Origin of the sequence: Streptomyces sp. NPDC088254, from assembly GCF_044740925.1 — a bacterium.
In the GTDB taxonomy this organism is placed as follows: Bacteria; Actinomycetota; Actinomycetes; order Streptomycetales; family Streptomycetaceae; genus Streptomyces.
Map to the genome: position 1 here is coordinate 336,979 of NZ_JBIURQ010000006.1, position 56,852 is coordinate 393,830.

A 56,852-nucleotide genomic window follows, 5' to 3' on the forward strand; every position below is an offset into this window, starting at 1 on the left:
TGTGGGTGCGCTGCTTCAGAACGTCCTTCTCCTTGAGCTCGTGCAGCTTTCCGCCGGAGCGGCGGTAGCCGATGAGTTCGCCGTCGATGGCGATCCAGCCGCGGTTGACCTTCTCCAGGTGGTTGATGGTGCGCAGCAGGGTGGATTTTCCGGAGCCGGAGGGGCCGAGGATCACGGTGACCTCGCCGGTGCGGACCTGGAGGTCGACGCCGCGCAGCACTTCCAGCGGGCCGAAGCTCTTGTGGACGCCGTGGACGTCCACCATCACACCGTCGACCGTCGGCTTCGCGTCCTTGACGGCCACCGTCACGTCGCTCATCGGATGTCTCCCAAAGGCCTCAGGGGTACGACGGACTGGTTGCGCTGGGCGGCCGCCGCGCGCAGGGAGCGGACGAAGCGCCGGGCGCGCTGGAGCGGGGTGGGCGGCGGGGTGCGGTTCGCGCCCCGGGCATAGCGCCGCTCCACGTAGTACTGCGCGATGGACAGCAGGGAGGTCAGCACCACGCACCAGGCGGTGGCGACCAGCAGCAGTGGGATCACCCGCCCGTTGCGGCCGTAGATCACCTGCACCTGGTAGAAAAGCTCCCCGATGGCCATCACGTAGACCACCGAGGTGCCCTTGAGCAGGCCGATGATCTCGTTGCCGGCCGTGGGCAGGATGGCGCGCATGGCCTGCGGCAGCACGATCCGGCGGATCTGCCGCAGCCGGGGAATGCCGAGTGCCGCTGCGGACTCCAGCTGTCCGTGGTCGACGGCGATGACACCGCCACGCACGATCTCGGCGGCGTAAGCGGCCTGGTGCAGCGTCAGCCCGATGATGGCCGCGCCCATGGTGCCGATGACGCTGTTGCTGTCGACGGACCAGAACACCGGGCCGAAGGGGATGCCGACGCCCAGCCTCTCGTACAGCGCGCTCAGGTTGAACCAGAACACCAACTGGACGATCATCGGGATGGAGCGGAAGATCCAGATGTAGGTCCAGGCGACAGTCTGCAGCACCGGGCTGCGCGACAGCCGCATGAAGGCCAGGACGGTTCCCAGGAGGAAGCCCAGCACCGTGGCGTACGCGGTGAGCTGGAGGGTCACCCACACCGCCTGGACGATCGTCTCGGACAGGACGTAGCCGCGGAAGACGGCCCACTCCCAGACCGGGTTGGTGACCAGACCGTGCGTGAACTGGGCGACCAGCACGGTCACGGCGACGGCCGCCGCCCAGCGTGCGTAGTGGCGGGCGGGGACCACCTTGAGCGAAGGCGGGTCGTCCGGCGCGGGAGGGGCTTCGCGGCCGTCGCCCGGGATGGCCACGCGGGGCGGCGCGGTGTCGGTGGTCGGTCTCATCGTGGTGTTCCTGCTCGACTCTTATGTGTGCTCGGGCGGGTTGATCCGCGACGCCTCGATCGCGGAGGGGGAGGTGCCCCACTTCTTGAGGATCCGGGCGTATGTGCCGTCCTTGATCAGCTCGTTGACGGCGGCCTGGAACGCCTTGGTGAGCGAGGAGCTCTTCTTGAAGGCAAAGCCGACGTCGAGGCGGTGGTACTCACCGAGGAAGGTGGTCTGCGAGGCGGGCTGTGACGCCTGGTAGCGCAGACCGTTGATGGTCGACATGATCACGTCGATCCGGCCCTGCTGCAGCGCGGTGAGAGTCGCCCCGTTCTCCGAGTAGACCTTCACGTCGTACGGCTTCTTGCCCGCCTTGGCACATACGCCCTTCTGCGCGGTGAGGGTCGCCTCGAAGGTGGTTCCGGCTCCGGTGCCGATGGTCAGCCCGCACAGCTGGGCGAGGTCGGTGACCTTCGTCTTGAGCGCGGTGTTGCCCTTCTTCACCGCGAAGCCCTGGCCGTCGTTGATATAGGTGACGAAGTCAATGCTCTTCAGGCGCTCGGTGGTGACGCCGAAGTTGCCGGTGCCGAAGTCGTACTTGCCGCTGTCGAGAGCGGGCAGGATCGTCTCGAAGGAGGCGCTCTGCCGCTCCAACTTCACGCCGAGGACCTTGGCCACCGCGTCCGCGATGTCGATGTCCTGGCCGGCGGGCGGCTTGTCCTGCCCGTTCGGGTAGTACGCCCCGGGCGGGAAGCCAATCGAACTGCCGACCCGCAACGTGCCGGACTCGCGTGTCTCGGCGGGCAGCAGGGCGGCGACGGAGTCCACCTTGCGTACGGCGGCGACCGGGTCGTCGGTCGGTGCGGGGGATGCCTGGGCACCCGCCGGTGTGGTGCCGGATGTGTCGCCGGCCCCGCAGGCGGTCAGCGTCAGGACGGGCAGCGTCAGGACGGGCAGCAGCGCGATGGTGGCGGCCATGCGCAGACGAGTTCTGGTGCCACGGACGTTCACAGGCTGGCTGCCTCTCCTTGGGGTGGTGCGGTCGGCAGGTGCTTCTCGAAGGGCAGCGAGCCGATGGATTCCGGGTCGGCCTCGGTGTCGAACAGCGGGGTGTAGCCGGTCGTCAGGTACAGCCCGCGGGCCTCGGGCTGGCGCGGGCCGGTGGTCAGGTAGATCCGCCGGTAGCCGCGGGCGCTCGCCTCGCGCTCCAGCTCGGCGACGACACGGCGGGCCAGACCGCGCCGACGGTGGGCGGAGTGCGTCCAGATCCGCTTCAGCTCGGCCGTGGTCTCGTCGTACCGGCGGAAGGCGCCACCCGCGACCGGCTCGCCGTGTTGGAGGAGCAGGAGCAGCACACCGCCGTGCGGGGCGGTGAACTCCTCGTCGGGGTAGCGGGCGAGTTCGGCGTGCGCGTCCCTGCCGTAGCGCGTGGAGTACTCGTCGCCGAGCTCGCGCAGCAGCGGTCTCACCCGCGGGTCGGACACGGTGACGTGAATGACTGCCGGCTCGGCTGAAAGCGACGGCGGTTGTGCGACGGAGGTCATCCATGCACCGCCGCGAGGGTCTGCGGACCGCGGGCCGCCCGCTCGGCGTCGCGCTTGGCGACCTCCTCGCGGACGATCGGGATCACGTACCGGCCGAAGTCGACCGCGTCGCCCAGCAGGTCGTAGCCGCGGGCGGAGAGGATGTCGACGCCGATGTCGTAGTAGTCGAGGAGGGCTTGGGCGACCGTCTCGGGGGTGCCGACCAGGGCGTTGGAGTTGCCCGCGCCACCGGTCGCGGCAGCGGTCGGGGTCCACAGGGCGCGGTCGTAGCGCTCCCCCGCCTCGGCGATGGCGATCAGTCGCTGCGAGCCGGTGTTCTGGGGCTGAGTGTGGCCGTTGTGGCGCTTGGTGATCGCCTCGCCCTTCTCCTTGCGGGCCTTGATCGCGCCGACCGTGCGATGGGCCTTCTCCCAGGCCAGCTCCTCCGTCGGGGCGATGATCGGGCGAAACGCCACCTGGATGCGGGGCACGTCAGTGCGGCCCGCGGCCTTCGCGGCGGACTTCACGGCCTCGATCTGCTCGGCGGTCTTCTCCAGCGGCTCGCCCCACAGGCAGTAGATGTCGGCCTCGGCGCCCCCCGTGGCGTACGCGGCGGGCGAGGAGCCGCCGAACGACACGTTCGGGCGGGGTTGCTGGACCGGGAAGACATCGCTGACGAAGTCGTGGAAGCGGTAGTGCTCGCCCGCGTGGTCGAAGGGCTCGCGGGTGGTCCAGATCTTCTTGACGATCCGGATGTACTCGCGGGTGCGGGCGTAGCGTTCGTCCTTGGTGAGGGTGTCGCCCTCGCGGCCCTGCTCGTGGTCGTTGCCGCCGGTGATGAAGTGCACGGTCAGCCGGCCGTCGCTGATCTGGTCGAGGGTGGCGAAGGTCTTCGCGGCGAACGTCGGGTAGGAGACGTTCGGCCGGTGGGCCAGCAGGATCTGGAGGCGGTCCAGCCTGCTCGCGATGTAGGCGGCGGCGGGCGCAGGGTCCGGCGATCCGGAACCGTATGCGAACAGCACCCGGTCCCAGCCGTGGTCCTCATGCGCCCGGGCGAGCCGGAACGTGTACTCCTTGTCGAAAGCGGCGCCGGAGCGCGGGGTGGTTTCGGAGCCGTCGTTGGTGGCGGCGATGCCAAGGAATTCCACTGGCATGGGAGATGGCCTTTCCTCAAGTCCTCTGGAGCCGGGCCGTTACGTGGGCAGCAGGGGGGCACGGCGGAGCAGCCCTCGGAGCGGCCGGGTGTGACGGCGCTTCAAGGCGCTGGGAGCCAGGTGGTGAGCAGGTGTGATGACGCCGGGGCATGGCCTCGGGCGAAGTGGGGCGGCGGCAGCGCGTGTCAGGTCTCGCAGGACCGTTCGTACGCGGATTCAGCGTGTGTTCAGCGCATGCGTACGACGGTGCCGCGAAGGGAGGAACTCGGCCCGCGACGGGGTCACCGAGGGAGGGAAGGGCCGGTCAGACGGCCCGCTGCCGCGTCAGGCGCAACACGCTGCGGACCACACCCGACCGAAGTCGATGTGGTCACGGGTGACCAAGCGCTGCTCGGCATTCATGCGATCAATTGAGCAGTACATCTTGCTTCTCGTCAACTACGGCCCGGATGCCGGACCGGCGCCCAGCAGTTCCTGTGCGTGGTTGACACATGCGTGTGGTGCGCCCATACGATCGAGGACGGACCGGCTCCGCCGCGCGCGGCAGCCGTACCGGCCGCGTTGAGGGACGCGGCGCGCGATGACGCCGAACCGAACTCCAGCCACACCGCCCCGTGCGCACCGTGCCTGCACGGAATCCACGAACGTGCGCCGTGGGTGGTCACCGACGCCCGCGCTTCCCTCTCTTGGAGAGCCTCCTGATGGTCTCGCCGTCCGACATCGCCGATTCCTCCCACATCTCAGCGACCATCCCACTCGCAGAACGCCGCAAAGCCTCCGCCCACGCCCCGGGCCGCCCAGACCCCGACGACGATCTGCCACGGATCGTGCCGCGCCGGCACGTCGGCCGCTGGCTGATCGCTGCCGTCGCGCTGCTGGTCTTCGCGATGGTGGTCAACTCCGTCCTCCGTAACCGCGCCTTCCAGTGGGACGTGGCCGGCCGGTACTTCACCACCGCCGCCGTGCTCGACGGACTGCTGCTCACCCTGTGGCTGACCGGCCTGGTGATGGTCCTCGGCTTCCTGCTCGGCATCCCCCTGGCCGTGATGCGTCTTTCCGCCAACCCGGTACTGCGCACGCTGAGTTGGGGCTACGTGTGGATTTTCCGGTCCACTCCGCTGCTGGTACAGCTGCTGTTCTGGTTCAACATCGGCGCCCTCTACCCGACGCTCGGCCTCGGCATCCCCTTCGGGCCTGAGTTCGTCACCGTCAAGACGGTCAACCTGCTCGGCCCCACCCTCACCGCCGTCATCGGCCTGACCCTGCACGAAGCCGCCTACGCCGCCGAGGTGGTGCGCGGCGGCATCCTCTCCGTCGACTCCGGCCAGACGGAAGCCGCCCAGGCTCTCGGCATCGGCAGGCGGCGCACCCTGCGCCGGATCGTCATCCCGCAGGCGATGCGCTCCATCGTCCCGACCGCCGGGAACATGCTGATCGGCACCCTGAAGGGCACCAGCATCGTCAGCGTGCTGGCCGTGCACGACCTGCTGTACTCGGTCCAGCTGGTCTACAACCAGACGTACCAGGTCATCCCGCTGCTGATGGTGGCCACCCTCTGGTACATCGCCGTCACGACCGTTCTCAGCGCGGGGCAGTTCTACGTCGAGCGCCACTACGCGCGTGGCTCCGCCCGCACCCTGCCGCCCACCCCCCTGCAGAGGCTCAGGGGCCATGTGGCCGCGCTGCGCGTCCGGCTGTACAGGGCGACGGCGCCCGACGCCCGCCCCGCAGTCGACGGTGGCCGATGAGCCCACCTGCGGTGTTGCGTTCCCTACATTTCCCATCGATTTACTAGGAAAGCGTTGACGGCCCGCCCAGTGGGTGCGCAGGATGATGCTCATGGCCCACACGCAGCAGCGATTCTTTCGTCGTCGGCATGTCGACTTTGGTCACGTCGTCAGCGCCGCCTGCTGTCGCGCGTAGAGGGCACGCCGCTCACACGTTGCGCGTGCCACTCCGCTCCTTCTCTCATCCCAGGTGATCAGGCAAAGCCACCGGTGCGCCTGATGGCCCGACGCACTCCTGAAGGACGACCGCCATGACCACGGCACTTCCGGCTCAGGCCACTCCATTGAATTCGCCGCTCCCCGACATGCGCCACCTCCGCCTCGTGGGCGACACCGCGCAGTTCGGCGACGAGGGAGGCGACGGGGGAAACGGTTCCGCTCCCCTCGTCGGCTACCTCGTGCTCGTCCCTGAGGGCACCGATCCCGCCCAGCTCTTCGCGAAGGACGTGACACGACCGGAGATCCGGCCGGTCGCCTACACGGACGCACACCCCGTGCAGCAGACGGGAGGCGGCGACGTGCGCATCGATCCCGCGCGACATGTCGCAGAGCTGGATGGACGCGAACTCGACCTCACCTACCTGGAGTTCTGGCTGCTGGCCCATCTCGTTCTCCATCCCCACCAGGTGCATTCGCGCGAGCAGTTGATGACCGGCATCTGGGGCTACGACCACATCGGCGACGGCCGCACCGTGGATGTCCACATCGCGCGGCTGCGCCGCAAGCTGGGCAGAGCTCACCGGCACCGGATCGTCACCGTACGGCGCGTGGGCTACAAGTACGTGCCCGACCAGCAAGAGGACTCCAACACCGCACCTTGCCGCCGACCTTGAGGAGACCACCGCCATGGGCGTTGCCACTGCGCCGTCCGGACCCGCCTCGGATTCCGACCGGATCGGGCCCGGCCGTGCGCACTGGCTGCGCGTGGCCCGGGAGACGGCGGACGATCTGGCCACGGACGCGGTGGCCAGGGAGCAGGCAGGCAAGGCCCCTTTCGACGAGGTGTCCGGGCTTCGTGAGGCGGGACTGCTGACGCTCCTCATACCGGCTGGGCTCGGGGGAGGCGGCGCGGACTGGCCCACGGCCTACGCCGTCGTCCGGGAGATCGCCGCCGCCGACGGCGCGATCGGCCAAGTGCTCGGCTGTCACTACTTCCTGTCGTGGAGCGCCCGGTTGTTCGCCGAGCCCGCCCTCGCCGCTCAGGTCGAGCGGAAGTCCGCGGCGGAGCAGTGGTGCTGGGGTGGTGGTTTCGCCCGTCAGGAACTGCCTCTGACGCTCACCAGGAAGGGCAGTGGCTATGTGCTCGACGGTCGGCAGAGCTACGCCACGGGGGTTCTGGTCGCCGACCGCCTCGCCGTGCGGGCCGAGCGGGCCGACACCGGCGAACCACTCGCGGTCGTCGTCGATTCCGCCCGCCACGGCGTGCGGATCGACGGCGACACCGACACCTTCGGCCAGCGGCTCGCGGCCGGCGGGAGCGTGGAGTTCGACGCCGTACCGGTCGCCGCCCACGACGTACTCGGCTCCCTGTCCGCGGACGAGGACGTTCTGTCACCCCTGGCTGCTCTGGCATCGCCGGTCGGGCGCCTTCTCTCGGTCCAGCTCCTTCTCGGCATGGCTGAGGGGGTGCTCGCCGAAGCCCGTGAGTACAGCAGGACGGGCCATTCACCCTGGCACCCGGACCGGCCGGCCGGCTCTCCCCAGGACCTACAGGTGCTGACCGCCTACGGAGAACTCACTGTCCTCGCCCGCTCCGCGTCAGCGCTCGCCGATCAGGCAGTGGATGCCGTGAACGGCGGGCTGGCGCGCGGCGAAGACCTCACCTACGACGAGCACGCGGAGATCTCCGTCCTCGTGGCCATGGCCGAAGCCGCCGCTTCCAGGGCAGCGCAGGAGTCCACCGCCCGCGCCCTCGACGTCGTCGGCGCCCGCTCCGCGTCCTCGCAGCTGGGCTTCGACCGATTCTGGCGCAACGTCCGAACTCACACCTTGTACGAGCCCGTCGCCCATCGGCTCCGGGACGTCGGGGACTACTTCCTCAACGGTGCGCACCCTCCGTTCGTCCTGCCTGTCCGACCTTAGTCCGACCTCGATGACCCGGAGCTCTGGATCTGCAACAAGGCGCCTGCTCCAGAAAACCCCCTCCAAGAACGAATCAGCTCGGTGTCTCGCGGCCGAACTCGGCGTGATCGGGATTCGCCACGCAACCTGACATCCAGGCAATTGTGAACGCCTCACTTCACTTGCATGTCGGGCAGTTCAGGATATGAGACATACGCGCACGCGACGTTGACTTGGCCGGATTCCGCTGCAACTCTCTTGACCGTGAGCAAGTCCGAGAACCTCGCCGCGCGTCTGCACGTCGATCTACGACGTCAGGCCAGCGCCATCTGTGCCGTCGGCCGCTGAACCCGCTGACGAGCACTGCTCTCTCCCGCGCCTTCTCGAATTCGGCTGCTACGGCCATGCCGCTGCTGTCGTAGATCACTGATTTCTCGCAGGCGTTCCTGACGAGGTCTCGTTCCTCAGTCGGTTTCCGCCTTGTCGCGCTCAACTTCCGACCACTCCATTCGGCTGGGGCTTCTGCATGTCAAAGAACCCCTGCAGGCGTCAATTCTCGCCATTTCGGGCAGCGCGTCCGCCGATCCCACGTCAGTCCCCTTTCGTTTGAACAGGACCTTTCCATGGCCACTACGGCTTCGACCCGACGCCAGTTCCTCTCTCTGCTCGGACTTTCGGCGGTGGCCGTGGGCTGCGGCACCACCGCAACCGGAGCCACCTCCGGCAAGGGACAGACCAAAACGCTCCGGTATCAAGGCTGGGCGGGTCAGGTCACGTTGCCGGAGCTGGCCGAGGATCTCGGCTATCTGGAGGACGTGAAACTGAAGTGGGTCGGCAACACCATCAGCGGGCCACAGGACATCCAGTCCGCGGCCACGGGCCAGATCGACTTCGGTGGCGCCTTCAACGGCGCAGTGGTCAAACTGGCCGCGAACAACGCCCCCATCAAGGCCGTCATCAGCTACTACGGCTCCGACAAGTACGCCTACAACGGCTTCTACGTCCTCAAGGACAGCCCCATCCGGTCGGCCCGCGACCTTATCGGCAACAAGGTCGGCATGAACACCCTCGGAGCCCACTCCGAAGCGATGCTCGACATCTATCTGCAGCGAGGCGGTCTCTCCCGGGCGGAGATCGGCAAGGTCGAACCCCTCGTGGTGCCTCCGGTCAACACGGAGCAGTCTCTGCGTCAGAAGCAGATCGAGGTGGCCGTGCTCGGCGGCATTCTGCGCGACAAGGCCCTGGCAACCGGAGGAATCCGATCACTGTTCACAGATTATGAACTGCTCGGCTCGTTCAGCGCCGGCACCTATGTGATGACGGACCGCTTCCTGAACCAGAACCCCGACACGGCACGGATCTTCGTCACCGCCGTGGGGCGGGCCATCGAATGGTCCCGTTCCACGCCGCGCGAAGAGGTCATCGCCCGGATGACGGACATCGTGAAGAAGCGCGGCCGCAACGAGGAGACCGCACCACTGAAGTACTGGCGGTCCTACGGCGTCGCCGAAACGGCGGGCCGGATCACCGGCAAGGAACTCCAGTTGTGGATCGACTGGCTGGTCGAGCGCGGTGACGTCCAGAAGGGCCAGGTCACGGTGTCGGACCTCTACACCAATGAGTACAACGGCAACCAGAAGTCCTCCGCCGCTGCCAAGAGCGGGAGCTGATCACATGCCGGTATCCACCACGGAACCTCTCACGCCCAAGATCGTGTTCGAGAACGTCCGGAAGGACTTCACCGTCAAGGGCCGCACGGGGGCTCGACGGACAAGCCGGTTCACCGCCCTCGACGGCATCGATCTGGAGATAGCGGCCGGCGAATTCATCGTCCTGGTCGGCCCCAGCGGCTGCGGGAAGTCGACGCTGCTGGACCTGCTCGGCGGCCTCACCCCACCCACTGGCGGACGCATCCTGCTGGACGGCGAACCCGTCACCGGCCCCGGCCTGGACCGGGGCGTCGTGTTCCAGCAGTACGCGCTGCTGCCGTGGCGCACGGCCCAGGGCAATGTCGAATTCGGCCTTGAGGCCGTCGGCGTCCCACGGCGTCAACGTGCCTCACGGGCTCGGGAGTTCCTGGACCTGGTCGGTCTGTCCGGGTTCGAGGAGCACCATCCGCATGAGCTGTCGGGCGGGATGCGACAGCGGGTGGCGATCGCCCGCAGCCTCGCCTACGACCCCGATGTGCTCCTGATGGACGAACCGTTCGCCGCGCTGGACGCCCAGACCCGGGAGTCGCTGCAGGACGAACTGCTGCGCATCTGGCAGCGCACCGGCAAGACCGTCGTCTTCATCACGCACGGCATCGACGAGGCCGTCTACCTGGGACAGCGCGTCGCCGTCATGACATCGAGGCCGGGCCGCATCAAGCAGATCGTGCCGGTCGCCTTCGGCTCCCGTACGGCGACGGACGACCTCCGCTCCAGTCCCGAGTTCGCCCGGCACCGGCACGAGATCTGGTCACTGCTGCACGACGAGGTGGCCAGGGCCCAGCAGTTGGAGAAGGAGGAGGCTTCCGTATGAGCGCCATATCCGGCACGGCCACCGAGAAGACCACGGCGCCGGACTCGGTGAGCACAGCCGAGCCCGTCCCGGCCCCTTCCTCGGCTACGTCCGCCGCGTCCCCGCCACATGCCGCATCGCCGTCGCGAGTGCGCCAAGTCCCTCCCACGGCGGCCCGGGTCCGCCGGGCGATCCGCCGACTGCCGCACCTGCTGGTCAGGGGGGCGACCAAGTCCGCGGCGATCGTGGCGCTGCTGCTGCTGTGGGAGACCGCACCCCGACTCGGCCTGGTCGACCGGATCTTCCTGCCCCCGTTCAGCGAGGTCGCCCGTGCCTGGTGGGGGCTGGCCATCGACGGTCAGCTCGCCGACAACGCACGCGCCAGCCTGGTCCGCTCGTTCAGCGGATTCGGACTCGCGGTGGCCGTCGCCGTACCGCTCGGCCTGCTGATCGGCTGGTACCGTCCGGTCGCCGACCTCCTCGGACCGCTCCTTGAGGTGTTCCGCAACACCGCCGCCCTGGCCCTGCTGCCGGTGTTCGTACTGCTGCTGGGCATCGGCGAGACCTCGAAGATCTCCATCGTGGTGTACGCGTGCACCTGGCCGATCCTGCTCAACACCATCAGCGCGGTCCGAGGCGTCGACCCGACCCTGCTGAAGCTGGCGAAGTCGATGGACCTGTCCGCGCCCCGGCTGTTCCAGAAGGTCATCCTGCCTGCCTCGGTGCCGGTGATGTTCACCGGCATCCGGCTGGCGGGAGCGGTGTCCATCCTGGTGCTGGTCGCCGCAGAGATGATCGGCGCCAAGGCGGGCCTCGGCTATCTGATCAACGCCTCGCAGTACAACTTCGCGATCCCGCAGATGTACGCGGGCATCATCACGATCTCCGCCATCGGCGTGGCCTTCAACCAGTTGCTGGTGGCCGTGGAGCGGCGGCTCAGCTCCTGGCGCGTGCCGGTCGGCGGCTGACTCGGCCGCCTTCTCGTCCCACTGTCTTCCCTGATCTCCTCCTTCTCCCGATCGTCTCGCTGCCCCTGATCCGAGGAACCTCATGACCACGACCAGACCCCGTCGGCTCCACCTCAACGCGTTTCTGATGAACGCAGGCCACCACGACGCCGCCTGGCGCCACCCCCGCACCCAACCCGAACGGGCCACCGATCTGCGCTACTTCCAGCAGCTCGCGCAGACCGCCGAGCGTGGCCTGCTCGACTCTGTCTTCCTCGCCGACGGCCTCGCCCTGTGGGGAAAGGTCCGGCACAACGCCCTCGGCGGCTTCGAACCTCTCACCCTGCTGTCCGCCCTCGCAGCCGTCACCGAACACGTCGGCCTGATCGCCACCGTCTCCACCACCTTCAACGAGCCCTTCCACACCGCCCGCAAGTTCGCCTCCCTGGACCACATCAGCGGCGGCAGGGCCGGCTGGAACATCGTCACCTCCGGCACCGTGAACGAGGCCCGCAACTTCGGGCAGGACGAGCATCTGGAGCACCGGCTGCGCTACGAGCGGGCACGGGAGTTCGTCGAGGTCGCCACCAAGCTGTGGGACAGCTGGGAGGACGACGCGATCCTGCTCGACCGTGAACGCGGCGTCTACGCCGACACCGACAAGGTGCGGGAGATCAACCACCGCGGAGAGCACTTCGGGGTGCAAGGCCCCCTGAACGTACCGCGCACCCCCCAGGGATACCCACTGCTGGTGCAGGCCGGTTCGTCGGAGGACGGCAAGGAGTTCGCCGCCCAGTACGCCGAGGCCGTCTTCACCGCCCAGCAGACCCTCGCCGACGGCCAAGCCTTCTACAAGGACCTCAAGTCCCGGCTCGCCCGCTACGGCCGCGCCGAGGACGAACTGCTGGTACTGCCCGGCATCGCCCCCGTCATCGGCTCGACCGAAGCCGAAGCCCGCTCACTGGAGCAGGAGTTGACGGACCTCCAGGTGCCCGAGTACGGGCTCGCCCAGCTCTCCGGGATGCTCGACACCGACCTGACCGGGCTCCCGCTGGACGGACCGCTGCCCGACCTGCCCCAGGAGCGGGACATCAACGGCAACAAGAGCCGCTTCACACTCGTCGCCGAACTCGCCCACCATGACGGCCTCACCCTGCGCGAGCTCATCGCCCGCCTCGGCGCCGGCCGCGGCCACCGCGTCTTCGCCGGTACTCCCGAGCAGGTAGCCGACCAGCTCGAGGAGTGGTTCACCCAGGGTGCCGCCGATGGCTTCAACATCATGCCGCCCCATCTGCCTGGCGGCCTGGAGGACTTCGTCGACCACGTCGTCCCGATCCTGCAGCGGCGCGGACTCTTCCGCACCGAGTACACCGGCCGCACCCTGCGCGAGCACTACGGCCTGGCCCGCCCCGCCAACCGGCTGGCCGCGGCCGCAGCAGCAGAAATCCGGCCCGCATGACCGGGCTGGACCTCACCACGGACGTCCTGGTGGTCGGCGGCGGCCCCGCCGCCACCTGGGCCGCGCTCAAGGCGGCCCAGGACGGAGCCGACGTGGTCCTCGCCGACAAGGGCTACTGCGGCACCAGCGGCGCCACCGCCTCCGCCGGCACCGGCGTCTGGTACGTCCCCCCGGAGCCCGCCGCGCGGGAGGCCGCCATGGCCAGCAGGGAGGCACTGGGCGGATTCCTGGCAGACCGACGCTGGATGACCCGGGTGCTGGACCAGACGTACGCGGGCATGAACGAGCTGGCGGCGGCCGGACGCTACCCCTTCCCCACCGGGCCGGACGGAAAGCAGCTCAGGAACGGCCTGCAGGGACCGGAGTACATGCGCCGGATGCGGATCCGCGTCCAGCGGGCCGGGGCCCGCGTCCTCGACCACAGCCCGGTCACCGAACTGCTCACCGACCCCTCCGGAGCGGTCTCCGGGGCCAGGGGTCACCAGCGGCAGGCCGGTCAGCCCTACCGGGTGCGCGCCGGGGCGGTCGTCCTGGCCACCGGCGGCTGCGCGTTCCTCAGCGGCGCGCTCGGCTGCAACGTCAACACCGGCGACGGCGCGCTGTTCGCCGCCGAGGCGGGCGCGGAGCTGTCCGGGATGGAGTTCTCCAACGCGTACGGCATCGCACCCGAGGGCACCTCCGTCACCAAGACCGCGTTCTACTCCTTCGCGACCTTCTACCGCGAGGACGGCACGGTCCTTGAGGGTGCGGCCAGTCAGGGCGGCCGGTCCGTCATCGCGCGGGCGCTGCTCAGCGAGAAGGTCTACTGCCGCCTCGACCGGGCGGACACGGCGGCCCGGCAGGCTATGCGGCTCGCCCAGCCCAACTTCTTCCTCACCTTCGACCGGCTCGGCATCGACCCCTTCACCCAGCGCTTCGCCGTCACACTCCTCGCCGAGGGCACCGTGCGCGGCACCGGCGGCATCCGCATCACCGGCGACGACTGCTCCACCACCGTCCCCGGCCTGTACGCGGCCGGGGACGCGGCGACCCGCGAGCTGATCTGCGGCGGCTTCACCGGCGGCGGCAGCCACAACGCCGCCTGGGCCATCTCCTCCGGCACCTGGGCCGGCCGGGGCGCGGCCCGCCACGCCCGCTCACTCGGCGCCCACGCCGGTACGAGACGTCTGGTGGCCGCGGGCGGCTCCGGGCTCCGGCCCACCGGGACGCCGGGTCCGGCCGACGGCTTCCGCGAGGTCGTCACCGCGGTCCAGGGCGAGGTGCTGCCGTACGAGAAGAACTATCTGCGCCACGGCGACCGGCTCGCCGCAGCGCTGGAGGTGCTCGACAGCCTCTGGAAGGAGTCGCGCGCCTCACTGCACGCCGGGGGCGGAGACACCGTACGGGCCCGGCAGGCAGCGGCGATGACGGCGCACGCGCGGTGGATGTACGCCTCGGCTCTCGCGCGCACCGAGACCCGAGGCATGGCCAAACGACTCGAGTTCCCGGCGCAGGATCCCGGGCAGCACCACCGCATCGTGACGGGCGGCCTCGACCAGGTGTGGACCCGCACCGAGCCCCTGTCCACCGCGCCGACCGGATCGACGGCACCGGCCGCACCCGTGGAGGTGGCCTCGTGATCGAACTGGTCTCGGCGGAACGCTGCATCACCTGCGACAAGTGCATCAAGGTCTGCCCGACCAACGTCTTCGACCGCGGCGAGGACGGCATCCCGGTGCTCGCCCGCCGCGACGACTGCCAGACCTGCTTCCAGTGCGAGGCGAACTGCCCGGCCGACGCGCTCTACGTCGCCCCCCTTACCTGCCCGCTGCCCGACGACTCCACCGCCCGGGACGAGGAGCACCTGGACCTCACCGGCCTGCTCGGTAGTTACCGCCGGCACATCGGCTGGGGACGAGGCCGCACGCCTGGCGCACTGCGGGCCGTCGGCCCTCCCCTCGGACCGCCGGGGTCCAAGGGAACCTCCCTGCCCATCACCTCCTGATGACCCGACTGATCATCTCTCCGCTGATCACCTCCTGAAGGGAACACCCGCACATGACCACCAGCACCGGCTTCGACGTCCGCAGGATCGGCGGCCGCATCGGCGCCGAGATCCTCGGCGTGGACCTCTCCACCGACCTCGACCCCGCCGTCGTCACCGAGATCAACTCCGCGCTCCTGGAACACAAGGCGCTCGTCTTCCGCGACCAGAACCTCGACGACGCGGGCCAGCTCCGCTTCGCCTCCCTCTTCGGCGACCTCACCACCGCGCACCCGACCGTCCCCTCCGTCGACGGCCAGCCCCAGATCCTGCCCGTCGACGGCGACGAGGGCATCCGCGCCAACCAGTGGCACACGGACGTCACCTTCGTCCGTACTCCCCCGAAGGCGTCCACGCTGCGCAGCATCGTGGTCCCGCCCTACGGCGGAAACACCCTCATCGCCAACTCGGCCGCTGCGTACCGGGATCTCCCCGAGCCGCTGCGCGAGCTGGCGGACAAGCTGTGGGCCGTGCACACCAACGCCTACGACTACGCCGCCCCGAAGAGCGAGAAGGCCGCCGAGCACCGCAAGCGCTTCGTCTCCCGGAAGTACCGCACCGCCCACCCGGTCGTCCGCGTCCACCCCGAGACCGGGGAGCGCGGGCTGTTCATCGGCGGCTTCACCCAGAGCATCGTCGGCCTCAGCCCCGCCGACTCCCGCGACCTGCTGCGCATCTTCCAGTCGTACGTCACCCGCCCCGAGAACATCGTGCGCGTGGCCTGGACACCGGGCGACCTCGTCCTGTTCGACAACCGCATCACCCAGCACTACGCCCCCGACGACTACGGCGACCTGCCACGCCTGCTGCACCGGGTGACCGTGGCGGGCGACGTCCCCGCCGGTGTCGACGGCACCCTCAGCCACGTCATCGAGGGCGATGACGCCGCCCACTACACACCCACCGCGGCCTGAGCACCTGGGCAGCCGGGCAGGGGACACCCTCCCCCCGCCCGGCTGCCCGCCTGCGACGGACGCCGACGGAGGCCGTACCGGATAATGCGCCCATGAGGATCTCAGCCAGGGCGGACTACGCGGTACGTGCCGCGCTTCAGCTCGCCGCGTCACGGGATGACGGGCCGCTGAAGGCCGAGGCCATCGCCGACGCCCAGGACATCCCGCACAAATTCCTCGAAAGCATCCTGAACGACATGCGCCGGGGGGGTCTCGTGCTCAGCCAGCGCGGCGGCAACGGCGGCTACCGGCTGGCCAAGCCCGCCGAGTCCATCAGCATCGCCGACGTCATCCGCACCGTGGACGGACCACTGGTCTCGGTACGCGGGGTACGCCCCCCGGAGCTCTCCTACACCGGCCCCGCCGAGTCGCTGCTCCCCCTGTGGGTCGCGCTGCGGTCCAACGTGCGCGAGATCCTGGATGGCGTGTCGCTCGCCGACGTCGCGTCGGCCCAACTGCCCGCCGCTGTATCCGCGTTGACCGACGCACCGGGCGCCTGGGTGAATCCCTGACACATTGGGTCACTCACAGCCGATCTCATAAAGCGAGATGGTGGCATCCGTCATACGGACAACCTCTTGGGATAGACGCCGCCTTCTGCCACGATCCCTATCAGTCAGGTAGGAAAACTAGGAATACACGGGGGTGGCCATGAGAACGCTCGACCGCACTGGCCGGTTGCTGCCCCTTCTGACCTCGCGTCGTCACATCGACCTCGGCCGTACGTCCAGTGCCATCTGTCGGCCTCTCTGACGCCGCAGAACCTGACTCTGTCCGAACCAGCACCACCTCCTGGCCCGCTCCGCCGTCGGCCGGGTGAAGGACTGTCCGGCTCTCTCCCGCTGACGACTCCCCCCCCACGTCCCACTTCTCGGCCCGCGACGGCAGGTGTGCCGTCGAGGCCGAGGAGTGGAGTGCTGGCGCGTGCCGGCAAGCAGTACGCCTCGCATATCCGTACCTCCCCGATCGCCCATCCCTGAGAGGACACCGCCGTGTCTGCCGCAAGACCGCTCACCACCCTGCGCACCCTCGCCGTCATAGCCGCGCTGCCCCTCCTGCTCACCGCCTGCGGCTACGGTTCCGACTCCACTGACGACGACAAGCAGACCGAGGTCGCGGCAGGCGCCAAGAAGCTCTCCGCCGACGAAGTGAAGATCGGCTACTTCCCCAACCTGACACACGCCACCGCTCTGGTGGGCGTCCAGGAGGGCCTGCTCCAGAAGGAGCTCGGTGGCACCAAGATCAAGGCGTCCACGTTCAACGCCGGCCCCTCCGAGATCGAGGCACTGAACGCCGGGTCCATCGACATCGGCTGGATCGGCCCCTCGCCCGCCATCAACGGCTACACCAAGTCGAACGGCAAGAACCTGCGCATCATCGGCGGTTCCGCCTCCGGCGGTGTGAAGCTCGTCGTCAACCCGGACAAGATCAAGTCCCTGGACGACGTCAAGGGCAAGAAGATCGCCACGCCGCAGCTCGGGAACACCCAGGACGTCGCATTCCTCAACTGGATCGCGGACAAGGGCTGGAAGGTCAACCCGGACAGCGGCGCGGGCGATGTCTCCGTGGTCCGTACGGACAACAAGATCACCCCGGACGCCTACAAGTCCGGCTCCATCGACGGCGCCTGGGTACCGGAGCCGACCGCCTCCAAGCTGGTCGCGGAGGGTGGCAAGGTGCTGCTGGACGAGGCCGATCTGTGGCCGGACAAGAAGTTCGTGATCACCAACATCATCGTGTCGCAGTCCTTCCTGAAGGATCACCCGGACGTCGTCGAGGCCGTGCTGCGCGGCTCGGTGAAGACCAATGAGTGGATCAACGCCAACCCGGAGAAGGCGAAGTCTTCCGCGAACGCGGCGCTGGAGGAACTGTCCGGCAAGGCCCTGCCCGCCGAGGTCATCGACCCGGCCTGGAAGTCGATCACCTTCCTCGACGACCCGCTGGCCGCCACCCTCAACACGGAGGCGGAGCACGCGGTGAAGGCCGGTCTGCTGGAGAAGCCCGACCTGAAGGGCATCTACGACCTCGCACCGCTCAACAAGGTCCTCAAGGCCGAGGGCAAGGACGAGGTCGACGACGCCGGTCTCGGCGCCGAGTAACCGCAACCGGACACGATGAGTTCCCAGGAGGTGACGACCATGGCCACCACGGTCGCCGAGGCTGCCGAGGACGCCCCGGCGGTGACGCACGCCGCCCGTATCGAGCACGTCTCGAAGTCCTTCCCCGCGCCGGGCACGCCCGGCGGACAGCAGCTCGTTCTGGACGACATCACACTCGATGTCGCGCCGGGTGAGTTCGTCACCCTCCTGGGGGCCTCGGGCTGCGGCAAGTCCACCCTGCTCAACCTGGTCGCGGGACTGGATCTGCCGTCCGCCGGCTCGATCCACACGGCCGGCCGGCCCGCCCTGATGTTCCAGGAACACGCGCTGTTCCCGTGGCTGACCGCGGGCAAGAACATCGAACTCGCGCTGAAGCTGCGCGGGGTCGCGGGGCCGGAGCGCCGTCCGGAGGCGGAACGGCTGCTGGAACTCGTACGGCTGCGGGGCGCATACGGCAAGCGGGTGCACGAACTGTCCGGCGGTATGCGCCAGCGCGTCGCGCTGGCCCGTGCGCTGGCCCAGGACAGCCGGCTGCTGCTGATGGACGAGCCGTTCGCCGCGCTGGACGCGATCACCCGTGACGTGCTGCACGACGAACTGACCCGTATCTGGAGTGAGACGGGACTGTCGGTGCTGTTCGTGACGCACAACGTGCGGGAGGCGGTGAAGCTCGCGCAGCGAGTGGTGCTGCTGTCCTCGCGGCCGGGGCGCATCGCCCGGGAGTGGACGGTCGGCATCGCGCAGCCGCGCCGCATCGAGGACGGCGCGGTCGCCGAGCTGTCCGTCGAGATCACCGAGGAACTGCGTAGGGAGATTCGCCGCCATGGCCAGCACTGACACCGGCGTCGACGTCACGAAGGACGGCTCGTCGGCGGCCGGGGAGCCCCGGGACACACAGGATCTGGCGAGGCTGGAGGCAGGGCTCGACGCGCTGGAACCGGTGCAGGCCGGCCGCACGCCGCTGCGCGAGACTCTGATACGCAAGGTGCTGCCGCCCCTCGCCGCCGTCGCCCTGGTGCTGGTGGTCTGGCAGCTGCTGGTGTGGGCCGAAGTCGCCCCCGACTACAAGCTGCCCGCGCCGTCCGCGGTGGGGGACGAGGTGACCGACGCCTGGCGGCAGGGCACCCTGCTCGACTACATCTGGACCAGCGTCTCGCGCGGCCTGCTCGGCTTCCTGATGGCGCTCGCCATCGGTACGCCGCTCGGCCTGCTGGTCGCCCGGGTGAAGTTCGTCCGAGCCGCCATCGGCCCCATCCTGTCCGGTCTGCAGTCCCTCCCCTCGGTGGCCTGGGTGCCGCCCGCCGTGCTCTGGCTCGGCCTCAACAACTCGATGATGTACGCCGTGATCCTGCTCGGCGCGGTCCCCTCCATCGCCAACGGCCTCGTCGCGGGCATCGACCAGATCCCGCCGCTGTTCTTGCGGGCCGGGCGGACGCTGGGCGCGACCGGACTGAGAGAAGCCCGGCACATCGTGATGCCGGCCGCCCTTCCCGGCTATCTGGCGGGCCTGAAACAGGGCTGGGCGTTCTCCTGGCGTTCGCTGATGGCCGCCGAGATCATCGCCTCCTCACCTGATCTGGGCGTCGGCCTCGGCCAGTTGCTGGAGAACGGCCGGAACAACGCCAGCATGTCGCAGGTGTTCCTGGCCATCTTCCTGATCCTGCTCGTCGGCATCGCCATCGACCTGCTGATCTTCAGCCCGCTGGAACGGCGGGTGCTGCGCAGCCGGGGACTGCTGGTGACGCGCTGAGCGAAGGTCCCGATCGCGGATGGAGGCGCGGACTCCTCCCGAATCTCGCGGCTCGAACGTCAGAAAACGGTGAACCAGGCCGCTGCTCCGCATGGGGGGCGGCTGGGGAGTTTTTCGTCGCTGGGGGGAGGCTCTGGGGAGTTCCGGCGGCATAAGCCGGTACCCCACCGAAAGACGCTGAAAGAAGCGTCACCGCAGGTCAGGGACTCAATGGGCAACAAATATCCCTGGTCAGCGCCCCACCCCCGGGACCTCCATGCCGAAGGTGCCCTGGAGGGTGGGGCGGGTGGTGAACAAGGGGGCTCCTCACTGCACGGCGGTCCGTCCCGCGATCGTACGGATGCGGTGGGGTCGGAGCGGGGCCGGTGTGAGGGTTGTGTCACTGCGGCCGTGCGCTGAGCGTTCGCTCTTTCGCCGGGCGGGGAGTCATGTGACACTGGCGTACCCGTCCGTATCGCGGGCCGCGTCCGCCTCGTCCTGACGAAAGAGCGCCGTGCGTTCTCTGCCCCTGCCGCTCGCGCTCACCGCGCGCATCTCCCCCGTGGCCGTGCTCGCCTGTGCGGGCTGGGCGTTGACCTCCGGTCCGCTCACCTCGGCGCAGAGCACCGACGCCGCCACGCCGCAGAAGCCCCCCTCGCGGTCGCAGAGCGCGCCGTCCTCCACGGCGGTGTCGAAGACGTACGCCTCCGCGCCCGCGCCCTGTGCGGGGGTGGCCGCGAAGACCGTCGCCTCGCTGGTGCCGGGGGCGAAGGCGGAGGGCAAGGAGATCCCCTCCACCGACACCACGCTGCGCCGCACCTGCTCCTGGAACGCCCTCAAGGGCTACGACTACCGCTGGCTCGACGTCTCGTTCGAGCTGATGGACTCGGACGAGGCGGCGAAGGCCTCGTACAAGGAGCGGGTCGGGGACAAGAGCGGCGGCGGGGCGGTGCCGGGGCTCGGCGACGAGGGGTATTCGGTGGTCAACCTGGCCACCGAGGACAAGCAGCAGACCCGTGAGGGCACGGTGTTCGCGCGGGTGGCCAACGCGCTGGTGGTCGTGACGTACAACGGCAGCGACTTCGAGACGCAGAAGGCGCCCGGCACGGACGAGATCAACAAGGGTGCGATCAAGGCGGCGAAGGAAGCGGTGGCCGCGTTGCGGGCCGGCGCGAAGAGCTGAACTCCTCGGACCGGCCCGCTCGTTCGCGGTCGGGGCGGGTCAGGCCGTGGTCTGCTCGCGCCTTCCGCTCAGCAGCATCAGGGCGACGTAGAGCGCCATCGAGGTGCCCAGGCCCACCGCCCAGCCGTAGTCGGCGAGCGGCTCAAGGGCGGGGACGGGCCGGCCGTCGATGAGCGGTTCGAAACTGGCGCCGCCGACGGCGAGGACACCGCCGACGACGAAGGCGACGACCGCCCGCCAGTTCCAGCCGCCGTCGTACCAGTACCGTCCGCCCGTGCGGTACAGGTCGCTCAGGTCGAGCCGGCCGCGGCGCAGGATCCAGTAGTCGGCGATGAGGATGCCGGCGACCGTGCCGAGCAGTCCGCCGACCAGGCCGAGCCAGGTGAAGATGTAGCCCTGCGGGTCGGAGTACAGCTTCCACGGGAAGATCAGCACGCCGAGGACGCAGGTGGCGAGGGCGCCGGTCCGGAAACTGATCTTCCGGGGCGCGATGTTGGAGAAGTCGAACGCCGGTGAGACGAGGTTCGCGGCGATGTTGACCGACAGGGTCGCCACCAGCACCGTGACCAGCGCGAAGAGCAGGCCGACGGCGTTGTCCGTCTTGGCGGCGAGCTGGACCGGGTCCCAGATGGTCTCGCCGTAGACCGCCTGCGAGCCGGAGGTGACCATCACCGACAGCAGCGCGAACAACGTCATGGTGGTGGGCAGGCCGAGCGCCTGTCCCCAGGTCTGCGCCTTCTGGGACTTGCCGTAGCGGGTGAAGTCGGGGATGTTCAGCGACAGCGTGGACCAGAAGCCGATCATCCCCATGAGCGACGGCCAGAACAGTTTCCAGAAGTCGCCGCCCCAGCCGAGCTTGGAGGGCTGGTCGAGCAGCGGGCCGAAGCCGCCGGCCTTGTCGCTCATCCAGACCAGCATCACGAGCGCGCCGACGAGGACGAAGGGCGCGGCCCAGTTCTCGAAGCGGCGGATCGTCTCCATGCCCCGGTAGATGATCGCGACCTGGATCGCCCAGAAGATCGCGAACGACAGCCACATCGTCCAGGCGTACCCGCCGATCTTCCCGGCGTCGGTCCAGCCGTTCCCGATGAGTTTGCCGGCGAGGAAGTAGATCGCCTCGCCGCCGATCCAGGTCTGGATGCCGAACCAGCCGCACGCCACCAACGCCCGTACGACGGCGGGGAGGTTGGCGCCGCGGATGCCGAAGGAGGCGCGGGCGAAGACCGGGAAGGGGATCCCGTACTTGGGTCCCGCGTGCCCTGTGAGCAGCATCGGGACCAGCACGATCAGGTTGGCCAGCGCGATGGTGAACACCGCCTGCTTCCAGTCCATGCCGACGGCGATCAGACCGGAGGCGAGCGTCCACGACGCCGTGTTGTGGGCCATGCCCACCCAGAGCGCGGAGAAGTTGTACGTGGTCCAGGTGCGCTTGTCGACGGGGACCGGCAGCAGGTCCTCGTTGGCGTAGGGGCCGCTGGGCTGCGGCGAACCGGGAGCGATCTCCACCCGGCCGTCGGCGAGGGTGACTTGGGCGGTCGGGGGTATGGCCGTGGGAGCGGTGTCGGTCATGGGCAGGCCAATCAAACGAGAGGTGGGTCCGGAAAGGCCGTGCGGGTCTTTCGGCCCCCTCCCCGCCTTGCGCGTCGGGGAGGGGAGAACTGGGGTGGGGGGTCGGGGAGCCCGACTCCGGGCCGCGGGTCAGGCGTTGATCGCGGGGATGACCGTGGCGCCGTAGGCGTCGATGACCTTCTCCTGCGCGTCGTGCATGTCGTAGAGGGCGAACTGGTCCACGCCCAGCTCGCGCAGGGCCCGGAGCTTCTCGATGTGCCGCTCGGGGGGGCCGATCAGGCAGAACCGGTCGACGATCTCGTCGGGGACGAACTCGGTGTCAGGGTTGCCGCTGCGGCCGTGGTGGGAGTAGTCGTACCCCTGGCGGGCCTTGATGTAGTCGGTGAGTTCCTCCGGGACCTGGGCGGAGTGCTCGCCGTACTTGGACACCAGGTCGGCGACGTGGTTGCCGACCATGCCGCCGAACCAGCGGCACTGGTCGCGGGCGTGGGCGAGGGCCTCGGGCGAGTCGTCGTCGGTGACGTAGGCCGGGGCGGCGACGCAGATCGTCACCTCGGAGGGGTCGCGGCCGGCGGCGACGGCGGCGTCCTTGACGGCTTTCACCATGTACTCGGTGAGGTAGAGGTCGGCGAGCTGGAGGATGAAGCCGTCGGCCTCCTCGCCGGTCATCTTCAGCGCCTTGGGGCCGTAGGCGGCCATCCAGACGGGGAGTTCGGCGCCTTCCCCGATCCAGGGGAACCTGACGACGGTCCCCCCGAGGTCGGCCTCCTGGCCCGAGCCGAGAGCCCTGATGACCTTCATCGCGGCGCTGATCCGGGCGAGGGTGTTGGGGGTGCGCCCGGCGACGCGCATCGCGGAGTCGCCCCGGCCGATGCCGCACACCGTGCGGTTGCCGAACATGTCGTTGAGGGTGGCGAAGGTGGAGGCGGTGACCTCCCAGGTGCGGGTGCCCGGGTTGGTGACCATCGGGCCGACCGTCAACCTGCTGGTGCTGGCGAGAATCTGACTGTAGATCACGAACGGCTCCTGCCAGAGCACGGCGGAGTCGAAGGTCCAGCCGTGGGTGAAGCCGTTGTTCTCGGCCCGCCGCATGAGGTCGATGACCTTCGAGGCCGGCGGATCCGTCTGCAGGACGAGTCCGAAGTCCATGGCGCCGCTCCCTAGTTGAGGTACTGACAGGTCGAGCGCGGGGTGTAGACGCCGTGACCGGCGCGTCCGGTGAACTCCCGCTCGGTGATGACTTGTTCGCCCCGCGACAGGACCGTCTCGACGCGGCCGGTGATCCGCCTGCCCTCGTACGCCGAGTAGTCGACGTTCATGTGATGGGTCTCGGCGGAGACGGTCTGCTCGGCGTGCGGGTCGTAGACGACGATGTCGGCGTCCGCGCCCGGGGCGATGGTGCCCTTCTTCGGGTACATGCCGAACATGCGGGCCGGTGTGGCGCAGGCGATCTCGATCCAGCGGCGGCGGGAGATGCGCCCGTCGACGACCGCCTGGTGGAGCAGGTCCATCCGGTTCTCCACGCCCGGCAGGCCGTTGGGGATCTTGGAGAAGTCGCCCCGGCCCAGCTCCTTCTGACCCACGAAGCAGAAGGGGCAGTGGTCGGTGGAGACCACCTGGAGGTCGTTGGTGCGCAGGCCCTGCCACAGCTTGGCCTGGTGCTCCCGGGGGCGCAGCGGGGTGGAGCAGACGTACTTGGCGCCCTCGAAGCCGGGTTCCGCGAGGTTGTCCGTGGACAGGAACAGGTACTGCGGGCAGGTCTCGCCGAAGACGTTCAGGCCCTCGTCGCGCGCCCGCGCCAGTTCGGCGACCGCCTCCATCGCCGAGACGTGCACCACGTACAGGGGCGCGCCCGCGACCTGGGCGAGCCTGATGGCCCGGTGGGTGGCCTCGGCCTCCAGCAGGGCCTTGCGGACCTCGCCGTGGTAGCGGGGGTCGGTCTCGCCGCGGGCGAGCGCCTGCTCCACCAGGACGTCGATCGCGATGCCGTTCTCGGCGTGCATCATGATCAGACCGCCGTTGTCGGCGGAACGCTGCATGGCGCGCAGGATCTGCCCGTCGTCGCTGTAGAAGACGCCGGGGTACGCCATGAACTGCTTGAAGGAGGTGACGCCCTCCTCCACCAGCAGGTCCATCTCCTTGAGCGTCTCCTCGTTCACGTCGGAGACGATCATGTGGAAGCCGTAGTCGATCGCGCAGTTGCCCTCGGCCTTGGCGTGCCAGGCGTCCAGGCCCTCGCGCAGGGTGTGGCCGACGCTCTGCACGGCGAAGTCGACGATGGTGGTCGTGCCGCCCCAGGCGGCGGCCCGGGTGCCGGTCTCGAAGGTGTCGGAGGCGAAGGTGCCGCCGAACGGCAGCTCCATGTGGGTGTGGACGTCGACCCCTCCCGGGATGACGTACTTCCCGGTGGCGTCGATGCTCCGCTCGGCGGTCCAGGCCTCGGCGGCCGGGGTGCCGGAGGCGGCGAGGGCGGCGATCCGGCCGTCCTCGATCAGGACGTCGGCGTGGATCTCGTCGGACGCGGTGACGACGAGACCGTTCCGGATGACGGTACGGCTGCTCATGGGTTGACTCCGCTGGGTTGTGGTCGTGTGCGGGTCGTCGTGGGCCGGTGGCGCTCACGCGGCGGAAGCCGCATGTCAGGCAGGGCCCCGCGCCCCGGGAGGGCCGCGCCCTTCACGAAGCGCGGGTCACCGCCTGTGTCACGGAGCCGTCAGCGGCTCGTACGCCTCGGGGCGGCGGTCGCGGTAGAACTGCCAGCGGTCGCGCACCTCGCGCAGCTTGGCCATGTCCAGGTCGCGGACGACGAGTTCGGGTTCCTTGTCGCTCGCCACCTCGCCCACGAACTGGGCCTCGGGGTCGACGAAGTAGGAGGTGCCGTAGAAGTCGTTGTCGCCGAGCTCCTCCACGCCGACCCGGTTGATCGCGCCGACGAAGTACTCGTTGGCGACGGCCGCCGCGGGCTGCTCCAGCTGCCAGAGGTAGGCGGACAGGCCGCGTGAGGTCGCCGACGGGTTGAAGACGATCTCGGCGCCCGCCAGGCCCAGGGCGCGCCAGCCCTCCGGGAAGTGGCGGTCGTAGCAGATGTAGACGCCGATCCTGCCGACGGCGGTGTCGAAGACGGGCCAGCCGGCGTTGCCGGGCTTGAAGTAGAACTTCTCCCAGAAGCCCTTGACCTGCGGGATGTGGTGCTTGCGGTACTTGCCGAGGTAGGAGCCGTCGGCGTCGATCACGGCCGCCGTGTTGTAGAGGACGCCGGGCTGCTCCTCCTCGTACATCGGCAGCACCAGGACGATGCCGTGTTCGCGGGCGAGCTCCTGGAAACGGCGCACGATCGGGCCGTCCGGGACGCGCTCGGCGTACTCGTAGAACGCGGGGTCCTGGACCTGGCAGAAGTACGGTCCGTAGAACAGTTCCTGGAAGCACAGGACCTTCGCGCCCTGGGCGGCCGCGTCGCGCACCGCCTGCTCGTGCACCTGGATCATCGATTCCTTGTCGCCGGTCCACGCGGTCTGGAAGACGGCGGCACGGATCACTCGGCTCATCGGGACCTCCGGTCGCTCGGTGTGCTGGGGCGGACGCCGGCTCCGACGTCTGCTCCAGGAGCGTAGGAAGCGCGCATCCGGGCTTTGAGTTGCACCGTGTCACGTCTGCGGGTGTGCGGCGTGCCACCGTGTCACGTGTTCCTCGGTCCATGTTTCACAACCGTTTTCCCAGGTCGTCAGGGGTTTCAGGCTTGTTGCGCGTCATGCGCGAGGAGCGCGATGTGGACGGACGCCGCCTGTTCGAAATCGTCGAGGTCCACACCGAGCCGGCTCTCTATCGCCTCCAGCCGGCGGTACAGCGCGGGCCGGGAGACATGGTGGAGCTGGGCGGTGCGGGACTTGTTGCGGCCGGTGGCCAGGTAGGTGCGCAGGACGGCGAGCAGGTCCTCGCCTGCCGCGCACAGCAGCCCGTCCAGCTCGCGTTCGGCGAAGGACTGCACATGCGGGTCGTCGCGCAACAGGCGTACGAGGCCCCGCAGATGGACGTCCCTCAGCCGGACGACGGCCGGGAGGTCGAGGGCGGCCGAGGAGCCGGCGACGGCGTCCGCGACGTGCCGGGCCTCGCGCAGGCCCGCAGGCACGTCGTCCCAGGCGGTCCGCGGTGCGGCCGCGGCGACGACGGTGCGGGGCTCCCCCGTCTCGGTGCGCAGCCGGGCGGCGAAGTGGGCGGCGAGCGCCTCGGCGTCCTGGTCGCGGGCGAGACTGAGCAGGACGGCGGTGGCGTCGTCGGTGAGCTCGGCGACCAGGCCGGACAGACCGAGCAGGCGCAGCAGCCTTTCGAGCCGGCCGGCGCCCGCGTCGCGGACGACGAGCGGGACGAAGGTGCGCCGGTTGACCGGCAGTCCGGCCGCGCGGGCGCGGGGCAGCAGTTGGCGGGCGGGTACGACGCCGGAGACCAGGTCGGTGAGGAGGCCCTGCGCGGACTGCTCCTCCCAGGTGTGGGCGGTGGCGCCGCCGAGCATGCGGTGCAGGACGAGGGCCTCGGCGGCCCGGTCTGCGAGCAGCCGTCCGCCGGCGGTGTCGCCGCGGTAGCCGCACAGCATGATCTGCCCCCAGCGTTCGCCGCGCCCGCCGAGTTCGGCGCGGATCCAGCCGTCGCCCTCGGTGCCCCCGGCCTGGCGGGCGATGCGCTCCCAGTCGCGCAGCACGTCGTCGACCGCGGCCCGCTCTCCTGCGGTGGCGAGGACGCGGTGGGCGAGGTTGGTGACGACGACGGGGCAGCCGGTGTGGTGGACGATCTCGTCGAGGAGGCTCTGCAGCGGGGCGCCGGCGGTGATGAGGCCGGTGAGGGCGGTGCGCACCGCCTCGGACAGGCTCACGGCGGCGAACTTGCTCCGTACGAGCCGGGACTGGACCTCTTCGGTGAGTTCGGCGAAGGGGAAGGGCCGGTGCAGGACGATCATCGGCAGTCCGCACCGCTCGGCGGCGCGGCGCATCGCGTCCGGGGTGGCCGGGAAGGCCCGTCCGAGGCCGAGGACGACGGCGGCGGCCTCGGCGCGGTGCAGGGAGCGGACGTAGTCGGCCTGGGCGTCCTCGTCGCCGGCGAGCAGCACGCCGGTGGTGAGCACCATCTCGCCGCCGCTGAGCATCACGCCGACGTCGGCCGCCTCGGCGACGTGCACCCAGCGCACGGGGCGGTCGAGCTGGGCGGAGCCGGCCACCACCTCGGGCTCACCTGCCGACACCCGCTCCAGCGACAGCACTTGACGGATCGTCAGTGTCGGCCGCAGGGGCTCGGGGGACTTCGGCGGCTCGAAGGGCTCCATGGGCCCCCGGTAGTCGAAGACGGTGGTCATGACGGTGTTCCCTCGCTCGTCCGCTCACTCACGTCGCCGTCACCGGGTGCTCCGGAGCGCGCCGTCGAGGATCGCGGCGCCCTCCTCGGCCTCGGCGACGGTCAGGGACAGCGGCGGCGCGACGCGCAGGGCGACGGTGTCGTGTCCGCCGCCCTTGCCGACGAGCAGGCCGCCCGCGCGGGCCGCCGCCAGCACGGCCGCCGCCCGGTCCGGGTCGGCCCGGTCGGTGCCGGGCCTGGTCAGCTCGACGCCGATCATCAGCCCGCGCCCGCGCACCTCCCGTACACCGGGGTCCTGGGCGGTGACCGCCCGCAGCCGTTCGATGAGCAGCCCGCCGACCCGCCGGGCGTTGCCCTGGAGGTCGTGCTCCAGCAGGTAGGAGAGGTTGGCGAGGCCGGCCGCCATGGTGACCTGGGTGCCGCCGAAGGTGGAGATGCTGTTGGCGTCCAGGCAGTTCATGATCTCGGCGCGGGCGACGACGCCGCCGATCGACATGCCGTTGCCGATGCCCTTGGCGAAGGTCACGATGTCCGGCGGGCCGTTGCTGCCGTGCGCCTGCCAGCCCCAGAAGTGCTCGCCGGTGCGGCCCCAGCCCGTCTGCACCTCGTCGGCGATCCACAGGATCCCGTGGGCGTCCAGCACTTCGCGGAACGCCGCGTAGAGCCCGTCCGGAGGTGAGGTGAAGCCGCCGACTCCCTGGATCGGTTCGGCGATCAGCGCGGCGGGCGCGCGGGTGTGCCCGAGCAGGTCCCGCAGGTCCTCGACGCAGGCCGCGATGAAGTCGGCGTCGCCCAGGTCGGCGTACGGGCCGCGGGTGCGCACGCCGCCGTGGACGTACAGCGTCTGGAGCGGGGACAGGGAGGTCGGGGACCAGCCGCGGTTGCCGGTGATGCCGACCGCACTGAAGGAGCGGCCGTGGTAGCTGTTGCGCATCGCCAGGACGGTGTTGCTGCGCCGGTACGTCGCCGCCAGCAGCAGGGCGGTGTCGTTGGCCTCGGTGCCGGAGGTGGTGAAGAAGACGCGGGCGTCCGGGATGCCGCTCAACTGGGCCACCCGCTCGGCCAGTTCGATCATGGGGCGGTTGAGGTAGAGCGTGGAGGAGTGGATGATCCGTCCCGCCTGCTCGCTCACCGCCTTGGTCACCTCGGGCAGGGCGTGCGCGGTCATCGTCGTGAGGATGCCGCCGAAGAAGTCGAGGTACCGCCTTCCCTCGGCGTCCCAGACGTGACGGCCCTCGCCGTGCGTGATCTCCAGCGGGTCGTCGTAGTACAGGGCGAGCCAGTCCGGCATGACCCTGCGGTGGCGGTCGTACAGTTCGCCGCTCATGGCCGCACCAGCCCTTCGTAGGCGTCGGGGCGGCGGTCGCGGTAGAAGGCCCACGTCTGCCGCACCTGCTCGACGAGGTCGAAGTCGAGGTCGCGGACGAGGAGTTCCTCGTCCCGGTCGCTGCCCACCTCGCCGACGAACTGGCCGCGAGGGTCGACGAAGTAGGACGTCCCGTAGAAGTCGTTGTCGCCGTACTCCTCCACGCCGACCCGGTTGATCGCGGCGACGAAGTACTCGTTGGCGACGGCCGCGGCGGGCTGTTCGAGCTGCCAGAGGTGGGAGGACAGGCCGCGGTGGGTGGCCGACGGGTTGTAGACCAGCTGGGCGCCGTTCAGGCCGAGCTGCCGCCAGCCCTCCGGGAAGTGGCGGTCGTAGCAGATGTAGACGCCGACCCTGCCGACGGCGGTGTCGAAGACGGGCCAGCCGGCGTTGCCGGGTTTGAAGTAGTACTTCTCCCAGAAGCCCTTGACCTGCGGGATGTGGTGCTTGCGGTACTTGCCGAGGTAGGAGCCGTCGGCGTCGATCACGGCCGCGGTGTTGTAGTAGAAACCGGACTGCTCGATCTCGAAGACCGGGACGACGATCACCATGCCCGTCTCGCGGGCCAGCTCCCGCATACGGCTCACGGTCGGGCCGTCGGGGACCGGCTCGGCCCAGCGGTAGTGCTCCGGTTCCTGGACCTGGCAGAAGTAGGGGGCGTTGAAGACCTCCTGGAACCCGATGATCTTCGCGCCCTGCCGGGCCGCCTCACGGGCGTGCTCCTCGTGTTTCGCCACCATGGACTCGGTGTCGCCGGTCCAGGTGGCCTGGACCAGAGCGGCACGTACGACATTGGCCATGAGCTGCTCCTTCGACGGGAACGTCAGAGCCTCTACACCCGTAGACGATGGCCGTAGAGGGACGAACGTAAGCCTCCGGGACAGGCTTGCCAAGACCATCGCCGTCAACCCGCGGTGTCGATCGCGTTTCACCCCTGTGGGCGAGCGGCGGGGCGTACCGCGTACGGGGCGGCGGGTTGGGCGCTGTCGGGCAGGGCGCTGTCGCGGGGGCGGGCGGGACCGGGGCCCGGCCCGGTTCGGCACCCGCGTGGCCCGGCTTCTCTCGGCCTTCGCTCGGCTCACGGGGTGAAGCCGGCCGCCTTGAGGGCGTTCTTGAGGTCGCGGCGGCGGTCCTTCGAGACGGCCCGGGCGGCCTCCATCAGCAGCGGGACGAGGAGGTGCGGCTCCGGTTCCGCGCCGCGGGCGACGTCCTCGGGGGTGCGGACCCGGACGAACGCGTCGAGCAGCGCCTGCGCCTCGCGGCGGCGCGACTGCGCCGTCAGCACGCTGACCGCCTTGCCGATCTCCTCGGCCGGCCGTACGACGCCCTGCCGCAGAACCTGCTCCCCGTCGGCCGCGCGCCCCGCCTCGGTCAGGGCGTCCGCCACCGCCACCAGCCGTTCGGCGGGCAGCGAGGCCGCCTCCCACAGCAGGGTCGCCCAGTCGGCGTTCAGCCCGGCGTGCTGAAAGCCGTCCGCGAGCAAAGGAATCCGGGCCGCGGGGCCGTACGCCAGCTCCACGAGGAGCGCGTGCGCCTCACCGCTGCGGCCCTCGCCGCGCAGCCGCACGAGCCGCTCCACCACTTCGGTGTGCTCGGGGTTCCGCGGCCCCGTGTGGTCCGGAACTTGCCTCTCCGGTCGCGCGTCGTCTGTGGTGGGCCTCGCCGACGGCTCTGTCCGAGGGGGCTGGAGGGGATCCTGCCCCGGGTGCGCTTCGGCTGCGGCACCGGCGAAGCGGGCGCCCCGCGGGGTGCGGGGCGAGGGGCTCTCGGTTCCGGTGCCGGTCCCGGGTACGGGCGTGGGCGCGGGGATCAGCGGCTCGGCCGTGGGCGGCACCACGACGGCGGCGGTGTCCTCTCCCTCGGTCATCCCGGCGAACCGAGCACTGCCCCGCCGACGTCTGCGCTGCTTGGGGGCGGGCGCGGAGGCCTCGTCGGGGGCGGGGGCGGAGGGTGCGTCGACGGTCGACGTCTCTTCGGCCCGGAGCGTCTCGGCGGGGCCGGGCCAGGTGCCGTAGCCCGCTTCGGGCGCGTGGCCCTGTCGGCCGTGGCCGCCGTCCTCCGAGGGGGCGGTGTGGTGGTACCCGGCGGTGTGGTCGTACCCGGCGGGCTCCGTCGGCCGTGCGGAGGCGTTCGCGGGTCTCCCGCTCGCACGCGGGCGGATCAGGCGGGCCGGCCCCTGGTCCTGCGGGGCAGCCGTGCGGCGGTCCAGCTCGGCGAGGCGGTGGCTGAGTTCGGCGCAGCGGGCGGTGGCTCGTTCGTGGTCGTCCTGGGCCCAGGCCAGGTCGAGACGGAGGCCGTCGGCCTCCTCCTCGGTGCCGGCGGAGGCCAGTCGGCGGCTGATCTCGGCCTGCCGCTCGGCGGTGTGGCGCTGCTCGCGGAGCATGGCGTCGAGCCGGTCGCCGAGGGCGTCCCGCCCGCCGGGGCGGGCGTCGTGGGCGGCGACGGCGGCGGCGTGCAGCGGCCGCGCCTGTTCCGCGTCCCGGGCGGCCACGTCGGTGCCGTACTCGGCGGCGAGGTCCTGGAGCAGGGCCTCGACGACGTCCCAGGGCGGCACCTCGGCGCCTGCGAGGCAGGCCCGCATACCGTGCGGGTCGCGCTGCCAGAAGACGGCGCACCAGCCGGAGCCCTGGTCGAGGCGCGTCAGCAGACCGTCCAGGTAGTGCGCGAACTCCCGCAGCTGCGGCGGGAGCTGATCCCAAGCCATCGCTCGACTCCCGCCCGACCGGAGAACTCCGATCCGTAGAGAACACCAGTTGTGTTACAGCGGGGCTACGGTGGCCTTTCGAGACGGACGCGGCGGGCTCATTGCCCGATCTTGACCGAATGGCACACCCTCGACGGCCAGAATCACATCACGGACGCGACCACGGACGCCCGATGTCTCACCCCAGCGGCCCGACGCCCGCGAGCGCGCAGCGGTCGGCCAGCTCGTCCATCGACAGGCCGAGGGCCCGGGCGAGGGCGGAGATCGTGAAGAAGGCCGGGGTCGGGGCCCGGCCGGTCTCGATCTTGCGGAGGGTCTCGGCGGAGACGCCGGCGATCGCGGCGACCTCGGCCATGCTCCGGTCGCCACGGGCTTCACGGAGCAGTCTGCCGAGGCGCTCGCCGCGCTCGCGCTCTTCGGGGGTCAACGGGGTGCGCACCATGACGCCATTCTAATACCGGTATAGTAATTGGCATGGTGGAACTGAAGACGGACGCATCCATCGATGCCATGTACGAGACCGGCCAGGTCGTCGCCCGTGCTCTGACGGCCGTACGGGAGGCCGCGGCGGTCGGCGTCTCCCTCTTGGAGCTGGACGAGCTGGCGCACGGCGTGCTGCGCGAGGCGGGCGCGACCTCGCCCTTCCTCGGCTACCGGCCCTCCTTCGCACCGACGCCCTTCCCGGCGGTGCTCTGCGTGTCCGTGAACGACGCGATCGTGCACGGCATCCCCACCGCCTACCGGCTGCGCGACGGCGACCTGGTCTCGATCGACTTCGGCGCCCAGCTGAACGGGTGGGCCGGCGACTCGGCGCTCAGCTTCACGGTGGGCACGGCGCGGCCGGCCGATCTGCGGCTGATCGAGACCGCCGAGCGCGCTCTCGCCGCCGGCATCGAGGCGGCCGTCGTAGGCAACCGCATCGGCGACATCGCGCACGCGATCGGCAGCGTGTGCCGGGCGGCCGGGTACGGGGTCCCGGCCGGCTTCGGCGGCCACGGGATCGGCCGCCGTATGCACGAGGATCCGCCCGTCCCCAACGAGGGCCGTCCCGGCCGGGGGCTGCGTCTGCGGCGCGGCATGGTCCTGGCGATCGAGCCCATGCTGATCGGCGGCGGGACCGACGGGTACCACGAGGCGTCCGACGGCTGGACCCTCAAGACGAACGACGGTTCGCGGGCGGCGCATGCGGAACACACGGTGGCTGTCACGGAGGCGGGGCCTCGGGTTCTCACGGAGCGGGTGGCCGCGCCGGCTGTGCAGTGACGTGAGGTCGGCTGGGGCAGCGCGGTTGTGGCTGTGCCGGTGGTCGGCTGCGGCGCCGTTGTGACTGGTCGCGCAGTTCCCCGCGCCCCTCGGGGGTGCTGCCGGGCCGTTCCTGACATGGCACCGGCTGTCGGTGTGCCGGCGGTCGGCTGCGGCGCCGTTGTGACTGGTCGCGCAGTTCCCCGCGCCCCTCGGGGGTGCTGCCGGGCCGTTCCTGACACGACAGCGGTGGTTGGCGGTGTTGCCGGGGCGTTCCTGGCTCGGCTGCCGTTACGACGTGCCGGGGGTTCTTGGGCGTGACAAGGTGGAGTCTGTGGTCTCAGCGGCTCCTCGGGTGTAGCGCCGCACGGCTTGGGCACCCGTCCGCACCGGCAACCGCACGTCGATCGAACGGAACGCCATGACCAGCGGCTTCACCAGCCCGGAGGGCTACGGCGACCCCTTCGGTGAGTTCCTGGCCCGCTACTTCGGCGGGTCCCGCCCCGGCCCTCGGCAGATCAACATCGGTCAGCTCCTGAGCCAGCCCGCCAGGGAGCTGGTCCGCGGCGCGGCGCAGTACGCCGCCGAACACGGCAGCCGTGACCTGGACACCGAGCACCTTCTGCGCGCTGCTCTCTCCACGGAGCCGACCCGTACGCTGCTCAGCCGGGCCGGCGCGGACCCCGACTCGCTGGCGACGGAGATAGACGAGCGCTCGGGCCCCGCCCAGCACCCGCCGGGCGAGGTGCCGCCGCCGACCTCGCTGTCGCTCACCCCGGCCGCCAAACGCGCCCTGCTGGACGCGCACGACCTGGCCCGCTCGCGTGGCGCCGGGTACATCGGCCCGGAGCACGTGCTCAGCGCCCTCGCGGCGAACCCGGACTCCGCGGCCGGGCACATCCTGAACGCGGCCCGCTTCGCCCCGTCGGCGGGCGGCCCACGGACCGAGCCGCCGGACGCCGCGCAGCCGCGCCCGGAGCGACCGTGGCCCACCGAGACGCCCACCCTCGACAAGTACGGCCGCGACCTCACCGAGCTGGCCCGCGAGGGCCGCGTCGACCCGGTGATCGGGCGGGACGAGGAGATCGAGCAGACCATCGAGGTGCTCTCCCGGCGCGGCAAGAACAACCCGGTACTGATCGGGGACGCCGGCGTCGGCAAGACGGCCGTCGTGGAGGGCCTCGCGCAGCGCATCGCCGACGGTGACGTGCCGGACGTGCTCAGCGGCCGCCGCGTCGTCGCCCTGGACCTGCCCGGCGTGGTCGCCGGCACCCGCTACCGCGGCGACTTCGAGGAACGCCTCAACAACATCGTCGGCGAGATCCGCGCCCACTCCGACCAGTTGATCGTCTTCATCGACGAACTGCACACGGTCGTCGGCGCCGGCGGGGGCGGCGAGGGCGGCTCCATGGACGCCGGGAACATTCTCAAGCCGGCCCTGGCCCGCGGCGAACTGCACATCGTCGGCGCGACGACGCTGGAGGAGTACCGGCGGATCGAGAAGGACGCGGCGCTGGCCCGGCGGTTCCAGCCGATCCTGGTGCCCGAACCGTCGGTCGCCGACGCGATCGAGATCATGCGTGGCCTGCGCGACCGCTACGAGGCCCACCACCAGGTCCGCTACACCGACGAGGCGCTGACGGCTGCGGTGGAGCTGTCCGACAGGTACCTGACCGACCGGCGGCTGCCCGACAAGGCCATCGACCTGATCGACCAGGCCGGAGCGCGGGTGCGGCTCGGGGCGCGCACGAAGGGCACCGACGTGCGCGCGATGGAGCGCGAGGCGGAGCAGCTGGCCCGGGACAAGGACCAGGCGGTCGCCGACGAGCAGTACGAGCAGGCGACGCAACTGCGGGACCGTATCGTCGAGTTGAAGCAGCGGATCCGGGACGCCGCGCACAGCGGCGAGGTCGACGAGGGCCAGCACCTGGAGGTCACCGCCGAGGCGATCGCCGAGGTGGTGTCGCGACAGACCGGGATCCCCGTGGCGAGCCTCACCCAGGAGGAGAAGGACCGGCTGCTCGGCCTGGAGGAGCACCTGCACGAGCGGGTCGTCGGCCAGGACGAGGCCGTACGGGTCGTCGCGGACGCGGTGCTGCGCTCGCGCGCGGGGCTGGCGAGCCCGGACCGGCCGATCGGCAGCTTCCTCTTCCTGGGCCCGACCGGCGTCGGCAAGACGGAACTGGCGCGCGCGCTCGCGGAGCAGCTGTTCAGCAGCGAGGAGCGGATGATCCGCCTGGACATGAGCGAGTACCAGGAGCGGCACACCGTGAGCCGGCTGGTGGGCGCCCCGCCCGGCTACGTCGGCCACGAGGAGGCCGGGCAGCTCACCGAGGCGGTGCGCAGGCACCCGTACTCGCTGCTTCTGCTCGACGAGGTGGAGAAGGCGCACCCCGACGTCTTCAACATCCTGCTCCAGGTTCTCGACGACGGCCGGCTCACCGACTCCCAGGGCCGCACGGTCGACTTCACCAACACGGTCATCGTGATGACGAGCAACCTGGGCTCGGAGGCGATCACCCGCGGCGGGGGCATCGGCTTCGGGCCGGGCGGCGCGGACGCCGACGAGGAGGCGCGGCAGGAGCGGATCCTGCGGCCGCTGCGTGAGCACTTCCGGCCCGAGTTCCTCAACCGCATCGACGAGATCGTCGTCTTCCGTCAGCTGACCGGTGAGCAACTGCGCCGGATCACAGACCTGTTGCTGGAGGACACCCGCCGGCTGCTGACCGCACAGGACATCGCGGTCGAGTTCAGCGACGCGGCCGTCGACTGGCTGGCCGAACGCGGGTACCAGCCGGAGTACGGCGCCCGGCCGCTGCGCCGCACCATCCAGCGCGAGGTCGACAACCGGCTGTCGCGACTGCTGCTCGACGGGCAGATCGAGGAGGGCGACCGGCTGACGGTGGAGGTCGAGGACGGACGGCTCGCGTTCCGCACCGCGCCGCCCGTCCCCGCCGCGGAGCTATGACGCCGGGCGCACCACCTGCGCCGATCCGCCGCCCCGCCGTGTCTTCTCGGCGGCTGCCACCCACTTGCCGTCGGGCAGCCGCTGGACGCCGGTGGCTGCGCCGATCTCGGGGTTGAGCCGGAAGGTGTGGCCGAGGGCCTCCAACTGTTCGGCCACGTCGCTTCCGTACAGGCCGGGTTCGAGTTCGGTCTGGGCGGCGTTGCGCTGGCTGGCGCGGGGCGCGGCGATGGCGTCCACGAGCGGCAGCTTCCGGTCGAGGAAGCCGGTGAGGGTCTGCAGCACGGTGGTGATGATGGTCGCGCCGCCGGGCGAGCCGAGCGCCACGACGGGCTTGCCGTGCCGGTCGAGGACGATCGTCGGCGAGATCGAGGAGCGCGGCCGCTTGCCCGGCCCCGGCAGGTTCGGGTCGTGCACGGCCGGGTTGGCCGGGGCGAACGAGAAGTCGGTCAGCTCGTTGTTGAGGAGGAAGCCGCGGCCGGGGACGGTGATGCCGCTGCCGCCGGTCTGCTCGATGGTGAGCGTGTAGGCGACGACGTTGCCCCACTTGTCGGCCACCGTCAGGTGCGTGGTGTTCTCGCCCTCGTACGTGGTCGGCGCGGCCGTGCCGCCGGCGCCGCAGGGCGCGGGGTGACGGGGGTCGCCGGGAGCGAGGGGGCTGGTGAGGACGGCGTCGTCCTTGATGAGGCAGGCGCGTGAGTCCGCGTACTTCTGCGAGAGCAGTTCCTTGGTCGGCACGTCCTCGAAAGCGGGGTCGCCGACCCAGCGTCCGCGGTCGGCGAGGGCGATGCGGCTGGCCTCGATGTAGCGGTGCAGGTACTGGGCCTGGGTCGCCTTGGACAGGTCGGTGCGCTCCAGGATGTTCAGCGCCTCGCCCACGGTGGTGCCGCCGGAGGAGGAGGGCGCGATGGAGTAGACGCCCAGACCACGGTACGACGTCCTGGTCGGTGCCTGGAGTCGGGTGCGGTAGCCGGCGAGGTCCTTCGCCGACAGCTTGCCCGGGCGGGCGTTCCAGCCCGAGGCCGGGTCGACGGGCGGTTGGTTGACGGTGTCGACGATGTCGTCGGCGATGTCGCCCCGGTAAAGCGCGCGGACCCCCTTCTTGCCCAACTCCTTGTAGGTGCGGGCGAGGTCGGGGTTCTTGAAGGTCGAGCCGACGGCGGGGAGCCGACCGCCGGGCAGGAAGAGCCGGGCGGTGTCCGGGAAGTAGCGGAAGCGGGTCTCGTTGGCGGCGGTCTGGCTGCGGAAGGTGTCGTCGACGGTGAAGCCGTCGCGGGCCAGCCGTTCGGCGGGCTTCAGCAGCGTGCCGAGCTTTCTGCTGCCCCACTTGTCGAGGGCGCTCGCCCAGGTGGCGGGCGTTCCCGGGGTGCCGACCGCGAGGCCGCTGCTGACGGCGTCGGTGAAGGGGATCGGTTTGCCGTTCTCCTGGAAGAGGTTCGAGTCGGCGGTCCGCGGAGCGGTCTCGCGTCCGTCGATGGTGCGCACGGTACGGGACTTGGCGTCGTAGTAGACGAAGTAGCCGCCTCCGCCGATGCCGGCGGAGTAGGGCTCGGTGACGCCGAGGGCGGCGGCGGTGGCGACGGCCGCGTCGACGGCGTTGCCGCCGTTCCTGAGCACCTCGATGCCGGCCGCGGAGGCGTCGGCGTCGACGCTGGCGACCGCGCCGCCGTAGCCGACCGCGACCGGGGTCTTGGCAACGGCCGTTCTCGCGGCGGCGGGTGGGGCCGTGGCTCCCACCGAGACGACGGCGGCCGAAACCGCCAGGACCGACAGTTTCCGCGCGACAGGGCGACGCATCCGTACCTCCAGTCCGGGAACGTCCGCGCAGCGTAACCACATTCGAGTGGCCCCGACAGCCCGCCTCGGGGCACTGTCATACGACTGCCACACCCCGAACACGGGTACGTCACGGGAACGTTCGCCCGCTAGCATGCGCGCCCATGAACGACGACGTGCGCAACATCGTCCTGGGCGTGGTCGCGGCCGGCATCAGTGCCGCGCTCGGCTGGGTGGCCCGCACCTACCTGTGGAAGCGCCGACTCCGGCGCAAGCAGGCGTTCTTCGGGCTGCCGGACAACTCGGAGTCGCTGCTCGTGGTGAACCGGGGCGCGGCCGGCCCCGAGCTCGCGGTGATGCGCTACGACGTGTTCGCGCTGCTCGAACTGGCCGCGCTGATCAAGGACTGCGGCGCGCAGGCGCAGGTCGTCGCGCACGACGTGGCACGGCAGGGCTTCGGTGAGCGCACCGAGTTCTGCGTCGGCGGGCCGGCGTCCAATCGGCGGATGACGGCTCACCTCGCCTCGTTGCTGCCGGGCGTGCGGATGAACGTCGACGCCGAACCAACGCCCGACCGGGGGGCGTTGCAGATCGGCGCCGAACGGTACCGGCTGGAGGCGGGAATCACGGAGTACGTGCTTCTCGCGCGGCTCACCGTCGAGGCGAGCCCGTACAACCGGCCCGTCTTCCTCTTCTGCGGCCAGACGGCCATCACCAACCAGGCCGCGACCCGCTATCTCGCCCGCCATCACGAGCGCCTGCGGCGCAAGCACGGCAACAGCTCCTTCGTGCTGCTGCTGAAGGTCGTCAACTCGCACGCCTACGGCCCGGACGTGGTGGAGGAGGTGGCGGACGTGACGCGGGCGGCGCGGGCGCCGCTGCCCGCTCAGGCGACCGCGGCCCGCCCCTCCCACCGCGCGTCCTGACGCCCGCCCGGTCCGGCCTGACCCGTCGTCGGCACGACCAGCCCGTTGCCCGGCGAGCACAACCCGTCCGGCGCACGGCTGACCTTCTCCTCACCGGCGGGCGACCCGTGGAGCGGGCCGGTTCCGCCGTGCGAGCAGTGATCGCCGACCGTGGCCGGGCGGGTGGAGCTCTCTGGCTGGACTGCTGCCTCTGGGTCCTCGCGGACCGGATGAACGACACATCGTAGTCGAGACGACGGAGTCGGCGGGCACGCTCGGAGCCGATCGGCGGCCCTCGACGCCGAATCACCGCCCGTGGTCACAGGGCGAGTTCACCTGCCGACCCGCGGTGAGCGGCGGGGCGGCGGAGGCGCTCGCGAGAGAGGCCCGGCGGCTGACGCCGTCAGGCCTCCGCCACCTCGCCGTAGAGCTGGGACAGCTCGGGGACGCCGTTCGCCGCCCATTCGTGGCCGGCCGCGACGACGTCGAACTCACGGCCGGACGCCAGCCGTACGAGGGGGCGGCCGCCCGGCCAGACCTGCCACTGCGCGCCGGGGACGGTGCGCACGGTCACCGTGCCGAGGTAGAGCCCGGCGTCGTTGCCGAGCCACGGGAGGATCTCCTCGTCGTCGCGCCAGCGCGGCACCAGCTGGTCCAGGGCCTCGAGGGAGCGCGCGGAGTCGTCGAGGAGGACGCCTTCCCGGGCCGCCAGGGAACGCAGCAGGTCGCATTCGGAGAGCAGTTCGGCGATCCCCTCGGGGTCGGCCGCCGGTGTCGTCTCATCCTGCTTCTTGCGCCTGATGCCCAGGAACGGGATGTTCATGGCCTCAGAGTGACATTCACACCGATGTGCGCACCATAGGGGCGCGCGGGCGACCGCGCCGGGCCGGGACCCCCGTCGCCGCGCGCCGCCGCTCACACCTCCAGGTCGACGACGACCGGCGCGTGGTCCGAGGCGCCCTTGCCCTTGCGCTCCTCGCGGTCGACGTAGGCGTCCTTCACGGCCTTGGCGAACGGCTCGTTGCCGTAGACCAGGTCGATGCGCATGCCCCGGTTCTTGGGGAAGCAGAGCTGGCGGTAGTCCCAGTACGTGAACGGGCGCTCGTACTTCAGGGGGCGCGGGACGACGTCGGAGAGGCCGGACTCGCGCAGCGCGGCCAGGGCGGCGCGCTCGGCGGGAGTGACGTGCGTGGAGCCCTCGAAGGCGGCCGGGTCGAAGACGTCGTCGTCGGTCGGCGCCACGTTGTAGTCGCCCAGCACGGCGAAGGGGCGGCCGCCGGCCGCGTCCCCGGCGATCGCGGCCTTGAGGGCCTCGAACCACTGGAGCTTGTAGGCGTAGTGCGGGTGGTCCACCTCGCGGCCGTTGGGCACGTACACCGACCAGACGCGGACCGGGCCGCAGGTCGCGGAGATCGCGCGGGGCTCGAAAGCGCCCTCATAGCCCGGGTCGCCGGGCAGGCCCTTGACGACGTCCTCCAGGCCGGCCCGGGAGATCACCGCCACGCCGTTCCACCGGCCGGTGGCGTGCACCGCCGCCTCGTAGCCCAGCTCGCGCAGCTGGTCGAACGGGAACTGCTCCTCGGCGACCTTGGCCTCCTGGAGGCAGAGCACGTCCGTGCCGCTGCTCTCCAGCCAGGCCAGGAGCCTCGGCAGGCGGGCGGTGATCGAGTTGACGTTCCAGGTCGCGATGCGCATGCCTCACAACCTACCGGGCGGCACCGACACTCACAGAGCCGTGCTCTCCCCCGGCGCCAGGCGCCGGTGCTCCGCGCCGCCGAGGGCCCCGATCTGGTTGTCGTAGATGGGGCGGGCGAGGTCGGTGAGGAGCGCGTCGTGGATGTCGTAGGCGCGCTGCGGCTTCACCTCGCGGACGTAGTCGATGACTTCGGAGATCTTGCTCCAGGGAGCCATGACGGGGAGCATCAGCGTCTCCACGGCGGTGCCGGGGACGGTGAGCGCGTCGCCGGGGTGGAAGACGCGGCCGCCGTCGATCAGATAGCCGACGTTGGTGATGCGCGGCAGGTCGGGGTGGATGACGGCGTGCAGTTCGCCGTGGACCTGGACGTCGAATCCCGCGGCGGTGAAGGCGTCGCCGTGGCCGACGGTGTGGACGCGGCCCGGGTAGGCGGCGGAGAGCCGCTCCGCGACCGAGCGCAGCGTCCACAGTTCGGTGCCCGGGTCGGCGTCCAGCGCGGCCCGCAGCCGCCCCTCGTCGAAGTGGTCGGGGTGTTCGTGCGTGACCAGGATGGCGTCGGCGCCCTCGGCCGCGTCGGGCTCGCTGAACCCGCCCGGGTCCAGGACGAGCGTGCGCCCCTCCTTCTCCAGACGGACGCAGGCGTGCGACTTCTTCGTGAGCTTCGTGGTCGTCATGTCCTCCATCCTGCCTTCCGGGGCGCGGGGAACGACGCTCACTCGGTGGGCGTGGTCTCCTCCTGGATGACCTGCTGGGCCACCCGGAAGGCGCTGCTCGCCGCCGGTACGCCGCAGTACACGGCGGCCTGGAGCAGAACTTCCTTGATCTCGTCGGGGGTGAGGCCGTTGCGCAGGGCGGCGCGGGTGTGGAAGGCGAGCTCCTCCAGGTGGCCGCCGGCGACGAGCGCGGTGAGGGTGACGCAGGAGCGGGAGCGCCGGTCGAGGCCGGGCCGGTCCCAGATCTCGCCCCAGGCGTAGCGGGTGACGAAGTCCTGGAAGTCGCCGGAGAAGTCGTCGGCCTGCGACAGCGCCCGGTCGACGTGGGCGTCGCCGAGCACTTCCCTGCGCACCTTCAGTCCCGCGTCGTAGGGGTCGGGGCGGCCCATGACCTGCGGCGGCTCGACGAGGCCGGCGGGCGCGATCTCGGCGACGGGGGCGGTCGCCGGCGGGGGCGTGGCGACGGCCGGCTTGAGGGAGACGCCGGGGACGGCGGTCTGTCCGGTGCTGTGGTCGTGGGCGGGCTGCCAGGCGGTGGAGAAGTGCCGCACCAGCAGGTCGGTGACGGCCGCCGGCTGCTCCACCGGCACCAGGTGGGAGGCGCCGGGTACGACGGCGAGGCGGGCGTCCGGGATGCCGGCGACCAGGGTGCGCGCCTCGGCGGGGCCGGTGACCTGGTCGTCGGAGCCGACGAGGACCAGCGTCGGCACGCCGACGAGCCCGAGTTCGGCGCGCACGTCGAACGCGGCGAGCGCCTCGCAGGCGCCGATGTAGCAGCCGGGGTCGGTGGTGCGCACCATCTGCACCGCCCAGTCGGTGATGGCGGGCTGCGCGGCGGCGAAGCCGCTGGTGAACCAGCGGTCGGGTGAGCTGCGGGCGATGGGGTCGAGGCCGTTGGTCCGCACGATCACGCCGCGCTGCCGGAACTCGTCCGCCGTGCCGAACCGCGGGGAGGCGGCGATCAGGGCGAGCGAGGCGACGCGTTCGGGGTGGCGCAGCGCCAGCTCGACGCCGACCGCGCCGCCGAGCGCGCAGCCGGCGTAGCCGAAGCGCTGCACGCCGAGCGCGTCGAGCGTGGCGAGCAGCCGCGCGGCGAGGTCGGCGATGGAGCCCGCGGGGTGGGCGGGGGCGCCGCCGTGTCCGGGCAGGTCGTAACGGAAGATCCGCCACTGCCGCGCCAGCTCGGGGACCTGCCGGTCCCACATGTGCCATGTGGTACCCAGTGAGGGACCCAGGATCAGGACGGGAGCCTCTTCTGGCCCGTCAAAGCGGTATTGCAGGGTGTTCGGTGGTGTCTCGCTCACCCGTCTGAGCCTCTCATCTGTCACGAGATGTCACATCGCCGGGGTGGACCCAGCGGGCCTTGCCCCGCTCCGGTCCTGCCAACGAGAACCCAGGTATACATTCTCCGGCATGCATTTGTGGCCGTGTCGGCAGTGGGCCCTCCGGGCGCGTGCCCTCCTTCAGTCGCTAACGAGCAACGCTTTCCTCTTTGATCACGGCCTCGGCGGTTCAGGAAGCAGCATCGAGTGCTCTTGCCTCTCTGCCGCACCCCCGTGCAGGCCATCCCAAGTGGTGGCGGCTCCGCGAAGATCTTCTACATCCGGCTTGACGTACCACCGCTTGGTCGTCTTTACGTTCGTATGTCCGGCCCATCGCGCGAGGATGTGGTCCGGGACGCCGTTGTTGACCAGGAAGGTGAAGCACGACGAGCGTGCGTCGTAGAACCTGACGCGACGGAGCCCGAGAAGCTCCATAAGCCGGTACGCGCGTCGGCGAAGTTGCTTGATCGTGAAGGCGTCGCCCGCCTCATGCGCCAGCACGTAGCCCGACACCGTGTACGCCTCCCCCAGAGCGAGCCTCTCCTCGGCTTGGAGAGCCCGGAATGCCTTGAGGGCTCCCAGCACCAGCGCCGGCAGCGGCAGATCCCGCTCACCCGCAAGAGACTTGGTGTCCTTCTCCACCACGTACCGGTTGCCCATCATCGTGCGCGTGTTGGCAATGACGATCGTGGCGTTCTCCAAGTCAACGTCTTCCCACCGGAGACCGCAGACTTCGGAGCAGTTTCGATTCGGGTGGGGCGGGGTCGTCGGATCGGGGACGACGGTCGCCGTTGACGAGCAGCAGTCGTCGGCCCTCGCACTCGCGCCGCGACGACGACCGCGGCGAGGTCACCGCTGTGAGCCTCCGCCCTCATCGGTGGGTCGGGAAGCTCGTCGCCCTGGCCGGCCGCAGCCGCGATGCCCAGACGCCGCGCGAACGCGGCCTCACTGCGCGCCAGTGCATGACGCAGCCCGTCCCGTAGGTCCGCGTAGCCCGCGGACGCAGTTGTCGTGTCGGCCTCGTTCAGGACTGGCTGCTTCCGAATTACCACGCCCGGATCAACGACCAGTTGCGGATCGTCGCAGTGCACCACATGAGCGATACCGCGCCTCTGCGACGCGGCCCGCCCGATGGTGCCGGGCCAGGTTCACAGACCATCGCGTCGCCCGGGGGCGGTGTTCATCAGCCACGCCAGCGTCCGGCTGACGTCCGACAACGAGACGATTCCGACGAGCCTGCCGTGATCCACGACCAGGGCCCGGTGCTCGGCGCCCGGCTCCATGCGCGGCAGCAGATCGGCCAGCGGACTGTCCGGCTCCACCACGGTGGTCTGCGACAGCGGCACCATCACCTCCCTCACCGTCACGGCGTGGGCCTCGGCCTGCGGCACCTTTCTGGCGCTGTCGAGGGTCACCAGCCCGACCGGGGCCCCGTCGTCGGTCACCGGGAACGCCGAATGCCGGTAGCGGTAGCGCGCATCGGTGATGAAGCCCGCGACCGTGGTGTCCGCGGGAACCGTGAGAGGTTCGGGCGTCATGGCGTCGCGCACCGGGACACCGGCGAGCACGCCGCGCAGCTGGGCCTGCCGTCCCTCGGCGGTGGCCGCCGTGATGAGGAACCATCCGATCAGCGCCAGCCACAGACCGCCGAACGCGCCGGTCCTCATGAACGCGATCAGCCCGAGCGCCACGAGCAGCCACCCGAAAATCCGCCCCGCCGCGGTCGCGCCGGCTGTCGCCCGCAGCCGGTCTCCCGTGCGCCACCACAGGAACGCGCGCAGCAGCCTGCCGCCGTCGAGCGGAGCGGCGGGGACGGCGTTGAAGATCGCGAGCAGGACGTTGATGCCTGCCAGCCACGCCACCATCTCCACCACGATCCCGGACGCGGACACCAGGTCGAGCAGCCAGGCGCAGAGTGTGAACAGCCCACCCAGGAGGAGGCTGACGAGAGGGCCGACGCCGGCGATCCTCAGCTCCGCGCCGGGGCTGGACGCCTCGGACTTGAGCCGGGCCGCTCCGCCCAACAGCCACAGGACGATGTCGTCCACCTCGACCCCGTTGCGCCGGGCCACCACGGCGTGCGCCAGCTCATGTGCGAGGAGGGAGGCGAAGAAGACCACGGCGGCGCAAAGGCCGGCCGCCCAGTACACAGCCCAGGCACGCCCTGGATACGTCTCCGGAAGGCGGCCCTGCGACAGGCCGAGCGCGATGATGCCGAAGATGAACAGGACGCTCCAGTGCACGCCGACCCGGACCCCGGCGATCCGTCCCAGAACGAACTTCGCCCGCACAGCTCTCCCCCTTGCTCGAACCGTCACCTGGCAGACAGCCGTCCCGCTGCGACACCGCCCGCCTCGTGCCGTCGAACGACGGGACGGCCCCAGGGTCACGGGCCAGCGTCCGCCCCTCACCGGCCACATGCCCGTCTTCCGCGACGGTGACGACGCGCTCACGCAACGGCGCGGGCAGGCGGTTCACCAGCACATTGCGCGCTCAGACCTCCCCGCCCAGCACGATCGCCTCGGCACCGCAGCGGCGGACCAACTCGGCCAGCTCACCGGCGATCTCGGTGGCGCCACGCGGCCACTCCGCCGCAGGACCGCTCCAGCGGTGACACCTTTCAGGGGCGACCGCGCTGCTCGGCCACCTCCCCGCCTGGAGGTCCACCTCCAGTTCCTCCGGCTCGCCCACCTCCCGGTGCGCAACGCGGTGCACGGTAACGGCCGCGTAAGGGATGTCCGGCGCGTGCTGGACCGCGAGCGGCATCACGTCGGGCAACGCGCTGAACCGGGCCGCGTCGTGTGCCGGCGGGTCGGACACCTCCTCCACCAGGGCCCGATGGCCTTGGCACGCGATCACCGACTCCGGGTCGGGGATGTCACGGAAGGTGTCCAGGTAGGCGCAGGCATACGGGCCCGGTCGTGCGTCCACAGGGTCGAGAAGGGGCAGCTCCACTATCGCTCCTCATCACGGTGGCCCGTTCACACCATCCAGAACCGCTCCTCCTCCACCTCCACCGGCCACCGTTTGCAGGTGGCCCAACCAGCCTCAGCCCTTCCAGTAGACCTCCCGGCCACCAACTCTGCGCGCTACACGGTGCACCGCCCATTCACAAGGCGCAGGGCATGCGGATCGCATACGCGGGGGAAGATCTGCGGCCTGCGCCGACGGCATGATGCGGCAATCGTCGAGTGCGCCGCGCGTGCCGCGGCGTCCGGCATTCGACGTTGTACTGGTGGTAGGAGCGGTGCCGAACGAGGGGAGCAGCCGTGTCGCCGTCGGCCGTTTCCCGTCTCGCGAAGCCGGAGGCGGTCTTCGAACCGCGACACCGAGTGGGACGCGCTCGTCGCGTTCGCCCGTGACGCACGGCCCGGAGCCGGACTCGGGTGGTGTCGGGACGGCTGCGGCAGGGCGAGACGCACCGCCTGGAGGCACTCACCGCCGCCCTGGGCGGCTTCTGTTTCGGGGCGCCGCAGGCGGCCCGGGCCGAGTCCCTGCGCCGTCTCGGCGACGAACCCGCCCAGTACCCGGGCACGTCGTCACCGAGTCACTGGCCTGGCATGGCATGGCTGGGAGGGCGCCGTCGACGCGCTGCTCGTGCTGGGCGACCGGTAGCCGGTGCCGGAGGTCCTCGACGAGTTCCCCGACCGCGTACGGCAGAGTCCCGCGCTGCCCTCCGTCATCCACAGCGCCTACGAACGAGCTGCCTGAATCCGGCGTCCGTCGAGTGGGCACCGTGGATCGAACGGAGGGAGGCTGGTAGCAGGCGATTACGTACCCCTGACAGCGGTTTTCGATCCCCGAGCAGGCCGCAAACAGGCGGGGTGACCAGCGGATGGGAGTAGGCCCATGAAGGTCGGAGTACTGACCGGCGGCGGTGACTGTCCCGGCCTCAACGCCGTGATCCGCAGTGTCGTCCGCAAGGGTGTCCAGGAATACGCCTTCGACTTCGTCGGCGTACGGGACGGCTGGCTCGGTTTGCTCCAGGGTGATGTCATGCCGCTGGACATCTCCAGCGTGCGGGGGATTCTCCCTCGCGGCGGAACCATCCTCGGCTCCTCCCGCACCAACCCGTTCAAGCACGAGGACGGGCTGCGACGCGTGCAGGACACCCTTGCCACGCACGACGTGGACGCGCTCGTCGTGATCGGCGGCGAGGACACGCTCGGTGTGGCCACTGAGCTGAGCCGGCAGGGGATCCACCTGGTCGGCGTACCGAAGACCATCGACAACGACGTCTCCGGCACCGACTACACCTTCGGCTTCAACACAGCCGTCGGTATCGCGACCGAGGCCATCGACCGTCTGCACACCACTGCCGAATCACACATGCGCGCCCTGGTGGTGGAGGTGATGGGGCGGCACTCCGGGTGGATCGCCCTGCACGCCGGCATCGCGGGCGGCGCCAACGTGATCCTCATCCCGGAGCGCCCGTTCGACATCGATCAGGTCTGTGAGCAGGTGAAGAGCCGATTCAAGATCAACTACGCGCCGATCGTCGCCGTGGCCGAAGGAGCCGTCCCCAAAGAGGGACAGATGATTCTCAAGGATCGGTCGCTGGACGAGTTCGGCCATGTGCGGCTGTCCGGCATCGGCGAATGGCTGGCCCGGGAGATCTCGGACCGTACCGACAAGGATGCACGCACCACGGTGCTGGGTCACATCCAGCGCGGCGGCACCCCGAGCGCCTTCGACCGGTGGCTGGCCACGCGCTTCGGGCTGCACGCCATCGACGCGGTCAAAGACGGTGACTTCGGCGTCATGGTCGCCCTGCAGGGCACCCGGATCGTCCGCCTCCCCCTGGCCGATGCCACAGCGAAGACCAAATTGGTCGATCCGTCGTTGTACGACGAGTTCGAGGTGTTCTTCGGCTGACCGGCCCCGGCGCTCACCCGATCGCTGCCGACCTGCCGATCCGCCACCAGTCCTCTGGTCCGGCCGCTATCCGGCGTACGGTACGACCGCCACCGGGCAGCGGGCATGGTGCAGTACGGCGTGCATGACCGGGCCCAGTCGGCCTTCGGCCGCCTGCGGGTCGGTGCGGCGGCCCACGACAAGCAGGGCCGCATCCCTGGATGCGTTCAAGAGCGCTTCCGCGGGGTGGAGCAGCACGACATCGGTACGGACCGTCACACGGGGGTACTTCTCCTGCCAAACGCGCAGCGCGTCTGAGAGCTGCAAGACCTCCTGGTCCTCCCACGTGGCGCGGTCCTCCCCGGTCACCACCAGCGTCCGCGGAGAGACGGCCTCGGCAGGAAAGGCCCATGCCTGGACCACCCGCAGGAGTGCCCCGCGTGCCGCAGCGGCCGAGAACGCGAAGTCCGCCACCTCACCGACCGGGCGATGCGCGTCGAACCCCACCACGACCCGGGCAGCGCCGCGCGCCGCATGCACCCCTTCACTGAAGGCGCCGGGCCGCTGGGGGACCAACACGACAGGACATGGGGCTGCTGCCGCCATCCGCAGGGCCACTGAGCCGACCGCGAGACCGTCGAAACCGCCTGTTCCCCGTGTGCCGACGACGAGGAGCCCGGCAGCGCGGGCCGCGACGAGGAGAGCCGCGGCGGGGGCGTCATCGGTCTGCTCGCCCCGCACCTCGACATCCGGGTAGCGGTCGCCGAGGTCTGCTGCCACGCGCTCGAGCATCTGCGCACCCATGTGATGCAGCCTGTCCAGGGCCGGACCCGGCACGGTGGCGGGGCCAGGAAGCCGCGGGAAGGCATGGAACAGGCGCAGGGGAACGCCGCGCAGCGCGGCCTCCCTCGCCGCCCAGTCGGCTGCCGCCGAACTGCGTTCGGACCCGTCGATGCCCGCCAGCACAGGGTGACTCATCGTGTCCTCCTTCGCCCGGCCTGCACCTCCGCGGGCGTCACACGGCTCGTGTCTCCTCCACTCCACTGTTCCACGGCAGGATCACTCAGGCGCCCGGACCCGATGCGGGTTCCAGGCAGGTCCTGGCTGCGCGCATCGCAGCCACATCCGTTCAGGGTCCGCAGGACGGCTCACGCGTGTAGTCCCGGTCGGCGGAAGCCCGCTGGCCGTCGGTGGCGCCGACGAACACGATGGACCTGTTGGGCCCACGCTCACGTCAGCCACTCACCGCTCGCCGCCGACGAGCCGGACAAACACCGACACCCGGAGACTGCCGCCATGGAAATGCCCGTCGTGACCGAGTGCGCAGTCGAGGACTGTGCCTACAACCGGGAGCATGGGCACCACTACCGGGCAAGACCGCTGGTGCTCCCGACGGGGAGGGGACAATGGCACGGGGCATGAATGATCACGGCTGTGCCCGCGTCGCTGCTGAAGCCGTCAAGACGTCGGACAGGCGCGTACGAACGGACGTACATGGGTCCGGCGGTTACGGGAAACCCGGGCCTCGCCCCTCGGCATTCCGAACGACCGGAGAGGCGAGCCTATGACCGACATCCAAGCCTTGCTGGGCGACGAGGCCAAGTACCTGCTGGCTCATGCCGCCCAAGGAATTCCCAAGGAAGACCTGGTACTGCCGGGCCATGACTTTGTCGACCGGACCGTGGCCGCAACAGACCGCTCGCCCCGGGTGCTGCGCAACCTGCAGTCCCTCTTCGACCACGGCCGTCTGGCCGACACAGGGTATGTGTCGATCCTGCCGGTCGATCAGGGCATCGAGCACTCCGCGGCATCCGCGTTCGCCGCGAACCCCCGCTACCTCGACCCACGGAACATCGTCGAACTCGCCATCGAGGGCGGCTGCAACGCGGTCGCGAGCACACTCGGCGTGCTGGGGGCCGTGTCGCGGCGCTACGCGCACAAGATCCCGTTCATCGTGAAGCTCAATCACAACGAGCTGCTGACCTACCCGAACCATTACGACCAGATCATGTTCGGCAACGTCGAGCAGTGCTTCGAACTCGGTGCGGCCGGTGTCGGCGCCACGGTCTACTTCGGTTCGGAGCAGTCGGACCGCCAGTTGCAGGAAGCCAGCGAAGTCTTCGCGCGGGCCCATGAACTGGGCATGTTCACCGTGCTGTGGTGCTACCTGCGCAACCCGGCGTTCAAGAAGGACGGCGTGGACTACTCGGTGTCGGCCGACCTCACCGGCCAGGCCAACCACCTCGGCGTGACCATCCAGGCCGACATCGTCAAGCAGAAGCAGCCGGAGAACAACGGCGGCTACACCGCACTGGACTTCGGCAGAACCGACAAGCTCCTGTACGAGAGGCTCACCACCGATCACCCGATCGACCTCACCCGCTGGCAGGTTGCCAACTGCTACATGGGCCGGGTCGGGCTCATCAACAGCGGCGGTGCATCGGCCGGCAAAGGGGACCTCGCGCAGGCCGTACGAACGGCAGTGATCAACAAGCGGGCCGGCGGCACCGGGCTCATCACCGGCCGCAAAGCCTTCCAGCGGCCCACCGACGAGGGCATCGAACTCCTCCACGCCGTCCAGGACGTCTACCTCGACGACAGCATCACTGTGGCCTGACCAGGTCCACCCACCACCATGCTCCGCGTCGTCTACCGAACTGTCTGTGGCCTTCAGGGTGCCGACGGCGGAAGACCAAGCCATCAGGGCGAACGTCGATACGTGAACCGTGGCCCGTGGAGTGGCCCTGTGGCAGGAGCGTGTCGTCGGGGTGAGCCTGGGAGGTACGGCCCACGGGAGGCGTGATGAGCGGTCTGGTTGTGGTGGGAGTGGACGGTTCGGCGTCGAGTCTGCCGCGGTGGAGGCGGCGGCTCAGGAGGCTCGGTGGCGCGGGGCAGGGTCGCGGTTGGTGCATGCGTTCCTCTGGCCCGCGATGCATGTGCCGCCGGGTCCGCTCGAGGACGGTGTGCGCAAGATGGTGGAACCCCTGGTCTCCGAGGCGGAGGAGCGGGCGAGTCCGCCCCGCCGTGCCCCCGCCGGGAGAGACCCGGACCGATTTCGACATCGCCCGGGCCCTCGCCCAGGCAATGAAAGCCGACCTTGGCTGCGCGGCCCCCGCCGACGCCCTCGCCGAGTGCGGACGGCTCGCGCCCGTCTTCGCCGGGCTCTCCCATGACCGACTGGACCGCGAGGGCGCCGTGCCATGGCCCTGCCCGGACCCCGACCGCCCCGGAGAAGCCAAGCTGTACGAGGAACGCTTCGCCACGCCGGACGGCCGGGCCCGCCTCGCCGCGGCCCCCTACCTCCCGCCCGGCGAGCAGCCCGACGACGACTACCCGCTGGTCCTGGTCACCGGACGGCGCTGGGCGCACTACAACTCCGGGAGCATGACCCGGCGCGGCGGCAACCTATCCCTCGATCCAGTCGACTTCCTCGACCTCCACCCGGACGACGCCGCCCGGTACGAGGTGCGGGGCGGCGAGCAGGTCACGGTGGAGAGCCGACACGGCCGAGCCCGGCTCATCGCCCGCGTCAGCGAACAGACAGCTCCCGGCCAGGTCTTCTGCTCCTTCCACTTCCCCGCGAGCGGCGTCAACCGCCTCACCTCCGCCCACGCGGACACCGTCACGTCCTGCCCCGAGTACAAGGTCACGGCCGTCCGCGTGGCCCTGCCGTGACGGCGATGGTCTGAGGCACTCGGCGATGGGTACCGGAACTCCCGTGCTGAAGCCCGGAGACGGGGGCGCCGGGCCGGCGGTTCCGGTCGGGACGCGCGGCCCCACGGTGCAGACGCTGGCGGCGGGCGAGGTCTTCGCCGCGCTGGATGCTTCGCCGCGAGGACTGGCGTCGGCGGACGCGGCGGCGCGGCGGGACCGGTTCGGTCCCAACGAACTGCCCCCCGCAGGGCGACGAGGGCTGTGGCGAGACCTGGCCGGCCAGTTCACCGACCTCTTCGCCGTCGTGCTGCTCGTCGCATCGGCGATCACGTTCCTGGCCTACGGGCTTCAGAAGCCACAGGACGTGGGAACCCTGCAACTGGCCGTGGCGATCCTCGGTGTGGTGGTGCTGAACGCGGCCATCGGCTTCGCACAGGAGTACTCCGCCGAGCGAACGGCGGAGTCGCTCCAGGCCATGGTTCCGCACACCTGCCGGGTGCTCCGCGACGGCGAGCGGCGGGAGTTGCCCGCGCGTGAGCTGGTGCCCGGGGACGTCGTCGTCCTGGAGGCCGGGGACGCGGTGCCGGCGGACTGCCGCCTCGTGGAGGCACACGAGGTCTCCGTCAACAACGCGGCGCTGACCGGGGAGAGCGACGCCGTCGGGCGTACGGGCGACCCGGTGGCGGCCGGGCCGGTGCTCCAGGCCCGCAACTGCGTGTTCATGGGCACCGATGTCGTGGCGGGCGTCGCGAAGTCGGTGGTGTTCGCCACCGGCGCGGCGACCGAATTCGGAGGGATCTTCCGGCTCGCTGCCGCGGCGCCGCGGCAGAAGACTCCGCTGCAGCGTCAGGTGGCCTCGATGGCCCGCAGGGTGGCGGGAATGGCGCTGGCCATCGGAGCCGCTCTGTTCGCGGTGCGCGCGCCCACCGGGCAGCCGTTCGTCGAGACCTTCGTGTTCGCACTCGGGGTCATGGTCGCGCTCGTCCCCGAGGGCCTCCCCGCGACCCTGTCGGTGTCGCTGGCGATCGGCGTGCGACGCATGGCCCGTCGGCACGCCCTGGTCAAACAGCTGCTCGCCGTGGAAACGCTGGGGTCCACCACCGTCGTGTGCACGGACAAGACCGGGACACTCACCCAGGCCGAGATGACCGTCGTGCAGGTGTGGGCCGGCGGTGTGCCGCACGCCGTCTCCGGGGTGGGGTACGCACCTGAGGGCGACGTGGCCGACCCGCAGCCGGTGCGCGGGCTGCTGCGGGCAGCGGCACTGTGCTGCAATGCCCGGCTGGTCCCTCCGTCGGATCGCCAGGGCTGGCGGGTGCTCGGCGACACCACTGAGGGCGCGCTGCTCGTGGCTGCGGCGAAGGCCGGACTCGACCTTGCCGCTGAGGAAGCGGCGACGCCGCGCGTGGCGGAGTACCCCTTCGACTCGCTCCGCAAGCTGATGAGCACCGTGCACCGTGACACCGCCGACGGCTACCACGCGTACATCAAAGGCGCACCGCAGGAGCTGATGGCGCGCTGTACCAGCATCGACTGGAGGGGAGAGCGGCGGCCTCTGACCGATGAGCTACGTTCCGCTGTCACCACCGCGAACGACGAGCTGGCCTCTCAGGGGCTGCGCGTGCTGGCGTCGGCATGGCGGCCCATATCAGGCTCCCGCCCTGGTCAGGACGAGGTCGAGTCGGAGCTGACGCTCCTGGGGCTCGCGGGCATGCTCGACCCGCCACGGCCCGAGGTCAGCGACGCGGTCACCGCCTGCCGACGGGCCGGTATCCGTGTCGTCATGCTCACCGGGGACCATCCGCTGACCGCTGAGGCCGTCGCCCGCCGGGTCGGCATCGTCTCCCGGCCCGCGCCCACCGTGGTGACCGGCGTCCGGCTCGACGCCCTGGACGACAAGGGCCTGGACACGCTGCTGGCCACGCCGGGCGAGCTGCTGCTGTGCAGGGTCAGCCCCGAGCACAAGATGCGGGTGGTCACCGCGCTGCAGCGACGCGGCGAGGTCGTCGCGGTCACCGGCGACGGTGCCAACGACGCACCGGCCCTCAAACACGCCGACATCGGCGTCGCGATGGGCGCCTCCGGCACCGATGTCGCCCGGGAGGCCGCGGTGATGGTGCTGCTGGACGACTCGTTCGCCTCCATCGCCGCGGCGGTGAGGCTTGGTCGATCGGTCTATCAGAACATCCGCAAGTTCCTGGTCTACCTCTTCAGCCACAACATCGCCGAACTCGTCCCGATCCTGGCCGCGACCTTCGCCGGGTTCCCCCTGATTCCCATCAGCGCCGTGCAGATCCTCGCCATCGACCTCGGCTCCGACGTCCTGCCCGCTCTCGCGCTCGGCGCCGAGCCGCCGGAACCCGACATCATGGACCGCCCTCCGCGCTCCCGACGCGAACGGCTCTTCTCGTCCGCCGTGATGGGACGCATCCTCTTCCTGGGCGGCATCCAGGCCCTGGGCGTGACCGCCGTGTTCTTCTGGCACATCCATGCCTCCGGAATCCCGTACCGGGACTTCACCGAGGACGACACCGCCTACCGGGAGGCGATCACCATGGTCCAGGCCGGGATTGTGGTCAGCCAGTTCTTCAACGCGCTCGCAGTTCGCACCGACCGGCAGAGCGTGTTCCGGATCGGGCTGCTGTCCAACCCGTGGCTGCTGGCCGCCGGCTGCTTCGGCATCACCCTGATGGCGGCGATCAGCTACCTGCCTCCACTCCAGGCGCTCTTCAACACCGCTCCGCTGGCCGCCACCGACTGGGCGGTCCTCGCCGCCTTCGGCGCCTTGCTCCTGGCCGCGGAAGAAGCCCGCAAGTGGTGGCTGCGCCGCAGGCCGACGAGTCCGAAAGGAAACGCACGATGAGAGTGATCATTGCGGGCTGCGGCCGGGTGGGGTCCACGCTCGCGATCCAGCTCGTCGCCGAAGGCCACGACGTACGGCTCATCGATCGCTCGGCCAGGACCCGCAGGCGGCTCCCGGCCGGTTTCCCGGGCCACTTCCACGAGGGCAACGGATACAGCCGCGCGGTGCTCGAGGCCGCCGGGATCGAGCACGCGGACGCGTTCGTCGCCGTCACCTCGGGCGACAACAGCAACATCGTCAGCGCGCGGACGGCCAAGGAGACCTACCGGGTGCCGATCGTCCTTGCCGGCATCTACGATCCCCGCCGCGCCGACATCTACCGCGAGCTCGGCATCCCCACCATCGCCAGCGTCCGCTGGACGGTGCATCAGATCCACCAGATGCTGCTGCACCGCCACCTCACAGCAGAACTCACGTTCGGCAACGGCGAGACCCTGCTGGTCCGCTCGCAGCTGCCTGACTACCTCACCGGGCGGCGCCTGACCGAGTTCGACGTCGACGGTGAGATCCGCGTCGTGGAGATCACCCGCGCGGGCCACTCACTCGTACCCGCGCACAGCACCCCGGCCGAGCCCGGCGACCTGGTGACCTTCGCCGTCGCGGCCACCGCGCTCGGCAGACTGCGCGGCTTCCTGGACAAGGAGCTGGGGACATGAGGGCTCTCATCGCCCGCGCCGGACGCCTGGGCACCCAGATCGCCCAGGTCCTGGCCGCCGCCCGCAACGACGTCACCCTCCTCGACATCGACGAGGACCACATCGCCGAGCTCGAAGGCCGCATCCCCGTACGCCTCCTGGCCGGGGACGCCTGCGAACCTGCCTTCCTGGAGCACGCCGGCGCACTCACCGCCGACCTGGTCATCGCCGCCACCGGCAACGACGAGGACAACCTCGTCATCAGCCTCCTCGCCAAACGGCAGTTCACCGTTCCCCGCGTCGCGGCACGCGTCAATGACGCGGAGAACACCTGGCTTTTCAACCAGAACTGGGGAGTGGACACCGCGGTCCCCGTCGCCACCCCCCTGATCTCCCTCATCGAGGAAGCCACCGGCGCCACCGACACCGTCGCCCTGCTGCGCCTGAGCAAAGCGGGCGTGGACGTCATCGAAACCGCCATCACTCCGCAGTCCCGCACCGCGGGGCGCACGCTCGCCGAGATCCCCCTTCCCGCAGGCTCCGTCATCGCCACCGTCATCCGCGACGGCCAACCCACCGTCCCCGCCCCCGAGATGCGACTCCAGCCCGGCGACGAACTCCTCGTCGTCTCCCACGCCGCCACCGAACAGGAGATTCACACCGCCTTCCAGTGACGGCCGTCGCCTCGGCCGAGGGCATGCCCACGTGGTCAGCGGGACGCGCAGACCACCTCGACGAAATGGCCCACCTTCTCCTCCGGCAGACGGCGTGCGAGGTCCGCCTCGCTGATCATGCCGACCAGCCGATGGTTGTCGATGACCGGGAGCCGCCGGATCTTGTGCTCCTCCATGGCCCCCAGGACCCGGTCCGTGTCTGCCTCGGCGTCAATCGTGATCGGCTTGCCCTGCTCGAGCATGCCTGCAGTCATGGTCTTCGGGTCCTTGCCCTTGGCTAGGCACTTCACCACGATGTCGCGGTCGGTGATGATCCCGTGGAGCCGGTCGTCCTCCCCGCAGATCGGGAGGGCTCCGACGTCCAGCTCATTCATCCGGCGTGCCGCGTCCTCCAGCGTCTCGTTCTCCTGGATGCAGGTGGCACCGGTGTGCATGATCTCCCGTGCTGTGGTCATGGCCGTCTCCTTCGAGCCTCGCGGTCTGCGTCGCAGTCGCCAGGACGCCCCTTGGAGCCGGGCCCGCCCCGACTGCTACCCCCTACGACCAGTCTGGTTTGCCCGCAATCGATCCGCATTCGGGGAAAGCGGCCGCCCGTCGGCCCACGCCGCCGTCCCGGCACACCGGCTAATTTGAACAAGCTGGGCACAGAGGACCGGGCTCGGGTGATCGATGCGAACGAGCTCGTCGGAATCACTCGCCGCCGGACATCAGTCGCACCCTGACATGGACGATCCGGCTGGCCGCTCCACCAGGGTTCGGTCCGACGGGGCGCCGCCAAGTCCTCGGCCCTCACTTTCCGGCCCCTCTGGTGCTCTCCCCCAGGGTTTGGGCTGCCCAGCGGCGCCTCACGGCGTCTTCGTGCTCGCTCTGCTCCAAGGCGAGTTCGACGCGGGCGAGCGCTGTCTCAAGGCAGGAGATCCAGTGGATGTCGCACCGACCTGGCCTCTTCCACCCAGGCCACGGCATTGGCTGTGCGGGGGCGTCCCCCTGCGACAGGTGGGACACTGGCCGGGTAGGTGACCGGCCGTGTTCTTCGGGAGGTTGCCGTGAGCGACTTCGACCATGAGGCTGCGGGGAAGGAAGCCCGTCGCGTCGCGCCGCGCCGCTCCTGGACACCGGAGGAAGAGCACCGCCAGGACGCGCTGCAGCGCTATCTCGGTGCCCTTGCCTCCGTCGCGGCGGCAGAGGTACGGGCAGGTCTACCAGCAGCAGGCGAGGCAGACACGGCACCGACTCGCCCCCGCCAGGACCGCGAACAGGCAACGGAAGCGCCACTCGTGCGCGACGTCATGCGCGTGCCGGCTGTCTCGGTCCCCGGCGACATGCCGTTCCTGGACGTCGCCCGCACGCTCTCCCGTGAGCACCTGAGCGCCGTTCCCGTCGTCGACGCCGAGGACCATGTGGTCGGAGTGGTGTCCGAGTCCGACCTCCTCGCCAAGGCCGCCGTCATGGCCGCCCCTCACCGGCCCGGTCCGATCGGCAGGCTCCGGGAGCACCGCCTCCACGAGAAGAGCCGGGGCGAGACCGCGACCACCCTCATGACCCACCCGGCGGTCACCGTCCACCCGGGGGATCTGGTCGCCGACGCGGCTTGGACGGCCGCTCGCTCACGCCTCAAGCGGCTTCCCGTCACGGACCACCACGGTCGGCTGGTGGGTGCGGTCAGCCGCATCGACCTGCTCCAGTCGCTCATCCGCAACGACGCCGAGATCCGCGAGGAGATCAAGTCCCGGATCCTCCGGCGCGAATTCCTCCTCGACGTCGACTCCATCGAGGTGACGGTGGAGAACGGCGTCGTAACCGTAGCCGGGAGGCTGGACAAGACACTCGTCCC

General features: G+C 70.4%; 49 protein-coding genes and 2 pseudogenes (2 of these 51 only partly in view). 27 read left to right on the forward strand and 24 right to left on the reverse strand.

The features are described from left to right. The 5 genes in view from ACIOC0_RS19905 to ACIOC0_RS19925 are tightly spaced (at most 29 nt apart) and all read right to left on the reverse strand, a layout consistent with a single transcriptional unit that may run on beyond the window. On the reverse strand, positions 1-319 hold the beginning of the coding sequence (locus tag ACIOC0_RS19905; RefSeq protein ID WP_402156388.1) for an amino acid ABC transporter ATP-binding protein. It extends 488 nt beyond the left edge of the window; only the first 319 of its 807 coding nucleotides appear in the window; its start codon is at positions 317-319; its stop codon lies off the left edge, out of view. Next, complete coding sequence (locus ACIOC0_RS19910; RefSeq protein ID WP_402156390.1) at positions 316-1,338, reverse strand: amino acid ABC transporter permease; 1,023 nt, start codon at positions 1,336-1,338, stop codon at positions 316-318. Before ACIOC0_RS19910 ends, ACIOC0_RS19905 begins: the two co-directional genes overlap by 4 nt. Before the next feature lie 21 nt (positions 1,339-1,359). Continuing rightward, entirely contained in the window at positions 1,360-2,298 is a 939-nt protein-coding gene (locus tag ACIOC0_RS19915; protein WP_402156588.1) for an ABC transporter substrate-binding protein, read from the reverse strand. Between the two features lie 29 nt (positions 2,299-2,327). Next, entirely contained in the window at positions 2,328-2,864 is a 537-nt protein-coding gene (locus ACIOC0_RS19920) for a GNAT family N-acetyltransferase (protein WP_402156392.1), read from the reverse strand. Next, entirely contained in the window at positions 2,861-3,997 is a 1,137-nt protein-coding gene (locus ACIOC0_RS19925) for an LLM class flavin-dependent oxidoreductase (protein ID WP_402156393.1), read from the reverse strand. The genes ACIOC0_RS19920 and ACIOC0_RS19925 overlap by 4 nt, the downstream gene beginning before the upstream one ends. Positions 3,998-4,698: 701 nt before the next feature. On the opposite strand from ACIOC0_RS19925, the gene ACIOC0_RS19930 reads away from it, so the two are divergent. The 16 genes from ACIOC0_RS19930 (at position 4,699) to ACIOC0_RS20005 (ending at position 20,740) form a co-directional block, all read left to right on the forward strand. After that, on the forward strand, positions 4,699-5,745 hold the full coding sequence (locus ACIOC0_RS19930; RefSeq protein WP_402156395.1) for an amino acid ABC transporter permease: 1,047 nt from the start codon (positions 4,699-4,701) through the stop codon (positions 5,743-5,745). A gap of 290 nt (positions 5,746-6,035) precedes the next feature. After that, positions 6,036-6,617, forward strand: a complete 582-nt coding sequence (locus tag ACIOC0_RS19935) for a winged helix-turn-helix domain-containing protein (RefSeq protein ID WP_402156397.1) — start codon at positions 6,036-6,038, stop codon at positions 6,615-6,617. Between the two features lie 13 nt (positions 6,618-6,630). Beyond that, positions 6,631-7,866, forward strand: coding sequence for an acyl-CoA dehydrogenase family protein (locus ACIOC0_RS19940; protein ID WP_402156398.1), 1,236 nt, complete (start codon positions 6,631-6,633; stop codon positions 7,864-7,866). A 602-nt stretch (positions 7,867-8,468) separates the two neighbouring features. Beyond that, positions 8,469-9,515 (forward strand): ABC transporter substrate-binding protein, encoded by a 1,047-nt coding sequence (locus ACIOC0_RS19945; protein WP_402156399.1) that lies wholly within the window; start codon positions 8,469-8,471, stop codon positions 9,513-9,515. 4 nt (positions 9,516-9,519) lie between these two features. Then, positions 9,520-10,368, forward strand: coding sequence for an ABC transporter ATP-binding protein (locus tag ACIOC0_RS19950; protein ID WP_402156401.1), 849 nt, complete (start codon positions 9,520-9,522; stop codon positions 10,366-10,368). After that, the gene (locus ACIOC0_RS19955) at positions 10,365-11,315 is read left to right on the forward strand and encodes an ABC transporter permease (protein WP_402156403.1); all 951 of its coding nucleotides are present in this window, start codon (positions 10,365-10,367) and stop codon (positions 11,313-11,315) included. The genes ACIOC0_RS19950 and ACIOC0_RS19955 overlap by 4 nt, the downstream gene beginning before the upstream one ends. Before the next feature lie 82 nt (positions 11,316-11,397). After that, the gene (locus ACIOC0_RS19960; RefSeq protein ID WP_402156404.1) at positions 11,398-12,753 is read left to right on the forward strand and encodes an LLM class flavin-dependent oxidoreductase; all 1,356 of its coding nucleotides are present in this window, start codon (positions 11,398-11,400) and stop codon (positions 12,751-12,753) included. Continuing rightward, positions 12,750-14,372: an FAD-dependent oxidoreductase gene (locus tag ACIOC0_RS19965; protein WP_402156405.1), complete on the forward strand. Its 1,623-nt coding sequence runs from the start codon at positions 12,750-12,752 to the stop codon at positions 14,370-14,372. Before ACIOC0_RS19960 ends, ACIOC0_RS19965 begins: the two co-directional genes overlap by 4 nt. Next, positions 14,369-14,737 carry a 4Fe-4S dicluster domain-containing protein gene (locus ACIOC0_RS19970; RefSeq protein ID WP_402156406.1) on the forward strand — a complete coding sequence of 123 codons (369 nt, stop codon included), beginning with the start codon at positions 14,369-14,371 and terminating at the stop codon, positions 14,735-14,737. Before ACIOC0_RS19965 ends, ACIOC0_RS19970 begins: the two co-directional genes overlap by 4 nt. Before the next feature lie 53 nt (positions 14,738-14,790). Beyond that, positions 14,791-15,690, forward strand: coding sequence for a TauD/TfdA dioxygenase family protein (locus ACIOC0_RS19975; RefSeq protein WP_402156408.1), 900 nt, complete (start codon positions 14,791-14,793; stop codon positions 15,688-15,690). A 92-nt stretch (positions 15,691-15,782) separates the two neighbouring features. Further along, positions 15,783-16,241: an Rrf2 family transcriptional regulator gene (locus tag ACIOC0_RS19980; protein ID WP_307704398.1), complete on the forward strand. Its 459-nt coding sequence runs from the start codon at positions 15,783-15,785 to the stop codon at positions 16,239-16,241. Between the two features lie 139 nt (positions 16,242-16,380). Then, on the forward strand, positions 16,381-16,482 hold the full coding sequence (locus tag ACIOC0_RS19985; RefSeq protein ID WP_402156409.1) for a putative leader peptide: 102 nt from the start codon (positions 16,381-16,383) through the stop codon (positions 16,480-16,482). Between the two features lie 239 nt (positions 16,483-16,721). Further along, positions 16,722-17,828, forward strand: coding sequence for an ABC transporter substrate-binding protein (locus ACIOC0_RS19990; protein ID WP_402156410.1), 1,107 nt, complete (start codon positions 16,722-16,724; stop codon positions 17,826-17,828). A 15-nt stretch (positions 17,829-17,843) separates the two neighbouring features. Then, the gene (locus tag ACIOC0_RS19995; protein WP_402156412.1) at positions 17,844-18,665 is read left to right on the forward strand and encodes an ABC transporter ATP-binding protein; all 822 of its coding nucleotides are present in this window, start codon (positions 17,844-17,846) and stop codon (positions 18,663-18,665) included. Continuing rightward, positions 18,652-19,578 carry an ABC transporter permease gene (locus ACIOC0_RS20000; RefSeq protein ID WP_402156414.1) on the forward strand — a complete coding sequence of 309 codons (927 nt, stop codon included), beginning with the start codon at positions 18,652-18,654 and terminating at the stop codon, positions 19,576-19,578. The genes ACIOC0_RS19995 and ACIOC0_RS20000 overlap by 14 nt, the downstream gene beginning before the upstream one ends. Before the next feature lie 493 nt (positions 19,579-20,071). After that, positions 20,072-20,740: a hypothetical protein gene (locus ACIOC0_RS20005; RefSeq protein ID WP_402156416.1), complete on the forward strand. Its 669-nt coding sequence runs from the start codon at positions 20,072-20,074 to the stop codon at positions 20,738-20,740. A gap of 39 nt (positions 20,741-20,779) precedes the next feature. Here ACIOC0_RS20005 and ACIOC0_RS20010 read toward each other — a convergent pair whose 3' ends face one another. From ACIOC0_RS20010 to ACIOC0_RS20050, 9 genes are all read right to left on the reverse strand, one after another. Further along, positions 20,780-22,309 (reverse strand): NCS1 family nucleobase:cation symporter-1, encoded by a 1,530-nt coding sequence (locus tag ACIOC0_RS20010; protein WP_402156417.1) that lies wholly within the window; start codon positions 22,307-22,309, stop codon positions 20,780-20,782. Between the two features lie 129 nt (positions 22,310-22,438). Further along, positions 22,439-23,458 carry a TIGR03842 family LLM class F420-dependent oxidoreductase gene (locus ACIOC0_RS20015; RefSeq protein WP_402156419.1) on the reverse strand — a complete coding sequence of 340 codons (1,020 nt, stop codon included), beginning with the start codon at positions 23,456-23,458 and terminating at the stop codon, positions 22,439-22,441. A gap of 11 nt (positions 23,459-23,469) precedes the next feature. Further along, positions 23,470-24,873 carry a dihydropyrimidinase gene (gene hydA, locus ACIOC0_RS20020; RefSeq protein ID WP_402156421.1) on the reverse strand — a complete coding sequence of 468 codons (1,404 nt, stop codon included), beginning with the start codon at positions 24,871-24,873 and terminating at the stop codon, positions 23,470-23,472. A 138-nt stretch (positions 24,874-25,011) separates the two neighbouring features. Next, positions 25,012-25,854, reverse strand: a complete 843-nt coding sequence (locus ACIOC0_RS20025) for a nitrilase-related carbon-nitrogen hydrolase (RefSeq protein ID WP_402156423.1) — start codon at positions 25,852-25,854, stop codon at positions 25,012-25,014. A gap of 185 nt (positions 25,855-26,039) precedes the next feature. Next, a complete protein-coding gene (locus ACIOC0_RS20030) occupies positions 26,040-27,620 on the reverse strand; it encodes a PucR family transcriptional regulator (RefSeq protein ID WP_402156589.1) in 1,581 nt (526 codons plus the stop codon). Between the two features lie 69 nt (positions 27,621-27,689). Beyond that, positions 27,690-28,976, reverse strand: a complete 1,287-nt coding sequence (locus ACIOC0_RS20035) for an aspartate aminotransferase family protein (RefSeq protein WP_402156424.1) — start codon at positions 28,974-28,976, stop codon at positions 27,690-27,692. Beyond that, the gene (locus ACIOC0_RS20040) at positions 28,973-29,815 is read right to left on the reverse strand and encodes a nitrilase-related carbon-nitrogen hydrolase (RefSeq protein ID WP_402156426.1); all 843 of its coding nucleotides are present in this window, start codon (positions 29,813-29,815) and stop codon (positions 28,973-28,975) included. Before ACIOC0_RS20040 ends, ACIOC0_RS20035 begins: the two co-directional genes overlap by 4 nt. 278 nt (positions 29,816-30,093) lie before the next feature. Beyond that, on the reverse strand, positions 30,094-31,719 hold the full coding sequence (locus ACIOC0_RS20045) for a hypothetical protein (protein WP_402156427.1): 1,626 nt from the start codon (positions 31,717-31,719) through the stop codon (positions 30,094-30,096). A gap of 178 nt (positions 31,720-31,897) precedes the next feature. Beyond that, positions 31,898-32,161 (reverse strand): helix-turn-helix domain-containing protein, encoded by a 264-nt coding sequence (locus ACIOC0_RS20050; protein WP_402156428.1) that lies wholly within the window; start codon positions 32,159-32,161, stop codon positions 31,898-31,900. A 32-nt stretch (positions 32,162-32,193) separates the two neighbouring features. On the opposite strand from ACIOC0_RS20050, the gene map reads away from it, so the two are divergent. Both map and ACIOC0_RS20060 read left to right on the forward strand, forming a co-directional pair. After that, positions 32,194-32,982 (forward strand): type I methionyl aminopeptidase, encoded by a 789-nt coding sequence (gene map, locus ACIOC0_RS20055; RefSeq protein WP_402156429.1) that lies wholly within the window; start codon positions 32,194-32,196, stop codon positions 32,980-32,982. A 400-nt stretch (positions 32,983-33,382) separates the two neighbouring features. After that, positions 33,383-35,929, forward strand: coding sequence for an ATP-dependent Clp protease ATP-binding subunit (locus tag ACIOC0_RS20060; RefSeq protein WP_402156430.1), 2,547 nt, complete (start codon positions 33,383-33,385; stop codon positions 35,927-35,929). On the opposite strand, the gene ggt is transcribed toward ACIOC0_RS20060, so the two are convergent. Then, positions 35,924-37,723, reverse strand: a complete 1,800-nt coding sequence (gene ggt / locus ACIOC0_RS20065) for a gamma-glutamyltransferase (RefSeq protein WP_402156431.1) — start codon at positions 37,721-37,723, stop codon at positions 35,924-35,926. The two genes, ACIOC0_RS20060 and ggt, sit on opposite strands and share 6 nt — an antisense overlap. 143 nt (positions 37,724-37,866) lie before the next feature. Here ggt and ACIOC0_RS20070 point away from each other — a divergent pair, with 143 nt between their 5' ends. Beyond that, positions 37,867-38,628, forward strand: a complete 762-nt coding sequence (locus ACIOC0_RS20070) for a hypothetical protein (RefSeq protein WP_402156433.1) — start codon at positions 37,867-37,869, stop codon at positions 38,626-38,628. Positions 38,629-39,010: 382 nt separating this feature from the next. Here the strand turns inward: ACIOC0_RS20070 and ACIOC0_RS20075 are convergent, their stop codons facing one another. The 7 genes and pseudogenes from ACIOC0_RS20075 to ACIOC0_RS20105 form a co-directional block, all read right to left on the reverse strand. Continuing rightward, complete coding sequence (locus ACIOC0_RS20075; protein WP_351092581.1) at positions 39,011-39,430, reverse strand: DUF6278 family protein; 420 nt, start codon at positions 39,428-39,430, stop codon at positions 39,011-39,013. Positions 39,431-39,522: 92 nt separating this feature from the next. Continuing rightward, positions 39,523-40,302: an exodeoxyribonuclease III gene (locus tag ACIOC0_RS20080; protein ID WP_402156434.1), complete on the reverse strand. Its 780-nt coding sequence runs from the start codon at positions 40,300-40,302 to the stop codon at positions 39,523-39,525. 30 nt (positions 40,303-40,332) lie between these two features. Beyond that, positions 40,333-40,977, reverse strand: a complete 645-nt coding sequence (locus ACIOC0_RS20085) for an MBL fold metallo-hydrolase (protein WP_351092578.1) — start codon at positions 40,975-40,977, stop codon at positions 40,333-40,335. Positions 40,978-41,015: 38 nt separating this feature from the next. Next, a complete protein-coding gene (pcaC, locus tag ACIOC0_RS20090) occupies positions 41,016-42,320 on the reverse strand; it encodes a 4-carboxymuconolactone decarboxylase (RefSeq protein ID WP_402156435.1) in 1,305 nt (434 codons plus the stop codon). Positions 42,321-42,512: 192 nt separating this feature from the next. Beyond that, a pseudogene (locus ACIOC0_RS20095) lies at positions 42,513-43,064 on the reverse strand (site-specific integrase); the annotation flags it as partial. Between the two features lie 422 nt (positions 43,065-43,486). Next, positions 43,487-44,629 (reverse strand): site-2 protease family protein, encoded by a 1,143-nt coding sequence (locus ACIOC0_RS20100; RefSeq protein WP_402156436.1) that lies wholly within the window; start codon positions 44,627-44,629, stop codon positions 43,487-43,489. Between the two features lie 202 nt (positions 44,630-44,831). Beyond that, positions 44,832-45,293 carry a hypothetical protein gene (locus ACIOC0_RS20105; protein ID WP_402156437.1) on the reverse strand — a complete coding sequence of 154 codons (462 nt, stop codon included), beginning with the start codon at positions 45,291-45,293 and terminating at the stop codon, positions 44,832-44,834. Between the two features lie 894 nt (positions 45,294-46,187). Here ACIOC0_RS20105 and ACIOC0_RS20110 point away from each other — a divergent pair. After that, positions 46,188-47,213 (forward strand): 6-phosphofructokinase, encoded by a 1,026-nt coding sequence (locus ACIOC0_RS20110; RefSeq protein ID WP_402156438.1) that lies wholly within the window; start codon positions 46,188-46,190, stop codon positions 47,211-47,213. Positions 47,214-47,279: 66 nt separating this feature from the next. Here ACIOC0_RS20110 and ACIOC0_RS20115 read toward each other — a convergent pair whose 3' ends face one another. Next, on the reverse strand, positions 47,280-48,158 hold the full coding sequence (locus ACIOC0_RS20115) for a universal stress protein (RefSeq protein WP_402156439.1): 879 nt from the start codon (positions 48,156-48,158) through the stop codon (positions 47,280-47,282). Between the two features lie 598 nt (positions 48,159-48,756). Here ACIOC0_RS20115 and ACIOC0_RS20120 point away from each other — a divergent pair. The 6 genes and pseudogenes from ACIOC0_RS20120 to ACIOC0_RS20145 all read left to right on the forward strand — a co-directional run bounded on the left by ACIOC0_RS20120 (position 48,757) and on the right by ACIOC0_RS20145 (position 55,018). After that, a complete protein-coding gene (locus ACIOC0_RS20120; RefSeq protein WP_402156440.1) occupies positions 48,757-49,809 on the forward strand; it encodes a class I fructose-bisphosphate aldolase in 1,053 nt (350 codons plus the stop codon). 185 nt (positions 49,810-49,994) lie between these two features. Beyond that, positions 49,995-50,203: pseudogene (locus ACIOC0_RS20125) on the forward strand (universal stress protein); the annotation flags it as partial. Between the two features lie 73 nt (positions 50,204-50,276). Beyond that, entirely contained in the window at positions 50,277-50,867 is a 591-nt protein-coding gene (locus ACIOC0_RS20130) for a molybdopterin oxidoreductase family protein (protein WP_402156441.1), read from the forward strand. A 43-nt stretch (positions 50,868-50,910) separates the two neighbouring features. Then, on the forward strand, positions 50,911-53,709 hold the full coding sequence (locus ACIOC0_RS20135; protein ID WP_402156442.1) for a cation-translocating P-type ATPase: 2,799 nt from the start codon (positions 50,911-50,913) through the stop codon (positions 53,707-53,709). After that, entirely contained in the window at positions 53,706-54,365 is a 660-nt protein-coding gene (locus ACIOC0_RS20140) for a potassium channel family protein (protein WP_402156443.1), read from the forward strand. Before ACIOC0_RS20135 ends, ACIOC0_RS20140 begins: the two co-directional genes overlap by 4 nt. Further along, on the forward strand, positions 54,362-55,018 hold the full coding sequence (locus ACIOC0_RS20145; protein WP_402156445.1) for a potassium channel family protein: 657 nt from the start codon (positions 54,362-54,364) through the stop codon (positions 55,016-55,018). The genes ACIOC0_RS20140 and ACIOC0_RS20145 overlap by 4 nt, the downstream gene beginning before the upstream one ends. Before the next feature lie 35 nt (positions 55,019-55,053). Here the strand turns inward: ACIOC0_RS20145 and ACIOC0_RS20150 are convergent, their stop codons facing one another. Next, positions 55,054-55,473: a CBS domain-containing protein gene (locus ACIOC0_RS20150; protein ID WP_402156446.1), complete on the reverse strand. Its 420-nt coding sequence runs from the start codon at positions 55,471-55,473 to the stop codon at positions 55,054-55,056. A gap of 822 nt (positions 55,474-56,295) precedes the next feature. Here ACIOC0_RS20150 and ACIOC0_RS20155 point away from each other — a divergent pair. Then, positions 56,296-56,852, forward strand: partial view of a CBS domain-containing protein gene (locus ACIOC0_RS20155; protein WP_402156447.1) — the 5' portion only. It continues 70 nt past the right edge of the window; the window shows 557 of its 627 coding nt (coding positions 1-557); its start codon is at positions 56,296-56,298; its stop codon lies beyond the right edge, outside the window.

Coding starts and splice junctions, on each gene's coding strand:
- ACIOC0_RS20035 (WP_402156424.1), bottom strand. CDS start 28,976: ATGAGCGGCGAACTGTACGACCGCCACCGCAGGGTCATGCCGGACTGG.
- ACIOC0_RS20120 (WP_402156440.1), top strand. CDS start 48,757: ATGACCGACATCCAAGCCTTGCTGGGCGACGAGGCCAAGTACCTGCTG.
- ACIOC0_RS19910 (WP_402156390.1), bottom strand. CDS start 1,338: ATGAGACCGACCACCGACACCGCGCCGCCCCGCGTGGCCATCCCGGGC.
- ACIOC0_RS20140 (WP_402156443.1), top strand. CDS start 53,706: ATGAGAGTGATCATTGCGGGCTGCGGCCGGGTGGGGTCCACGCTCGCG.
- ACIOC0_RS19925 (WP_402156393.1), bottom strand. CDS start 3,997: ATGCCAGTGGAATTCCTTGGCATCGCCGCCACCAACGACGGCTCCGAA.
- ACIOC0_RS20045 (WP_402156427.1), bottom strand. CDS start 31,719: ATGGCTTGGGATCAGCTCCCGCCGCAGCTGCGGGAGTTCGCGCACTAC.
- ACIOC0_RS20075 (WP_351092581.1), bottom strand. CDS start 39,430: ATGAACATCCCGTTCCTGGGCATCAGGCGCAAGAAGCAGGATGAGACG.
- ACIOC0_RS19985 (WP_402156409.1), top strand. CDS start 16,381: ATGAGAACGCTCGACCGCACTGGCCGGTTGCTGCCCCTTCTGACCTCG.
- ACIOC0_RS20080 (WP_402156434.1), bottom strand. CDS start 40,302: ATGCGCATCGCGACCTGGAACGTCAACTCGATCACCGCCCGCCTGCCG.
- ACIOC0_RS19975 (WP_402156408.1), top strand. CDS start 14,791: ATGACCACCAGCACCGGCTTCGACGTCCGCAGGATCGGCGGCCGCATC.
- ACIOC0_RS20110 (WP_402156438.1), top strand. CDS start 46,188: ATGAAGGTCGGAGTACTGACCGGCGGCGGTGACTGTCCCGGCCTCAAC.
- ACIOC0_RS20130 (WP_402156441.1), top strand. CDS start 50,277: ATGAAAGCCGACCTTGGCTGCGCGGCCCCCGCCGACGCCCTCGCCGAG.
- ACIOC0_RS19920 (WP_402156392.1), bottom strand. CDS start 2,864: ATGACCTCCGTCGCACAACCGCCGTCGCTTTCAGCCGAGCCGGCAGTC.
- ACIOC0_RS20025 (WP_402156423.1), bottom strand. CDS start 25,854: ATGAGCCGAGTGATCCGTGCCGCCGTCTTCCAGACCGCGTGGACCGGC.
- ACIOC0_RS20085 (WP_351092578.1), bottom strand. CDS start 40,977: ATGACGACCACGAAGCTCACGAAGAAGTCGCACGCCTGCGTCCGTCTG.
- ACIOC0_RS19950 (WP_402156401.1), top strand. CDS start 9,520: ATGCCGGTATCCACCACGGAACCTCTCACGCCCAAGATCGTGTTCGAG.
- ACIOC0_RS20030 (WP_402156589.1), bottom strand. CDS start 27,620: ATGGAGCCCTTCGAGCCGCCGAAGTCCCCCGAGCCCCTGCGGCCGACA.
- ACIOC0_RS20050 (WP_402156428.1), bottom strand. CDS start 32,161: ATGGTGCGCACCCCGTTGACCCCCGAAGAGCGCGAGCGCGGCGAGCGC.
- ACIOC0_RS19960 (WP_402156404.1), top strand. CDS start 11,398: ATGACCACGACCAGACCCCGTCGGCTCCACCTCAACGCGTTTCTGATG.
- ACIOC0_RS19965 (WP_402156405.1), top strand. CDS start 12,750: ATGACCGGGCTGGACCTCACCACGGACGTCCTGGTGGTCGGCGGCGGC.
- ACIOC0_RS19980 (WP_307704398.1), top strand. CDS start 15,783: ATGAGGATCTCAGCCAGGGCGGACTACGCGGTACGTGCCGCGCTTCAG.
- ACIOC0_RS19935 (WP_402156397.1), top strand. CDS start 6,036: ATGACCACGGCACTTCCGGCTCAGGCCACTCCATTGAATTCGCCGCTC.
- hydA (WP_402156421.1), bottom strand. CDS start 24,873: ATGAGCAGCCGTACCGTCATCCGGAACGGTCTCGTCGTCACCGCGTCC.
- ACIOC0_RS19930 (WP_402156395.1), top strand. CDS start 4,699: ATGGTCTCGCCGTCCGACATCGCCGATTCCTCCCACATCTCAGCGACC.
- ACIOC0_RS20010 (WP_402156417.1), bottom strand. CDS start 22,309: ATGACCGACACCGCTCCCACGGCCATACCCCCGACCGCCCAAGTCACC.
- ACIOC0_RS20150 (WP_402156446.1), bottom strand. CDS start 55,473: ATGACCACAGCACGGGAGATCATGCACACCGGTGCCACCTGCATCCAG.
- ACIOC0_RS20015 (WP_402156419.1), bottom strand. CDS start 23,458: ATGGACTTCGGACTCGTCCTGCAGACGGATCCGCCGGCCTCGAAGGTC.
- ACIOC0_RS19940 (WP_402156398.1), top strand. CDS start 6,631: ATGGGCGTTGCCACTGCGCCGTCCGGACCCGCCTCGGATTCCGACCGG.
- ggt (WP_402156431.1), bottom strand. CDS start 37,723: ATGCGTCGCCCTGTCGCGCGGAAACTGTCGGTCCTGGCGGTTTCGGCC.
- ACIOC0_RS19955 (WP_402156403.1), top strand. CDS start 10,365: ATGAGCGCCATATCCGGCACGGCCACCGAGAAGACCACGGCGCCGGAC.
- ACIOC0_RS20070 (WP_402156433.1), top strand. CDS start 37,867: ATGAACGACGACGTGCGCAACATCGTCCTGGGCGTGGTCGCGGCCGGC.
- ACIOC0_RS19945 (WP_402156399.1), top strand. CDS start 8,469: ATGGCCACTACGGCTTCGACCCGACGCCAGTTCCTCTCTCTGCTCGGA.
- ACIOC0_RS20000 (WP_402156414.1), top strand. CDS start 18,652: ATGGCCAGCACTGACACCGGCGTCGACGTCACGAAGGACGGCTCGTCG.
- ACIOC0_RS20040 (WP_402156426.1), bottom strand. CDS start 29,815: ATGGCCAATGTCGTACGTGCCGCTCTGGTCCAGGCCACCTGGACCGGC.
- map (WP_402156429.1), top strand. CDS start 32,194: ATGGTGGAACTGAAGACGGACGCATCCATCGATGCCATGTACGAGACC.
- ACIOC0_RS19915 (WP_402156588.1), bottom strand. CDS start 2,298: ATGGCCGCCACCATCGCGCTGCTGCCCGTCCTGACGCTGCCCGTCCTG.
- ACIOC0_RS20060 (WP_402156430.1), top strand. CDS start 33,383: ATGACCAGCGGCTTCACCAGCCCGGAGGGCTACGGCGACCCCTTCGGT.
- ACIOC0_RS20145 (WP_402156445.1), top strand. CDS start 54,362: ATGAGGGCTCTCATCGCCCGCGCCGGACGCCTGGGCACCCAGATCGCC.
- ACIOC0_RS19995 (WP_402156412.1), top strand. CDS start 17,844: ATGAGTTCCCAGGAGGTGACGACCATGGCCACCACGGTCGCCGAGGCT.